The sequence below is a fragment of the Hellea balneolensis DSM 19091 genome (assembly GCF_000428525.1).
Taxonomy (GTDB): Bacteria; Pseudomonadota; Alphaproteobacteria; order Caulobacterales; family Maricaulaceae; genus Hellea; species Hellea balneolensis.
This window is the reverse complement of the sequence record NZ_AUAC01000002.1, coordinates 517,700-575,370: the sequence shown is the minus strand read 5'-3', so window position 1 is coordinate 575,370 and position 57,671 is coordinate 517,700. Positions and strand designations below refer to the sequence as shown.

General features: G+C 49.6%; 47 protein-coding genes (2 of these 47 running past the window's edge). 24 read left to right on the top strand and 23 right to left on the bottom strand.

The window, feature by feature from the left end; genetic code table 11:
- The 3 genes from xylA to F569_RS0102905 form a co-directional block, all read right to left on the bottom strand.
- Window positions 1-962, bottom strand: the 5' portion of a protein-coding gene (xylA, locus tag F569_RS0102920; protein WP_026940971.1) for a xylose isomerase. It extends 355 nt beyond the left edge of the window; only the first 962 of its 1,317 coding nucleotides appear in the window; its start codon is at window positions 960-962; its stop codon lies beyond the left edge, outside the window.
- On the bottom strand, window positions 959-2,407 hold the full coding sequence (gene xylB / locus F569_RS0102915; RefSeq protein WP_026940970.1) for a xylulokinase: 1,449 nt from the start codon (window positions 2,405-2,407) through the stop codon (window positions 959-961). The genes xylA and xylB overlap by 4 nt, the downstream gene beginning before the upstream one ends.
- A gap of 130 nt (window positions 2,408-2,537) precedes the next feature.
- Entirely contained in the window at window positions 2,538-4,937 is a 2,400-nt protein-coding gene (locus F569_RS0102905; RefSeq protein WP_026940969.1) for a glycoside hydrolase family 3 N-terminal domain-containing protein, read from the bottom strand.
- 128 nt (window positions 4,938-5,065) lie between these two features.
- On the opposite strand from F569_RS0102905, the gene F569_RS0102900 reads away from it, so the two are divergent.
- The 4 genes from F569_RS0102900 (at window position 5,066) to F569_RS18680 (ending at window position 9,292) form a co-directional block, all read left to right on the top strand.
- The gene (locus tag F569_RS0102900; protein ID WP_026940968.1) at window positions 5,066-6,055 is read left to right on the top strand and encodes a LacI family DNA-binding transcriptional regulator; all 990 of its coding nucleotides are present in this window, start codon (window positions 5,066-5,068) and stop codon (window positions 6,053-6,055) included.
- An 86-nt stretch (window positions 6,056-6,141) separates the two neighbouring features.
- A complete protein-coding gene (locus tag F569_RS0102895; protein ID WP_026940967.1) occupies window positions 6,142-7,548 on the top strand; it encodes a sugar porter family MFS transporter in 1,407 nt (468 codons plus the stop codon).
- Window positions 7,549-7,989, top strand: coding sequence for a hypothetical protein (locus tag F569_RS0102890; RefSeq protein ID WP_026940966.1), 441 nt, complete (start codon window positions 7,549-7,551; stop codon window positions 7,987-7,989).
- A complete protein-coding gene (locus F569_RS18680; protein WP_051279171.1) occupies window positions 7,982-9,292 on the top strand; it encodes a GDSL-type esterase/lipase family protein in 1,311 nt (436 codons plus the stop codon). The genes F569_RS0102890 and F569_RS18680 overlap by 8 nt, the downstream gene beginning before the upstream one ends.
- A gap of 274 nt (window positions 9,293-9,566) precedes the next feature.
- On the opposite strand, the gene F569_RS0102880 is transcribed toward F569_RS18680, so the two are convergent.
- Window positions 9,567-10,910, bottom strand: coding sequence for a tryptophan 7-halogenase (locus F569_RS0102880; RefSeq protein WP_026940965.1), 1,344 nt, complete (start codon window positions 10,908-10,910; stop codon window positions 9,567-9,569).
- Window positions 10,907-12,412 (bottom strand): tryptophan halogenase family protein, encoded by a 1,506-nt coding sequence (locus F569_RS0102875; protein WP_026940964.1) that lies wholly within the window; start codon window positions 12,410-12,412, stop codon window positions 10,907-10,909. Before F569_RS0102875 ends, F569_RS0102880 begins: the two co-directional genes overlap by 4 nt.
- Window positions 12,413-12,699: 287 nt before the next feature.
- Here F569_RS0102875 and F569_RS0102865 point away from each other — a divergent pair, with 287 nt between their 5' ends.
- Window positions 12,700-15,264, top strand: a complete 2,565-nt coding sequence (locus tag F569_RS0102865; RefSeq protein ID WP_026940963.1) for a glycoside hydrolase family 3 protein — start codon at window positions 12,700-12,702, stop codon at window positions 15,262-15,264.
- Between the two features lie 57 nt (window positions 15,265-15,321).
- Here F569_RS0102865 and F569_RS0102860 read toward each other — a convergent pair whose 3' ends face one another.
- Window positions 15,322-16,290, bottom strand: coding sequence for a glucokinase (locus F569_RS0102860; RefSeq protein ID WP_051279169.1), 969 nt, complete (start codon window positions 16,288-16,290; stop codon window positions 15,322-15,324).
- Between the two features lie 209 nt (window positions 16,291-16,499).
- Here F569_RS0102860 and F569_RS0102855 point away from each other — a divergent pair, with 209 nt between their 5' ends.
- Genes F569_RS0102855 through F569_RS0102825 form a run of 7 tightly spaced genes read left to right on the top strand, consistent with a single transcriptional unit; the run spans window position 16,500 to window position 24,346 of the window.
- Window positions 16,500-17,507: a LacI family DNA-binding transcriptional regulator gene (locus F569_RS0102855; protein WP_026940961.1), complete on the top strand. Its 1,008-nt coding sequence runs from the start codon at window positions 16,500-16,502 to the stop codon at window positions 17,505-17,507.
- Window positions 17,508-17,566: 59 nt separating this feature from the next.
- Entirely contained in the window at window positions 17,567-19,075 is a 1,509-nt protein-coding gene (gene zwf, locus F569_RS0102850; RefSeq protein ID WP_233353577.1) for a glucose-6-phosphate dehydrogenase, read from the top strand.
- A gap of 1 nt (window position 19,076) precedes the next feature.
- The gene (gene pgl / locus F569_RS0102845; RefSeq protein WP_026940959.1) at window positions 19,077-19,793 is read left to right on the top strand and encodes a 6-phosphogluconolactonase; all 717 of its coding nucleotides are present in this window, start codon (window positions 19,077-19,079) and stop codon (window positions 19,791-19,793) included.
- 4 nt (window positions 19,794-19,797) lie between these two features.
- Entirely contained in the window at window positions 19,798-21,642 is a 1,845-nt protein-coding gene (edd, locus tag F569_RS0102840) for a phosphogluconate dehydratase (RefSeq protein ID WP_034387124.1), read from the top strand.
- Window positions 21,642-22,598 carry a glucokinase gene (gene glk, locus F569_RS0102835; protein ID WP_026940957.1) on the top strand — a complete coding sequence of 319 codons (957 nt, stop codon included), beginning with the start codon at window positions 21,642-21,644 and terminating at the stop codon, window positions 22,596-22,598. Before edd ends, glk begins: the two co-directional genes overlap by 1 nt.
- Complete coding sequence (locus F569_RS0102830; RefSeq protein ID WP_084168732.1) at window positions 22,599-23,651, top strand: SMP-30/gluconolactonase/LRE family protein; 1,053 nt, start codon at window positions 22,599-22,601, stop codon at window positions 23,649-23,651.
- 47 nt (window positions 23,652-23,698) lie between these two features.
- Window positions 23,699-24,346, top strand: a complete 648-nt coding sequence (locus F569_RS0102825; protein WP_026940955.1) for an SOUL family heme-binding protein — start codon at window positions 23,699-23,701, stop codon at window positions 24,344-24,346.
- Here the strand turns inward: F569_RS0102825 and F569_RS0102820 are convergent.
- Window positions 24,319-26,262 (bottom strand): ABC transporter transmembrane domain-containing protein, encoded by a 1,944-nt coding sequence (locus F569_RS0102820; RefSeq protein ID WP_233353576.1) that lies wholly within the window; start codon window positions 26,260-26,262, stop codon window positions 24,319-24,321. The genes F569_RS0102825 and F569_RS0102820 overlap by 28 nt on opposite strands.
- Window positions 26,263-26,267: 5 nt before the next feature.
- Between F569_RS0102820 and recQ the strand changes: the two genes are divergently transcribed.
- Window positions 26,268-28,067, top strand: a complete 1,800-nt coding sequence (gene recQ, locus F569_RS0102815; protein ID WP_026940953.1) for a DNA helicase RecQ — start codon at window positions 26,268-26,270, stop codon at window positions 28,065-28,067.
- Here the strand turns inward: recQ and F569_RS0102810 are convergent.
- On the bottom strand, window positions 28,054-28,569 hold the full coding sequence (locus F569_RS0102810; protein ID WP_034387122.1) for a hypothetical protein: 516 nt from the start codon (window positions 28,567-28,569) through the stop codon (window positions 28,054-28,056). The genes recQ and F569_RS0102810 overlap by 14 nt on opposite strands.
- Before the next feature lie 113 nt (window positions 28,570-28,682).
- Between F569_RS0102810 and queC the strand changes: the two genes are divergently transcribed.
- Window positions 28,683-29,381 carry a 7-cyano-7-deazaguanine synthase QueC gene (queC, locus tag F569_RS0102805; protein WP_026940951.1) on the top strand — a complete coding sequence of 233 codons (699 nt, stop codon included), beginning with the start codon at window positions 28,683-28,685 and terminating at the stop codon, window positions 29,379-29,381.
- Window positions 29,378-30,034 (top strand): 7-carboxy-7-deazaguanine synthase, encoded by a 657-nt coding sequence (queE, locus tag F569_RS0102800; RefSeq protein WP_026940950.1) that lies wholly within the window; start codon window positions 29,378-29,380, stop codon window positions 30,032-30,034. Before queC ends, queE begins: the two co-directional genes overlap by 4 nt.
- Window positions 30,035-30,049: 15 nt before the next feature.
- Here the strand turns inward: queE and F569_RS18675 are convergent, their stop codons facing one another.
- The 7 genes from F569_RS18675 to F569_RS0102765 form a co-directional block, all read right to left on the bottom strand.
- Window positions 30,050-30,658: a DUF3313 family protein gene (locus F569_RS18675; protein WP_051279166.1), complete on the bottom strand. Its 609-nt coding sequence runs from the start codon at window positions 30,656-30,658 to the stop codon at window positions 30,050-30,052.
- An 85-nt stretch (window positions 30,659-30,743) separates the two neighbouring features.
- The gene (locus tag F569_RS0102790; protein ID WP_026940949.1) at window positions 30,744-31,217 is read right to left on the bottom strand and encodes a hypothetical protein; all 474 of its coding nucleotides are present in this window, start codon (window positions 31,215-31,217) and stop codon (window positions 30,744-30,746) included.
- 97 nt (window positions 31,218-31,314) lie between these two features.
- The gene (locus F569_RS0102785; protein WP_026940948.1) at window positions 31,315-31,902 is read right to left on the bottom strand and encodes an EF-hand domain-containing protein; all 588 of its coding nucleotides are present in this window, start codon (window positions 31,900-31,902) and stop codon (window positions 31,315-31,317) included.
- A gap of 78 nt (window positions 31,903-31,980) precedes the next feature.
- Window positions 31,981-34,071 (bottom strand): hypothetical protein, encoded by a 2,091-nt coding sequence (locus F569_RS0102780; protein ID WP_026940947.1) that lies wholly within the window; start codon window positions 34,069-34,071, stop codon window positions 31,981-31,983.
- Window positions 34,071-36,815, bottom strand: a complete 2,745-nt coding sequence (locus F569_RS16170; RefSeq protein WP_051279164.1) for a DUF4159 domain-containing protein — start codon at window positions 36,813-36,815, stop codon at window positions 34,071-34,073. The genes F569_RS0102780 and F569_RS16170 overlap by 1 nt, the downstream gene beginning before the upstream one ends.
- Window positions 36,812-37,699: a DUF58 domain-containing protein gene (locus F569_RS0102770; RefSeq protein ID WP_026940946.1), complete on the bottom strand. Its 888-nt coding sequence runs from the start codon at window positions 37,697-37,699 to the stop codon at window positions 36,812-36,814. The genes F569_RS16170 and F569_RS0102770 overlap by 4 nt, the downstream gene beginning before the upstream one ends.
- 6 nt (window positions 37,700-37,705) lie before the next feature.
- Entirely contained in the window at window positions 37,706-38,719 is a 1,014-nt protein-coding gene (locus F569_RS0102765; RefSeq protein WP_407637003.1) for an AAA family ATPase, read from the bottom strand.
- A gap of 54 nt (window positions 38,720-38,773) precedes the next feature.
- Here F569_RS0102765 and F569_RS0102760 point away from each other — a divergent pair, with 54 nt between their 5' ends.
- The 7 genes from F569_RS0102760 to F569_RS0102730 are packed head-to-tail and all read left to right on the top strand — an operon-like array spanning window position 38,774 to window position 43,799.
- A complete protein-coding gene (locus tag F569_RS0102760; protein WP_034387531.1) occupies window positions 38,774-39,373 on the top strand; it encodes a DUF1285 domain-containing protein in 600 nt (199 codons plus the stop codon).
- A gap of 6 nt (window positions 39,374-39,379) precedes the next feature.
- Window positions 39,380-39,997 carry a CoA pyrophosphatase gene (locus tag F569_RS16165; protein ID WP_051279162.1) on the top strand — a complete coding sequence of 206 codons (618 nt, stop codon included), beginning with the start codon at window positions 39,380-39,382 and terminating at the stop codon, window positions 39,995-39,997.
- Between the two features lie 7 nt (window positions 39,998-40,004).
- On the top strand, window positions 40,005-40,919 hold the full coding sequence (locus tag F569_RS16160; protein ID WP_051279160.1) for a polysaccharide deacetylase family protein: 915 nt from the start codon (window positions 40,005-40,007) through the stop codon (window positions 40,917-40,919).
- A gap of 16 nt (window positions 40,920-40,935) precedes the next feature.
- Window positions 40,936-42,168, top strand: coding sequence for a CCA tRNA nucleotidyltransferase (locus tag F569_RS0102745; RefSeq protein ID WP_026940943.1), 1,233 nt, complete (start codon window positions 40,936-40,938; stop codon window positions 42,166-42,168).
- 8 nt (window positions 42,169-42,176) lie between these two features.
- Window positions 42,177-42,821, top strand: coding sequence for a glutathione S-transferase (locus tag F569_RS0102740; protein WP_051279158.1), 645 nt, complete (start codon window positions 42,177-42,179; stop codon window positions 42,819-42,821).
- A complete protein-coding gene (locus F569_RS0102735) occupies window positions 42,818-43,345 on the top strand; it encodes an adenine phosphoribosyltransferase (protein WP_026940941.1) in 528 nt (175 codons plus the stop codon). The genes F569_RS0102740 and F569_RS0102735 overlap by 4 nt, the downstream gene beginning before the upstream one ends.
- Window position 43,346: 1 nt before the next feature.
- On the top strand, window positions 43,347-43,799 hold the full coding sequence (locus F569_RS0102730) for an ABZJ_00895 family protein (protein WP_026940940.1): 453 nt from the start codon (window positions 43,347-43,349) through the stop codon (window positions 43,797-43,799).
- Between the two features lie 16 nt (window positions 43,800-43,815).
- Here the strand turns inward: F569_RS0102730 and F569_RS16155 are convergent, their stop codons facing one another.
- From F569_RS16155 to F569_RS16145, 8 genes are all read right to left on the bottom strand, one after another.
- Window positions 43,816-45,726, bottom strand: coding sequence for a DUF11 domain-containing protein (locus tag F569_RS16155; RefSeq protein WP_051279156.1), 1,911 nt, complete (start codon window positions 45,724-45,726; stop codon window positions 43,816-43,818).
- A gap of 103 nt (window positions 45,727-45,829) precedes the next feature.
- Complete coding sequence (locus F569_RS0102720; protein ID WP_026940939.1) at window positions 45,830-46,429, bottom strand: hypothetical protein; 600 nt, start codon at window positions 46,427-46,429, stop codon at window positions 45,830-45,832.
- Between the two features lie 89 nt (window positions 46,430-46,518).
- Window positions 46,519-47,616 (bottom strand): redox-regulated ATPase YchF, encoded by a 1,098-nt coding sequence (gene ychF, locus F569_RS0102715; protein ID WP_026940938.1) that lies wholly within the window; start codon window positions 47,614-47,616, stop codon window positions 46,519-46,521.
- Window positions 47,617-47,620: 4 nt separating this feature from the next.
- Window positions 47,621-48,244, bottom strand: coding sequence for an aminoacyl-tRNA hydrolase (gene pth / locus F569_RS16150; RefSeq protein ID WP_233353575.1), 624 nt, complete (start codon window positions 48,242-48,244; stop codon window positions 47,621-47,623).
- 5 nt (window positions 48,245-48,249) lie between these two features.
- On the bottom strand, window positions 48,250-48,903 hold the full coding sequence (locus F569_RS0102705) for a 50S ribosomal protein L25/general stress protein Ctc (protein ID WP_026940937.1): 654 nt from the start codon (window positions 48,901-48,903) through the stop codon (window positions 48,250-48,252).
- 204 nt (window positions 48,904-49,107) lie between these two features.
- Window positions 49,108-49,926: a hypothetical protein gene (locus F569_RS0102700; RefSeq protein WP_026940936.1), complete on the bottom strand. Its 819-nt coding sequence runs from the start codon at window positions 49,924-49,926 to the stop codon at window positions 49,108-49,110.
- A complete protein-coding gene (locus F569_RS0102695; protein WP_026940935.1) occupies window positions 49,926-51,641 on the bottom strand; it encodes a molecular chaperone HscC in 1,716 nt (571 codons plus the stop codon). The genes F569_RS0102700 and F569_RS0102695 overlap by 1 nt, the downstream gene beginning before the upstream one ends.
- A 14-nt stretch (window positions 51,642-51,655) precedes the next feature.
- Window positions 51,656-54,598, bottom strand: coding sequence for an Rne/Rng family ribonuclease (locus tag F569_RS16145; protein ID WP_154813615.1), 2,943 nt, complete (start codon window positions 54,596-54,598; stop codon window positions 51,656-51,658).
- Window positions 54,599-54,958: 360 nt separating this feature from the next.
- Here F569_RS16145 and F569_RS18670 point away from each other — a divergent pair, with 360 nt between their 5' ends.
- Together F569_RS18670 and F569_RS16135 are read left to right on the top strand one after the other, a co-directional pair.
- Window positions 54,959-56,131 (top strand): N-acetylmuramoyl-L-alanine amidase, encoded by a 1,173-nt coding sequence (locus F569_RS18670; protein ID WP_051279152.1) that lies wholly within the window; start codon window positions 54,959-54,961, stop codon window positions 56,129-56,131.
- Window positions 56,132-56,211: 80 nt separating this feature from the next.
- Window positions 56,212-57,671, top strand: the 5' portion of a protein-coding gene (locus F569_RS16135) for a penicillin-binding protein 1A (protein WP_051279151.1). Its footprint extends 1,441 nt past the window's final position; the window shows 1,460 of its 2,901 coding nt (coding positions 1-1,460); its start codon is at window positions 56,212-56,214; its stop codon lies off the right edge, out of view.

The window sequence follows — 57,671 nt, the reverse complement described above, 5'->3', positions numbered from 1 at the left end:
GCCATTGTATTTTCGCGTAAATCATTGGGGAATTGGTCTGTGTCCCAGCCATTTTGAGGGTCGCCGCGGTTAAAGTCGATAGAGCCAAAGATACCAAAGGCATTAGCCATTTCGATTTCATGCTCAAAAGCATTGCCGGCGAGGGTGGCGTGGTTTGGTTCGATATTGACGCCGATTTCGTTTTCGAGGCCGTGTTCTTTAAGGAAGCCATAAACCGTGCCGACATCACGGTCATATTGATGCTTAGTCGGTTCATGCGGCTTGGGCTCAATCCAGAGGTCACCCTTAAACCCAATTTTATGCTTATGCTCGACCGCCATATTTAGGAAACGCCCGAGTTGGTTCATCTCGTGGCCGACGTTAGTATTGAGGATAGTGTCATAACCTTCGCGCCCGCCCCAAAACACATAGCCTGCGCCGCCGAGACGGTGTGTGGCTTCCATGGCGTGTTTAACTTGTAGGGCTGCGAAAGCTGCCACGTCAGGATTGGGGTTCGTGGACGCGCCCGCCATAAAGCGCGGATGCGAGAACATATTGGCCGTGCCCCAAAGCAGCTTTGTTGTGCTAGCGTCCATCTTGGCTTCGATCTTGTCAACGATAGCCGCGAGGTTTTCGACATGCTCTTTCGGGGTGCTCGCGTCTGCCATTATGTCCACATCGTGGAAGCAGAAGAAGGGCTGTCCGAGCTTCTCGAAAAAACTAAAGGCGGCATCTAACTTAGCTTCGGCAGCCGCTTGGTCATTATTGCCTTGGAGCCAAGGCCGTTCAAACGTGCCTGCGCCAAAGATGTCATGCCCATCCCAACAGAAATTATGCCAGTAACAAACAGCAACGCGTAGATGCTCTTCGATGGTTTTGCCGAGCACTTTTTTCTTGGCGTCATAATATTTAAAGGCGAGGGGATTATCGCTGTCGACGCCCTCAAATTTGATCGTATCAATATGGTCGAAATAGCCGCTCATGAGGTAAGCTCCTTGGTGTTTTCGTATAATTTTTGGAAAGTCTGACGCCGCGCCGCATAGTGGTCATGTAGCTCCGCATCGGGGGTGATGGTGTGTTCAATGGCAGGAGGCTGGCAGACATCAGATATTGCTTCGCCTGTTACTGAAAGCCGCGCCAACCGTGCCGCGCCAAAGGCTGGGCCTACCGCCGCGCCGCCGCGATAATGGAGCGGTAGGTCAAAGGCAGCTGAGAGTATCTTGCCCCAATAATGCGACCGTGCCCCGCCGCCAATGACGGACAGCGCTGAAAGCTCAGCCCCCGTATCACGCAGGGCATCAATGCCGTCAGCCAGCGCAAAAGCCACGCCTTCAAGCGCCGCTTGGGCGAGAGTGGTTTGGTTATCCTCATGAGTGAGGCCGAAAAACGCGCCTTTGGCATTGGGGTTATTATGCGGCGTGCGTTCCCCTGACAAGTAAGGCAGAAAGAAAGCACCTTTACCGGGTTGGTTGGCGTCTTCGGCGGCCGCGTAAAGGTCGGCGGGTTGCGCGAAACTTGTCATCTTCGCGACAAAATCCACAGCGCTTGCCGCTGAGAGCATCACGCTCATTTGGTGCCAGAGACCGGGCAGGGCATGGCAGAATGTATGGACTGCGCCTTCGGGGTTGGGGCGGTATTTATCATCGGCGAGGAAAATCACGCCCGACGTGCCGAGGGAGATAAAACCGTCGCCTGGCGATGTCGTGCCGGAGCCGACTGCGCCCGCCGCGTTATCCCCGCCACCTGCGGCCACAGGCACTTGCGGCACGCCCCAATTGATTGCGATATCTTTGCGCAAAATCCCAGTCGCTTCTGAGCCTTCAAAGAGTTTTGGCATATGTTCACGGGTGAGGGCGGTTAGGGCTAAAACTTCATCGGACCAATCGCGTTTCGCGACATCCATCCAGAGCGTCCCCGCACTATCGGACATATCAGAGGCATAATCGCCAGTCATGAGCAGGCGGACATAATCCTTAGGCAACAGCACTTTGGCGGTCTTTACAAAGTTCTCCGCTTCATAAGTGCGCATCCATTCAAGTTTTGGCGCGGTGAAACCCGGCATAGCGAGATTGCCCGTAATGCGGGTGAGTTCCGGCATTTCGGCCATCATGCCGAGGCATTCCACGCCGCTTCGTCCGTCATTCCAGAGGACGGCGGGGCGGATAACCCTGTCGTTCTTATCAAGGCAGGTCGCGCCGTGCATTTGCCCTGACAGGCCAATGGCTTTCACGCCCGAGCGTTTAAATTCATCGAGCTGTTTGACGGCGGCGGTCGTCGCCTCCCACCAATCTTGTGGGTTTTGCTCTGACCACAAGGCTTGCGGTCGATTTACGGTAAGGGGCGCAGTGGCCTGATCGACAATATTTTGCGACTCATCGACCAGAACGGCTTTGACGCCGGAGGTGCCTATATCAAGACCTAGATACATTACGATTGCCCCAATGCATCAAGAAGAAGAAAGCCAACGAATGCAAAGGTAACCAAACCAATATTAAACACGATGATTGTCAAGGCACGGCCATGCCAAGTTTCCCAATTTAAGTATTTGCCCTTCATGTTTATTTCACCGTCAGCGTAACAGACTTCACATTGGCCGAGCTATTGCCAACCATGACATCAAATTCGCCCGGCTCGACCACGCGTTTCATATCCAGGCCATAGAATTGTAGCGCCTCTGTCGTGATCGGTAGGGTGACAGTTTCCGATGCGCCGGGTTCCAAGCTGACACGCTTAAAGCCTTTAAGTTCTTTGACTGGGCGGGTCACGGAGCTAACCTTATCGCGCAGATACATTTGCACGACTTCATCACCAGCCATATCGCCTGTATTGGTGATGGTCACAGAAACATTAGAGCTTCCGTCAATACCAATTGCGGGAGCCGATAGGGTCGGTTCTGATATTTCAAATGTCGTATAACTCATACCTTCGCCAAAGACGTAAAGCGGGGTTTGGTCAACAAAAGCATAGCCGCGGCGCGCCGTCGGTTTGTGATTGTAAAAGGCCGGAATTTGCCCGACGGTACGCGGAATAGAGACCGGCATTTTACCTGACGGGTTCGCATCACCAAAGAGCAGGTCAGCGACAGCTGTACCTGTTTCTTGGCCCAAAATCCAACCATAAAGAATGGCGTCTAACTTGTCTTCGACATTAGTAAGCGCCAGAGGGCGTCCAGAAATAACCACTGAAACCATAGGCTTACCTGTTTCTGCTAATGCGTCGATGAGCTCTTTCTGCTCACCAATAAGAGTGATGTCATCGCGGTCACCCGGATGCGTTTCGGACCAGGCTTCACGGGATGTGGACTCGTCTCCGCCAATGGCAAGGATAATTAAATCCGCGTCTTTCGCGGCCGATACAGCTTTGTAAATATCTGATAGATTTTGATCACGGTCGATCAGGTTTACCTCATCATCCCACCACGAGCGGTTATCTGTGAGTGTCACGCCTTGGGCATGGACAACTTTATCTTCGCCAAGTTTTGTTTTGAGGCCGTCAAGAATTGAGATGGTTTGCCGGGGTTCATCGGAATATCCGCCCAAAACCGTGATGGCTGCGTTAGGTCCGATGACGGCGATTTTATTATACTTCGAAGCGTCTAGCGGAAGAATATCGTTTTTATTCTTCAATAGCACAGCCGCTTTCTTTGCCGCTACAAGCGCCAAATCACGCGCTTCTTGATTACCAGTCAGCGCGTCAGCTTCCTGTGCATCTGAATAAGGCGTTTCAAAAATATTCCCGCGCAGTTTCATTTCTAAAACGCGGCGGACAGCTTGGTTGACATATTTAATATCATATTCGCCCGCTTCGATTTTTTCTTTTAGCGCGTAAAAGGCAATGCCATCAGGCAGTTCCATATCCACGCCAGATTTCAGCGACAGCGCACCCGCTTCGCCAATATCATTCACAATCTTATGACGACCATTGAGTTCGTTAATCGCGAAATAGTCGGCGACAACGACGCCGTCAAAACCCCATTCACCGCGCAGAACATCATTGAGCAGCCACGGATTGGCGTGTGACGGGATGCCGTCAATTTCGTTATAAGACGCCATCACAGAGGCCGCGCCCGCTTCTTTGATCGCCGCTTCAAAAGGCGGGAAGAATTTCTCGCGCAAGACGCGTTCCGAGACTTGGCTTGGCCCGACATTCATGCCGCCTTCGGGCTGACCATGTCCTGTCATATGTTTTAGCGTTGTGAGGACTTTGTCATCAGCGATGGGAAAGTCATCCCCTTGGAAGCCTTTAATCGCTGCAACTCCCATGCGCGAGACGAGATAGGGGTCTTCGCCATAAGTTTCTTCAATCCGGCCCCAGCGCGGGTCAACGGCAATATCGACAACGGGGGAGAGAACGTGATGGGCGCCGCGCACGCGAATTTCGCGGGCTGTGACGGAATAGACGTCTTCGACCAGATCCGTATCAAAGGTCGCGGCGAGAGCGATAGATTGCGGGAAGGCGGTGGCATAGCGGCCTTGGAAACCGTGCAGACCTTCTTCGTGGAACATGGTTGGAATGCCGAGCCGGGTTTCTTCAATATGCCATTTTTGTACGGCGTTGTTTAGCTTAACAGTTTGAGAGGGTGTTCGTGCAGACATGCGGCGCGTGACCGAGGCATCATTGGCATCTCTGTCTTCGCCCTGATCTTCCATTCCGAACGTGTCTTGCGGACGCGCCCAACAGCCCACGCCATGGGGGAAGTTCTCTTTCATCTTTTCGGGATTAAACGATCCATCTTTCTCAAGCACTTTGGCTTTGTCGAACCAAATACAGCTGATTTGAGCAAGTTTCTCATCCAGAGTCATATCGGCCAAAATAGCTTCGACTTTAGGGTTGGAGGAGGCTTGGAACATGCCAGCCTTACTACCCATTGTGGGTTCAGGTGTAGATTGAGTAGCGCTGCCGCAGCCTGCAAGGAGCGAAAGAGCTGCAACAGTTGTGAAAAGATGGCGAATGGACATTGTGACCTCTGATAAAAGAAACGAACCTGGCGCTCTGCGGCGCGGGTGATTTAGTATTTGGGTAGGATTATATGACAACGTTGTCAAATAAAATCTAATATGCTAATCACGCGGCAAGGAGAAGGCTTATGCCGACCATTATTGATGTTGCGCGCGAGGCTGGCGTGTCGTTTAAGACCGTGGCTCGCGTGCTAAACGGCGAAGCCAATGTGCGGGCCGCGACAAAGCAGAAGGTGCTGACTGCGGCCAAAGCGCTAGATTACCGCGTCAATCCTGCGGCGCGGACATTGCGTTCTAAAACAGCGAAACGGTTGGCGCTCTTGATTGATAATCCCTCGGGTAGTTACGAAGAGGCGACGCAAATAGGGGCAATGCTCTCTGTTCAATCTATGGGATTTCAGCTCTTCATTGGCAAAAGCTTGGCTGAGATAGAGAGTTTTGAAGATTTGGTCGGCGTGGTTTTATCGCCACCTATTTCTAATAACATAGCTGTTATCCAAGATTTAGAGCGCCGTGAAGTTCCTTTCGTCCGCATTGGGGCTGAAAAGACGAGTGAGGCCGGGGATAGAATTGGAATTGACGACCGCGCCGCGGCCAAGGAGATGACCGAATATTTGCTTGGCCTAGGCCACCGTAAAATCGGCTTCATTAAAGGTGATCCCGATTATGATGTTTCGCGCCGCCGCTTTGAAGGGTGTCTGGACGCTATGAAAGAAACGGATCTTATCGTAGATGAGGCCTATTGTGTGACGGGCGATTTCTCCTACGAATCAGGATTGCGCGGGGCTGAGCAACTACTGAGCCTTGCTGACCGCCCGACAGCGATCTTTGCCAGCAATGATGAAATGGCATCCGCGGCTTTGGCAACGGCTTATAAGCTTAATATTCGCGTGCCCGATGCGCTCTCCGTTGTAGGTTTTGACGATGCGCCCGTGTCTCGTGCCATCTATCCAAGGCTCACCACCGTGCAGCAATCCACGCAAGATATGGTCGGGGAGGCCGTGCGCATCCTCGCCGACAGGATTTCCCAAAAAGAGGCGCCATTGACGCAGGTTGTGTTGCCACACAAAATCCTAGAAAGAGAATCATCCGCTCCGCCATCCACAAAGTCGGATTAGGTAATTGTTGACAGCGCTGTCAGGATGCGAGATTGGTAGCGATAATAAAAGCGGATATAAATCCGCGTGATTTAAGGGGACAGTTTATGTCAGATAATACAGTAGCCACAGAAGAGAAGGGGAGTATGGGTTTTATCGTCCTGATTTGCCTGGTCGCAACATTGGGCGGATTTCTTTTCGGTTTTGATAGCGGCGTGATTAACGGCACCGTTAAAGGATTGGACGCCGCCTTCGGCGCAACAAATTTCGCAAGCGGTCTAAACGTCGCCTCGATGCTCTTGGGTTGCGCGGCGGGGGCTTTCTTTGCGGGGCGCTTGTCCGATATGTTCGGACGCCGCAATATGATGATGCTCGCGGCTGTCTTTTTTCTGATCTCAGCTTGGGGGTCAGGGATTGCCGATAGCTCAGGAAGTTTCATTTTCTTCCGGATCCTTGGCGGCCTCGCTGTGGGTGCGGCGTCTGTGATGGCCCCGGCTTATATTTCAGAGATTGCGCCAGCGCGATTAAGAGGTGGCTTGGCCTCGCTCCAACAAATTGCAATTGTTGTCGGCTTAACGGTGGCCTTCTTTTCGAATTATTATCTCGCCAATGTTTCAGGCGGCGCCACGGCAGAGTTTCGAGGAACTGAAACATGGCGTTGGATGTTCTGGGTGGAAATTGCCCCGGCCGCTTTATTCTTTGTTCTTTTGTTTTTTATTCCGAAAAGCCCTCGCTTTTCTATGGTCCAAGATGATGAGGCGGGAGCACGTAAGACATTGACAAAACTCTTCGGGGGCATTGTGGCCGAGCGTAAAGTTAATGAAATTAAAGCGTCTTTGGCAAGTGATCATAAACCTCGTTTGTCAGATATATTCTTGGGCGGAAAACTTCGGCCTATTGTATGGGTCGGTATTGGCCTGGCGGTATTCCAGCAGCTTGTAGGTATTAATGTCATATTCTATTATGGCGCGGTGATGTGGGAAGCCGCTGGCTTTACCGAAGCTGACGCGCTTAAGCAGAATGTCTTTATGGGACTAATGTCTATTTTTGCGACATTGCTCACGGTTTTTCTTATCGACAAATTTGGCCGTAAGCCCTTTCTTTTGATCGGCTCTGTCGGAATGGCGATTATGCTAGCCGTGGTGGCGTGGGCCTTTGGGACGGGTAACCTTGTTGACGGTAACCTCGTATTGGATCCTGCTATGGGGAAAACATCTCTTTATGCTGCGATGGCTTATGTGTTCTTCTTTAACATGACATGGGGCCCTGTGATGTGGGTCTTGCTCGGCGAGATGTTCCCGAACCAAATTCGCGGGTCTGCTCTTGCGGTGGCCGGATTTGCGCAGTGGATTGCGAACTTCGTCGTAACGCTGACATTCCCGCTAATGCTCGCAAATATCGGTTTGTCGGCTTCCTTCTTCATTTACGCTGCATTTGCCTTCATTTCGATCTTTTTCGTGAAGATGGCCGTGAAAGAAACCAAAGGTATGGAGCTCGAGGATATGGTCGGTTAAATGCCAATGAGAGTTTTAAAATTCTGGATCGCAGCGTGTGTCGCTGCGGTCTTTTTTTTGGGCTGCTCGCAGGCGAGCGATAACGAAGCAAAGTCATCTCACCTTTTAGGTCGGTATGAGGCCGTTACAAAAAAGATGGCCGTTACTGAGAACTCTGATGTCACACTGACAACGGGTCACAAAATGGGTTGGCCAGGAAGCGGTGTAGCTTTTCGATTTGAAGGTAAGTTCGCGGGAATTTCTATAGAAGATTCAGGCAATGGTATAATGGACGTTCTCGTAAATGGCGAGAAAAGCCAACTGGAATTACAATCAGGGAAGCATTTTTACCCAATTGTAAAGTCTCAAAAACGGTCTGTGTTTGACGTTCGCGTAACGCGGCGGACAGAAATTTTACGATACGGGTTATTTTACAATTGGTTCACCGTTATTCTTGTCTAATGAGGGCGATGAAAGAGTAGTTCCAATTGAGTTTAGCCTATTAGATCGCAAAATCCTCTTCCTCGGCGACTCCATCACGGCGGGGTTTGGTGTTGGCGGCGATACGAAGGACTGCGCCAATACGCCTGCGCTGCATTCCCCCACTGAGAGCTATGCTATGCTCAGCGCGGATATGCTCAGCGCCGAGCCGCAACTGATTGCGATTTCGGGGCGAGGGGTGGTGCATAATTGGGACGCTAATCCTTCGCCCGTAATACCTGCGCAAATCGATTTAGCTTTGCCCGATGCGCCCGGCACTAAATGGGACCACAGCCTTTTCATGCCTGATGTTGTTGTGACGACAGTTGGGACAAATGACTGGTCGGTGATTAATCCGGGAGAAGATAAATTTCGTGCAGGATATCGCGATATGCTAAGTGATTTACGAAGTCGCTTTCCAGATGCGCATATCGTAACCGTGACGGGGCCATTGTTGACTGGTGAAAAAGCAGAGGCGGCGCGAGACGGCATAGACGGCGCAATGGAGGCGTTGAGCGACTCGAATATGTCTACTTTGAATTTATCACTCTTTGACGGCGAACTTAGGTGGAGTTGCAATTATCATCCGGGGCGAAACTCCATGCGCAAAATGGCGAATAAATTATCGGCCCATATTGCCCAAATCAAAGGATGGTCTTTTACGCCCCTTGAGTTGCCTCCGCCTAACGCTATATCGCCGCCCGATTATATGCTGCCAGGCGGTAAGGCTCATTTTCGAGCCCGACTGCCCGAAATAGATGCACAGCCTTTATTAGAAGGGGGCATCATGCTTGCCGGGGACAGCATCACGGAAGGCTGGCTCGGATATGATATAGATTTGGGAGCGGCTGTTTCCAATCATGGAATTGGGTGGGATACAGTGACCGGATTAAAGCTTCGCTTGCCGCAAATGCTAGCACATTCTCCGGATAAGGTTTTTATTCTGATTGGAACGAATGATATAGGTTATGATCGTGACCCTGAGCTTATGGCAGATGAACTGCTAGACATTGTTTCGGCTATCAAAGAGAAGCGGCCAAAGACTGAGATTTACATCCAAAGCCTCTTGCCACGCGAATTATCGGCAATGGCAGCTGTTAAAGAGATAAATCAGCATTATGCCCGTATCGCTTTGCAAAGCGGAGTCAATTATATCGACCTAACGCCCGCTTTTGCGGCCCCTAATGGAACGCTAAAAGCAGATCTTACATATGACGGACTGCACTTGAATCAGACGGGGTACAAAGTTTGGGCAGAAACGCTTAAACCCTATATTAGACCCTAGAATTTGGACTGTAATAAAAACTTCATGGCGCTTTCTTGCAAAAAATATTTACTTTTTTGATGTTTGAAGCTATGCGTGTTCCATAACAGAGAGATATCATGACAACACTAATGAAAATCAAGGAAGCCCTCATCGTTATTGTGGCTTTCTTAGTGGCCCTTTTTTTAGGGCTCTAAGCAGGCTTTAAGCCCCACCCGTCTTATCACTTTACGGCGTCTTTGCCCTATGAGCTCAATAGCCATGGGCAAATTAAAGTGGTCAAACTTTGTAAATCTTACTTATACGCAAAATCGCGGGCCGCACATTGCCTTGCTATGAAGTCTTCATGTCGTGGCATTGATCTTAAGGCCTGAGTTATAATTTTTTCAATAGCGATGAGCTGAGTGTTTACGTCTTTTGACGGCAAGCCTTCGGCGAAAGGGTCATAGCGTTGGGGCGTTATGCCTTGGCCGAGAAATAATGTTGTCCAATTATCTCTAAAGAGCATATCCTCATCATAAGTCACAATTCTGCCTCGCGCTGCAAAAACATTGCGCTTATGGGCTGCTTTTTCTGTTAGCGGAAATTCACGCGTCCAAATTGTTGATGTTGCATATTGTAGGGAATGGTAATCCCATACACGGTCATACGTGCTTGTGGTCTGCCTATTATATTCCTCGCGTTCAATGGGGTCAGACATATTTGGCGGAAAGAGTTTTACAAGGCGTTCAATGTCATGCTGCATGAGGCGGAGCGGAGAGCCCATAAGCGGTTCAACACAGACAGCCGCAAAGCCGATATTCAATACATTTCCGGACCAAGGCTTTGTCAGGCGTCCGCATCTATGTTGCTGCTCTCCGATATCTTTGTCAAAAAAGAAACTTATTTGCGTATCTTGTGTCTGGTGGAAGGCCCTGAATGTCCAGCCTTTAGCATAAGCTGAAATATCGGTTGTAAGTTTCAATCTCTCAGATTGAGGGGCTGACATATTAACGGTATAGCTATTGCAGCCTGTCCACGGAATAAAACTATCCGTGTTATTCTCTAGCGCTTCGCCTGTCGCATTTATGATGAGGTCTGCAGTGTTGCTGACGCTTTTTGATGTCGTGATTTGAACCCCAAAACTTTTCGCTTTCTCCAAGAGCAGATCAGCATAAGCCTTAGGATCAAAATGATAGCCATAGTCAAAATCTGATACGATAGGGCGGCCTTTGGGGTCGGGCGGTAAAAACTTGCCTTCTTTTGCCGCGCGAACAGGAAGAGAATAGGGAATTAAATCTTCAAGTGATTTATAGGTCCCTTGCTGAAGCATCAGGTCGATGAAGTTCACACCCATAATATTCGCGCCGTAATCAACAAAACTATTGATATAGGGCGCAGGGCCCCAGCCCCTATAGTCCTCGCCTAGCTTGAGCCCCGCGGCGCAAGTTTTCGCAAATTCAGCTTCGCCAAGACTGATTTTTTGGTTAAATTGACGAAGGTCGCTATAGCTGCTCATGCACCACTCGGCTTTTACCAAGGGTCCATTGTCAACATAGATGATTTCACTGCGCCCGCGCGGGAGGTGTAAACCCAAATAAGCTGCCGCCATGGCACCTGAGAGGTCTCCGCCTAGAATGACGATGCGTTGACGTGTCATGCGGCGTTGCAATAGCGGCGAATATAATCGTCATGCCGGCTCATGCTAGCGACAGCTTGGGCGACCTCATGTTCCATCTTGCCAAGCTGTTGCGGAAGAGACTCAAGCGGTATGTGATCTGCAACTGGGTCATAAGCCCTAGGGATTATGCCTTGGCCATAATAAACCGCGAGCCATGACGGGTCTTTAAAGGCGCCGAGTTCATAAGAGACAATCCGCCCGCTCGATTTGAAAAGCTCCATTTTATAGGTGAGGCTTTCAGGAAGGTCCATATCCCGGATATGACGCCAGAATGGACTATCGTCCCGCGTGGTTGCCACGTAGTGCAAAAGCAGGAAGTCACGTACGCGCTCAAAATTTAAATCCATTATGCGGTTATATTCGTCTTGATCAATTTGAGGGCAATCCTTCGTAGGGAACATCTCAATGAAATTCGTTATGGCTTCCTGAATGAGGAAAATGCCTGTCGATTCAAGCGGCTCTAAAAAACCGCCTGATAGCCCAATTGCGATACAGTTTTTATGCCAGCTCTTGTTTCTTTGACCAGTTTTAAATCTTAATGTTTTGGGCTCTGTGCGTTGCTCCCCTTCCAAATCGGCCAACATCGATGCAGCCGCTTCGTCGTCACTAATGTGATCGGAACAATAGACATAACCATTGCCGGTTCTGTGTTGCAGCGGAATACGCCATTGCCAGCCCGCAGATTTGGCCGTGGCTGTTGTATAAGGTAGGCTAGGGCCTTCATGCTCACAAGCGGCTGTCACGGCGCGGTCACAGGGGAGAAAATTTGTCCAATCTTTGTACCCTGTTTCTAAAGCTTGTTCTATCAAGAGGCCTCTGAAGCCTGAACAATCAATGAAAATATCTGCCTCTATGCTAGAGCCGTTCTCAAGGTCAACTGACGAAATAAACCCGTCTTCACTACGAAGGTTTACATCGGTTATACGTCCTTCAATTCGCTTTATACCGCGCTTTTCACAAAAGCTTCTGAGAAACTTTGCATAAAGGCTAGCATCAAACTGATAAGCAAAACCGAAGCTTGAGAGAATATTGTTCGGATCAGGGTGCGGAAGCTGAAACTTCCCATGGCGGGCCGCCATGACGGGCAGGGACCATTTATCCATATGAATATCGAGACCTTGCTGTGCGGCACGGCTAACGAAATGGTGGAAACCCACGCGGGCAATGTCCTCACCAAAATTTCCAAAAGGGTGGATATAACTGTCCCCGATTTTACCCCAATCCTTAAATTCAATGCCAAGCTTAAAGGTCGCTTTGGTGGCCTTCATCAATTCAGCTTCATCAATACCCAGTCTTTGGTTGAAAAATCTGATATGCGGAAGTGTCGCCTCGCCCACACCCACCGTGCCAATTGCAGCGGACTCAATCAAGGTTATGGAAAGCCCTTGGCTTTGCAGGGTCGCGCATAATCCGGCAGCTGTCATCCAGCCTGCCGTTCCGCCGCCGACGATAACGACTGATTTGACTCTATCACTGTCCAAAACGTTTAACCCTTATGTTTCTTTTATGAGATTGATGTCACGGCGTGTCCAAAGACGCAATAATTTCCGTTCTGCAAGCGACATTATGGCGTGTGAAATCCGCTAAAATTTGGCTCTCACACTTATTTTAGAAGGCCTGAAAGCCAAAAGATGGCTTAAAGGGCTATAAAGAGAATAAACAATTGACAGCGCTGTCAATATTCTCATTTTGGAAACTTGTATAATTATCGTGTAGTGGTGCGGCCTTGTTTTCGCTATAAGCCATCAAAAATAATGGGGAGTCTTTCATGACGCATTCACATCTTCTAAAAAGTGCAGCCATTTGTAGCTTGGCAATAGCCCTAATTGGGTGCGGGGGACAAAGCGATGTTTCGGCAGCCTCAACGGATACGAAACCTTCGCCGCGTGCTCCGGGGTCTGTTGACCCGTCAATTTGGCCTATGGCGAAGAGCCCGGTCGGGCTCGATGCCGCGATGGAAGCCCGCATTACTGAATTAATGTCTCAAATGACTTTGCGCCATAAAGTCGGGCAAGTCATTCAAGCCGATATTGGTTCTATCACGCCTGAAGACATAAAAACCTATCCGTTAGGGTCAATTCTAAATGGCGGTAACTCGGCACCTAATGGCGATAACCGCTCTCCGGCTTCGGCATGGGTGAAACTGGCGGATGAATATTATGAGGCTTCAAAAGAGGCTTATACAGGTGGCGTTCCTTTCATTCCGATGATTTGGGGAACAGATGCCGTGCATGGTCATAATAATATTCCTGGCGCGACAGTCTTTCCGCACAATATTGGGCTTGGCGCGACGCGCAATCCAAAGCTTTTGGGAAAAATCGGGGCGATTACGGCGCAGGAAATCCGCGTCGGTGCTCAGGAGTGGACTTTTGCGCCCACTATCGCTGTCGTGCGCGATGACCGATGGGGGCGAACCTATGAGGGCTACTCTGAAAATCCCGACGTGACGGCGTCATATGCCGGTGAACTTATCCGCGGTATTCAAGGTCGGCCAGGATCAGAAACATGGCTCAAGGGTAAAAAAGTTATTGCGACAGCCAAACACTTCCTGGGTGATGGCGGCACAAATCAAGGCCGTGACCAAGGTGACAATCTGGACACAGAAGAGCAGCTTCGCGATATTCACGGCGCAGCCTATCCGGTGGCTCTGGATTCAGGCGCTCAATCGGTCATGATTTCATTCTCAAGTTGGCAGGGAACAAAACTCCACGGCCATAAGGGATTGATTACGGATGTGCTGAAAGGGCGTATGGGCTTTGATGGTTTTGTTGTCGGGGACTGGAATGCCCACGGACAGCTCGATAGCTGCACCAATGAAAATTGTCCCGACGCGCTTCATGCCGGGCTGGATATGTATATGGCTCCCGATAGCTGGCGGGGTCTTTTTGACAACACTTTGGCACAGGCCGAAAGTGGAGAGCTTGATTTAGAGCGACTTGATGATGCTGTGCGCCGTATTTTACGGGTAAAGTTGCGTTCAGGCTTGTTCGAAGCTGGAAAGCCATCTTCACGCCCCGGCGCCGCAGAGTATGCCGTTTTGCGTGACCCCGCTTCAAAAGAGGTCGCGCGGCAAGCCGTACGAGAGAGTCAGGTTCTTCTCAAAAACGATGGTGTTTTGCCGATTAACCCTGCGGCCACAGTGTTGGTGGCCGGCGACGGTGCGGATAATATCGGAAAGCAATCCGGCGGTTGGACCTTATCTTGGCAGGGCACGGGCAATAAAAATTCAGATTTCCCGGGAGGTTCCTCTTTCCTAGATGGTATTAAGCGTCATGTCGAAAAAGCGGGCGGTTCCGTTATCCAAGCAGATGCGCAAGGTATCTATATGGGTAACCCAACTGTTGCGATTGTTGTCTTTGGCGAAGAACCTTATGCTGAATTTAAAGGCGATATCGATAATTTGGCTTATAAGCCGGGCGATGACAGCGATTTAGCGCTTTTGAAAAAATATCAAGCGGCGGGTATTCCCACGGTTGCTGTATTCCTCTCAGGGCGCCCGCTCTGGATGAACCGTGAACTAAATGCTTCCAATGCATTTGTGGCCGCATGGCTTCCAGGATCTGAAGGCGGATATGCGGCAGACTTACTGTTCACAGATAAAGACGGTAAAGTCAGTTATGACTTCAAAGGGACGCTCCCTTATTCTTGGCCGCGAACAGCGATCCAAACACCGCTCAACTATGATGATGAGGATTATGACCCGCTCTTCGCCTATGGATATGGCTTGTCATATTCAAAGCCGGGTAAAGTCGGCGCGCTTCCTGAAGAGGCCGGAATTGAGCTTTCTGCAAAGAATGACAGTGAGTTCTTTAAGGCTGGTAAGGCTGTATTCCCTTGGGCGCTCGTGATTGGCGATCCATCCGGGAAGACAACAGTTAAAACAACTAAGGCGGCTTCCCCAGCGGGTGTGGTGTCTATTGTTTCTGCTGATGATGGAGTTCAGGAAAATATCCGGACGCTGAGCTTTGACGGTACTGGTAAGGCGCGTTTTGAAGTTCGCGGTACACCCGTTGATTTATCCCGCCAAAATACAGGTGATATGGCGATATATATGCGATTGCGTCCAGAAGCAGGTGCCGAAAATGCGGACGTCTCATTGACTTTGGATTGCGGCAAAGGCTGCGATCCAGTGCAGCCTCTAGGCAAGATTCTAGGCGCCGTCAAAGCGGGTGAATGGACAGAGGTTTCTGTCAAACTCTCTTGCTTCGCTGAAGGCTCTTCAATGGAATATGTCTCCGCGCCATTTGCTGTTGAAACAGCGGATAAGGTGAGCTTTAGCATATCGGATATAAAACTAGTCGCGAATGAGGGACAAGCCGTTTGTCTTGACTAAGACGTCTTTATCAAATTCATAAAAACCAAGTCTTATTTGGGCTTGGCTTTTTGTTGGTTATGAAGAAGACGCCGCACCTATGAGAGGGGCGGTGGAGTCAATTAAAAGCCTTAGAGGCACACGCGCCATCCGTGATTCCATTTTGCCTTTACCTGTGAACCGCTCAATTGCGGAGGGTTTTGAAAGATATGGCAAGAGATGCTGTGAAACGCCGCCAGCTAAAACCGCGCCTTGCCAAGAACCGCTGGCTAAAACGGTATTGCCGATAAAGTTCATCAAAGCATTTGCTGCAAACTCACATGTATCTTGGGCTGTCATGTCGCCTGACTTTGCGCGCTGCGTAACGTCATTGGCTCTTAGATCAGCAGGGGTAATACCGTTTACAGCTGATATAGCATCATAAACAACTTCCAAGCCTCGGCCTGAGCAAATAAGTTCGAACGAAACATAGCCATATTTGGCATTCAAATATGCTTGAATTTGACGTTCATAATCATCCAGCGGCGCAAAGGGTTGATGTCCGCCTTCTGTTGGCAGAACACTCCATCCTTTGACGGCATCACCGACGAGAAGAGCTTGACCTAGCCCGGTTCCGGCACCGGCAACAGATATAGTCTTTAGAGGGGATAAAGACTCGCCCGGATGTCCTAGTTGAATATTGTGAAAAGCATCATCCGAAAGCTCTGGAATTGACCGCGCCATGGCTGCAAAGTCATTCATGAAAACAAGGCGGTCAAACCCAAAACGTGAGATTAAGTCAGACCGTCTTACGGTCCAGTCTTTATTGGTCAGGCTGACTGAGTCTTTATCCATCGGCCCAGCCAAAGCAAACACGGCTTGGGTTGGGTGATCATGGCCTGTCGTATTCTCTAGGAAACAGGCTAAAGCATCGCTGAATTTCTCGAAATCATTCGCAGGGGCGCGCCATATATGGGAAAGCGAGGGCAGACCAGACGCATGTCGATGTGCGACGGCAAAGCGGATATTCGTCCCGCCAATATCACCTACTAAGATGCGGTTTTGCACTATTTTCCCTTTTACCGATTTATCGGATAGTATTCTTTTTTCTAAGGCTTAAGGCCGCGTGACAGCGCTGTCAATATTGCTTAACGCATTACAGCAGGTGACAATTAAGAGGTGAAGATAAAAGCAGGGTCTTTATTGACCTTTGATTGGCTCTAAGCCATTGTTATTACAGATTTAGGGGGAGCTCGCATTCGCGATATAAAGGGACGATGAAGTCAACAATCACAGATGTGGCCAAACAGGCCGGTGTCTCAATGAAGACAGTTTCGCGCGTGCTCAATAATGAGCCCAATGTCGCCAAAAAAACGCGCGACCGAGTCTTAGCTGTTGCGAAAGAATTGCGTTACACGCCCAATTTGGCAGCCCGTGGTTTGGCGAGTTCTAAGTCCTATTTGCTTGCACTTCTCTATGATAATCCGAGCCCGAATTATATCGCGAATATACAAAAAGGGGCCATAGATGCTTGCCGCGACAGCGGCTATCATCTTGTCATTGAGCCGCTCAATATGAATGCCGCCAATAGAGGAGATGCACTTGAATTGCGTCTTGAGAGGCTTCCTGTTGATGGTATCATACTGACCCCGCCTTTATGCGATGATGTAGATCTCTTAGATATCTTAACCCGTTTGAAAATACCTTATGTGCCCGTAGCCCCTTCGAGAGAGCCAGAAGATGTGACATCTGTAAAAATGGACGATGTGCAAGCCTCTTTCGAAATGACCGAATATATGATACGTAATGGTCATAAGAGGCTTGGCTTCATTAAAGGGCATCCCGAGCACAGCGCCAGCACACTAAGATATTTAGGATTTGTAAAAGCCGTAGAAGCCGCGGGACTTGAAGTCGATTTAGATGCCGTTGTTGATGGTGACTTTTCTTTTAAATCAGGCGTCGTAGCGGCAGAGCGATTATTATCCGCAGAGCAGCGTCCAACAGCTATTTTTGCCAGTAATGATGATATGGCGGCAGCTGTTGTCTCTGTCGCAAGCCGGCTTGGTATTTCCGTTCCAGGCGAGCTCTCCGTAGGGGGCTTTGATGATACACCTCTCGCACAAATTTTGTATCCGCAACTTACAACAATTAAGCAGCCTATCTATGAAATGGGTCATATGGCGGCGAGTTTGTTGATAAAGCCGCCAAAAGCTGAAGAGCGCTTACCTAGCTATTGTCTTGATCATAAACTTATTATACGCGACTCCACTCAGAAAAGCGAGTAGGGTGTAATTGACAGCGCTGTCATTTTCATCTCTAATCACGACTGACAAGGACTTAAGCCGTGACAATATCCAATAAGAAATCTGAGAGTAATGAGTCTTCATCGGGCTCTACATTTGTACCTGTTGAGCCGTTTGAGATTGTTGTCTTTGGCGGCACAGGCGATCTGGCGCGGCGTAAACTTTTGCCGTCGCTTTATCACCGTTACCGCGACGGACAGATTTCAGATGACAGCCGTATAGTAGGGGTCTCTAGGTCCCAACACTCCCGCGCTGAGTATCAAGAACTGATTGAAAAATACTATCATGAATTTGCAAAAGGTGAGGAATTTGATCCAAAGCTTTGGGCGAAATTTATCAAACTGGTTGATTACGTATCAATAGATGTGATGGCCGATAAAGACTGGTCAGCACTCGGGAAAGCGCTTTCTGGCAAGTCTGACCTTATTCGAGTTTTCTACCTCGCTATGCCGCCGCGTATGTTTGCGGATATTTGTGATGGGTTAAAGACGGCAGATTTAGTGCATGAAAAATCTCGTGTCGTTCTCGAAAAGCCTTTAGGAACCGATTATGACTCCGCTCGTGAAATCAATGAAGGTGTCGGCAGAGTTTTCAAAGAAAACAATATCTACCGTATTGATCATTACCTTGGCAAAGAGACAGTTCAAAATCTGTTAGTTCTCCGCTTTGGCAATATTCTGCTTGAACCTCTCTGGTCCAATCAGGCGATTGATCATATTGAAATTACGGCGGCGGAATCCATCGGCGTTGGCGGACGCGGGTCTTATTATGACGGGGCCGGGGCCTTGCGCGATATGGTGCAAAATCATTTGCTACAGCTTTTATGTCTGACGGCTATGGAAGCTCCAAGCTCACTTGATGCAAATGACGTTCGGACAGAGAAGATCAAAGTTCTCAGGGCCTTGCGTCCTATCACCCCTGGGAGTGTGAAACGTAAAACGGTGCGAGGTCAATATGCGCGCGGTAAAGTCGATGGTGAAGCCGTCACTGATTATATGAGCGATGTCGACGTAACAGAAAGCTCAACCGAAACCTATGTAGCAATAAAGGCGGAGGTTGATAATTGGCGCTGGGCGGGTGTTCCGATCTATCTGCGCACAGGAAAAAGAATGTCATCGCGCCGCTCTGAAATTGTGATCCAGTTTAAGTCCGTTCCGCATTCAATATTCGGAGATACGCCGGTTAATCCAAATAAGCTTGTCATTCGTCTACAACCTGACGAAGCGGTTAAGCTTTGGTTTGAGGTTAAAGAGCCAGGCGCGGGCGGCATGAGATTGAAAACGCTTCCGCTTAATTTGAGTTATGCGGATAATTTCACCGTAAGATATCCTGATGCTTATGAGCGCCTCTTGATGGATGTAGTGCGCGGCAATCTGAGCCTATTTATGCGCCGCGACGAAGTCGAGTCGGCTTGGAAATGGGTCGATGGTATTTTGGAAGCTTGGGAGCAATCAGAACAGCGGACTGAGCTCTATGCGGCTGGTAGCGAAGGTCCTGCCGAAGCGGATGATATGCTGTCTGGCTATGGTCATAAATGGTCCGAGGGTTAAGATGTCGAGCAGATTTGCTTATAAGAATTTTACCTCTCGTGAAAAGATGGTGACGAATGCCGCGGATCAAATCGCTAGGGCTGTAAACTCTGCTGTGACGGTAAAGGGACATGCGAGCCTAATGTTGTCAGGCGGATCAAGCCCGAAGCCGGTCTATTTGGCACTGACGCAAATGGATTTGCCTTGGAATAAGGTTACGATTGGGCTCGTGGATGACCGCTGGATTGAGCGTGGAAAGCCGGGGTCAAACGAGACTTTTTTGGATGAGAGCCTTTTTAAGGGAAAAGCGAAAGCCGCGACCTTTATCGGCCTCAAAACGGGTGCGGCGAAGCCGGCAGAAGGCGTGAGTGAGGCTGAAGAAAAACTGGCCTCTATCGCGAAGCCTTTTGATGTGTGCGTGATGGGTATGGGACTCGACGGACATACGGCGTCATGGTTTCCTAATTCCAAAGGACTGGAAGAGGCTTTGGATATTCAGAATCCAAATACTGTCATTGCAATCGACGCGGCGGGATGCCCTGTCGCGGGGGATCATCCTGAGCGTATCACTTTAACACTGTCAGCTGTAATGGCGTCAAAGCAAATCATTCTGATGATACCAGGCGCAGAAAAATCAAATGTGTTTAAAGACAGCGCACATAAGTCGGTCTATGAAGCGCCTGTCAAAGCACTTCGCGCTGCGGGTGAGCGCCTGACTGTAATGACGGATGAGAGCTAAACCGATGTCTATGAATTCCACAATCGAAAAAGTCACAGCCCGCATTCAAAAGCGCTCTGCTGCGTCGCGCAAAGCCTATCTTGCGGCGGTACAATCAAATATTCGGCCCGGACCGCGCCGTAAACGCCTGTCAGAAGGTAACGTTGCCCACGCGACCGCAGCTTGTCCGGTGCTAGAAAAGACGGAACTTTTGGGCGCGAAATGGGCTAATGTTGGAATTGTAACAGCTTATAATGACATGCTGTCTGCGCATCAGCCTTTTGCCACATATCCCGACCTTATCAAACATGCCGCCCGTAGAAACGGGGCAACCGCACAAGTCGCAGGCGGCGTTCCCGCCATGTGTGACGGTGTCACTCAAGGTCAAGATGGCATGGAGCTCTCGCTGTTTTCACGGGATATCATAGCTTATTCCACAGCAATTGCGCTTTCCCATGATATGTTTGACTCCGTCATTCATTTAGGCGTTTGCGATAAAATTGTTCCCGGACTTATGATTGGCGCTCTGCGTTATGGTTATATTCCGCAAATTTTTGCCCCCGCAGGGCCGATGCCGTCGGGCATTCCAAATCCTGAAAAAGCTAAAGTGCGTCAACTCTATGCCGAGGGGAAAGTCGGACGTGATGAACTTTTGAAAGTCGAAGCCGCATCTTATCATGCTCCGGGTACATGTACATTTTATGGGACAGCCAATTCAAATCAAATGCTGATGGAAATCATGGGTATGCAATTGCCTGGAGCCTCTTTCGTTCATCCAAACACACCACTGCGTGATGCGATCACGGCTCAAACAACACGCCGTGCGGTCCAGATGACAAATCTGGGTGATGAATTTACACCCGCGGGTCACATCATTGATGAAAAAGCCATTGTTAATGGCCTTGTCGGATTAATGGCCACGGGCGGATCGACAAATCTAACAATACATATGGCGGCTATTGCGGCGGCAGCTGGGATTATCATCAACTGGGATGATTTCTCGGACATCTCACACGCTGTGCCGCTTATCTGCCGTATTTATCCAAATGGTATTGCGGATGTGAATCACTTCCACGCAGCGGGGGGGATGGCTTATCTTGTGGGCCAGTTAATAGATGCGGGTCTTGTTCATACTGATGTCACGACTGTTGCAGGCGGCGAGGGCTTGATAGAATATACGCGGGAGCCTCTTAAAAACGCACATGCCGAAGCGGACACTGTTTTATTCAAAGAAGGCCCAAAAGAGAGCCTTGATACAGACATTCTGACTTCGGTGGATAAACCTTTCCGTCCTGATGGAGGTTTAAGGCTGTTAGAAGGAAATATCGGACGCTCAGTCATGAAAGTCTCTGCGGTCAAGCGTGAGAACTGGCTCGTCGAAGCCCCTGCGATTGTTATCGATGACCAGAATGCTTTGATTGATATGCATAAAGCCGGGGAGCTTGAGAAAGACTTTGTGGTTGTTTTGCGATTCCAAGGCCCGCGCGCTAATGGCATGCCGGAACTTCATAAACTCACGCCCATTATGGGGTCTTTGCAGGATAAAGGCTTTAAGATTGCAATGGTGACGGATGGCCGCATGTCAGGCGCATCAGGGAAAGTTCCTGCGGCCATACATATGCATCCCGAAGCCCTTGCAGGCGGGAATATCGCCAAGATCCAAAATGGAGATATCGTGCGCGTTGACCCAGCGGCTGAGACTGTAAATGTCGTTTCAGATCCAAATTGGCTTTCAAGGCCATTAGCCGATGCGCCAAAAGTTCAAAACCTTGATGCGCTGGGCATGAATATGTTTGCGCCATTGCGCGGACAAGCCGATAATTCGGAAGCTGGAGCCTCTGTACTGGGCCGTCCTGAGTGGATGGTATAATGAGCACTTCTACGCTAGTCGGAGATGTGGGTGGCACGAATTGCCGCCTTGCTTTGGCTGAGCGTAATTCTCTGGGAACCATAGAGCTTCATCATTCTGAACGCTTTGCGGTTAAAGACTATAAGCATTTTAATGATGTTGTGACGGAATATTTGGAGCATCAAAGCGCAAAGCCACAACGCGCGGCATTTGCCTTTGCCGGACCAAAATTTGATGATGAAATCCGCATGACCAATGTTGATTGGATTGTCTCTGAAGAAAACCTCATCAAAACATTTGGGTTTAAAGAAGCCATCGTTCTGAACGACTTTGTGGCTATGGCCAATGGCGCAACTGTTATTCCTGATGACGGGTTTGACACGCTTATTCCTGGTAAGGTCAATTACAATAAACCAGTCGCCGTTATGGGGCCGGGAACGGGTCTGGGTGTGTCTTGTATCTTGCCGGGACGTCCGCCGCTCATCATCCCGACTGAGGGTGGGCATACGGCTTTCGCACCGCAAAATGATATTGAAATTGAGGTTCTGTCTTACTGGCTTAAGAAACAGGGTTATGTGTCAGCGGAAACGCTAATCTCAGGCCCAGGCTTATTTCGTCTTTACATGGCGCTTTGTGATATTGCCGGAGAGCCCTTAATATGCGTGCGTGAAGACGAAGTTGTGGCCGCTGCAGAGGCCAATCCCAAGTCAATTGCCCGAAAATCAGTTGTGATGTTTTGCGATATTCTAGCGACTTTCGCCGGAAACACGGCTTTTACAATGGGCGCGGTCGGAGGCGTAGTTTTGGCGGGAGGTGTCACGCGTCATATTTCCCCGTTTTTTGAAGAGTCTAATTTTATTCAACGTTTTAGGCAGCGGGGCCATGGCAGCTGGTTTATTCAAGACATTCCTGTTCGCTTGATGAAAGCCCATTTCGTCGCACTTTACGGCGCCGCAGCAATGGTCTTGGAGCATTAGATGAAAACTCCCGCACTCATTTTGTTGACTACTTTATTTTTATCTGGCTGCGAAAAGATCATTGATAAAGGTCTCGAGCAAGTGGTCAAAAAAACACTTTCATTGGGATACGAAACCTATGAAACAGTTGGCTCCGTTGAACTCAATGATGAAAGCTTGATTTCAAAAGACGCCAAAATTGAAAAATTGGGTGGTTCATTTATGTGGTCCGAAGGACCTGTTTGGATCAAAGGCGGTGATTATCTTCTTTTCACCGATGTGCCCGGTAACACGATTCATAAATTTAAAGAGGGGGAGGGCATTACGACATGGATGAGCCCCTCTGGACATCCAGATCCAAAACCTGATTATACGAGTTCACAGGGCGCCAACGGGCTATACCCTTTTGATGATACACATATTATTGTGCCCGATCATGGAAACCGTACGCTCTATAAATTGAATGTGGAAACGCAAGCTAAAACCGTTTTAGCAGAGCGTTTTGAAGGTAAGCGCTTTAACTCACCGAATGATGCGGTCCTTTCCAAGACAGGGATTATCTATTTCACGGATCCGCCTTATGGCCTTTCCGATCAAGATAAGTCTGAGGCGAAAGAGATCAGTTTTAATGGTGTTTATGCCCTCTATCCAGATGGGGCGCTGGCTTTGGTCGATAACAGGCTGACGCGTCCAAATGGTATCGCTCTTTCGCCTGATGAGCGCACGCTTTATGTGGCCAATTCCGACCCCGATGACGCCAAATGGATGGCCTATAATCTCGATGAAAATGGCATGCCTGATGAGCGCAAAGAAATCTTAAATGTCACGGCGGACGTCAAAGCAGGAGAGCCAGGTCTGCCAGATGGAATGACGGTTGATCAAAAAGGAAATCTCTATGCGACAGGGCCGGGCGGCGTCCTTATTCTCTCCCCCGCAGGGGAGCGCTTAGGTCTAATTCGCACGGGTACAGCCATAGCCAACTGCGCATTCGGTGATGACGGGTATACGCTTTATATGACCTCCAATGATTTCCTTGCGCGCGTAAGAACTACTGCAAAGGGACTGCATTTTTAAAAAGCTAAAGGTCTGTCTCTGTCGTATTGAAAATATGGAGACGCACTATGCGATATATTTTTGCCGCTCTTATTTTTGTGCTCAGCTTGACGCTTGGAGGCCAATCCGTGGCTATTGAAAAGCCAGATTACACCGTTGTGATGTCTGAAGGAAAATTTGAAATTCGTGATTATCCTGAAATGTTACTCGCTGAAGTCAAAGTCACGGGTGACCGAGACCAAGCGGCAAACCGAGGGTTTCGTAAATTAGCTGCTTTCATTTTTGGGGATAATCAGCCTAATGCCAAAATCGCTATGACCTCGCCGGTGACCCAAACCCCTCAAGAAACTGTTGAGCCGAAAAGCGAGAGTATTGCTATGACCGCCCCCGTCATGCAAACATCCGACCAGAACGGCCAATGGGTCGTGAATTTTATGATGCCATCTGAATACTCGATGGAAACACTTCCGCGTCCTACGGATGATGAAATTCGCATTTTTAAAACCGAGCCTTACTGCACGGTTAGCATTCGCTTTTCAGGGCGCGGTACGATGAAAAACTTAAAAAAGCAGCGGTCCAGGTTAGACAGATTCGTTAAAGAACAAGGTTTAGTAGTCTCTGGGCTGCCCGAATATGCTTTTTATAATCCGCCTATTGTGCCGCCGATGTTCAGGCGAAACGAAGTCCATTACCGCGTGGCGGTTCCGTCAAATTGAAGGTTTGCCAACCGCGCGTAAAGGCCTTTATTTTTTAAAAGCTCATTGTGCGTTCCTGTTTCAACAACACGGCCTTCATCCATAACGATGATGCGGTCAGCTTTCAGAACAGTCGCCAAGCGGTGAGCGATGACGAGCGTTGTTTTGGACTTGGACATTTCTTCGAAAGCTTGCTGAACTGCGCGTTCGCTCTCCGCGTCCAAAGCGCTTGTCGCTTCATCTAGTAAAAGAACGGGGGCATCACGTAGGATGGCCCGTGCAATTGCAAGACGTTGGCGTTGGCCGCCCGATAAGGTCACAGCCGACTCGCCTAAATCCGTGTCATAACCTTCGGGTAATCTTTCAATAAAATCGTGAGCAAAAGCTGCTTTGGCGGCAGCAACTACATCTGCATCAGATGCACCTTCTCGGCCATAGCGAATATTTTCCATTGCGGACCCTGAGAATAGCGGAGTGTTTTGCTGAACAATCGCAAATTGCCGACGAAGGTCTTGAGGAGAGAGCGCCGTAATCGTGACGTCGTCAATTGTGACAAGACCTGATTGCGTATCATAGAAACGTAAAAGCACTTGAAAAATAGTTGATTTGCCTGCGCCCGACGGCCCGACAAGCGCAACAGTTTCGCCTGGATTTATTTTAAAACTGATATCCCGAAGCGTTTGTTCTGTAGGGCGGGAGGGATAGATGAAATTCACATTTTCAAATTCAATTGCGCCTTCAGCATTCGCAAGCTTAGCAGGGTTTTCAGGTGCCGTAATATCAGGCTCTTCAGCCAAGAGCTCCATAACCCGTTCCGTAGCTCCAGAAGCTCGCAAAAGCTCTGTCCATGTGCCTGTAAGGAACCCAACGCCTGACACAACACTAAAAGCATAAATACCAAAGGCGAAAATATCACCGCTTGTCATGCCGGTATTTCCGCCAGAGGCTCGGAAGTTTTGGACTTCTTGCGCACCATACCAGAAAACACCGACCATGCCTGTCATACCAAGGCCAAATATAATAAGCGTCATGAGGCTTCGTACGCCAATGCGTTTACGATGCGCGATATAAGTATTTTCAACGGCATTGGAGAAATCACGACGTTCTTTCTCCTCACGCGTAAAGGCTTGAACCGTTTGAATGGCGCCTAGACTTTCGCCCGCACGAGAGGACGCTGTTGCCAAATTATCTTGGCTAGAACGGGATAAGGTTCGGATACGTTTTCCGATAATTACCGTCGGCAAGATAATCGCAGGGCCGATACACATCACCAACAAAGTAAGTTTCCAGCTTATGAAAAACATAATGATCAATGAACCGATGCCTGTCGCGATGGACCGAATAGCGAAAGAGACAGAAGAGCCAATCACGCTTTCGATAAGTGTTGTATCTGTTGTGAGCCGCGAGAGAACTTCTCCGGTATGAACCCGCTCAAAGAACTCAGGAGATAGACGTGTTAGCTTATCATAAACTGCTTTGCGAATATCGGCGATAACGCGTTGCCCTAAAATGCTAATAAAATAAAAGCGCAAGGCTCCAAAAACAGCGGCCCCTATGCCAATGAGTATCGCAAATTTAAAATAGGAGCCCATATCGCTTTGATCGCCAACAGCAAATTTGGTGCAGTAATCAGCAACTGTTTTCGTCTCGTCAACAAAACCGCAATCTGTAATGACCTTCACCGCAAGTCCAATAGAGAGCTGCATAGCCGCGGCCAAAACTAAAAAGATAAAAAAGGCAAATACGATAAGCTTATATCGCGCAATAAATGGCCAGAGCTGGCGTAGTGGCTTTACCGTGCGGGCTTTGCCGCGCTTGTCCTTATCTTCCTCTATCGTTGCGGCCAAGGCGGCACCGGAAGAACGGCTCTCATCATAATTATCAACCATAGTCGCGGCTCTTACCGTTGCAATTTGCTTCGCGCAAGGCCACGACATGTGACATGTCCACGCCTGAGTCGATAATTCAGAATACCTTTGGCTTCCCCGGATTTCGGCCTGGTCAAAAAGGTGTCATTGACGCTTTGATGGATGGACAGTCCGTCCTCGCGGTTATGCCGACCGGCGCGGGAAAATCGCTTTGCTATCAAATTCCGGCGCTACTATTTGACCGTCCGACAATTGTTATATCACCCCTCGTTGCCTTGATGGATAACCAAGTCGCAGGGTTACGTATGAACGGTGTTAAGGTCGGGTGCCTTCATTCTGGGCAATCGCGTGAGGAGAATATAGCAGAATGGCAATCGGTGACCCATGGAGGGGCGAAGCTTCTCTATATGTCGCCGGAACGACTTATGACGGGCCGAATGCTCTCAGCGATGAAAGCGCTTAATCCATCTATGTTTGTTGTCGATGAAGCGCATTGTGTGTCGAAATGGGGCCCCGCCTTTAGGCCTGAATATGCAGACTTACAGCGGCTAAAAGACTTATTTCCTGATGCCCGTGTCGCGGCTTTTACCGCAACGGCGGATGAACTAACTCGTGAGGATATCGCGGGCAAACTCTTTGGCGGACAGGGCAAAACGATCGTGCAAGGGTTTGACCGACCCAATTTATCTCTTGCCGTCTCGCCTCTTCGTAACCGCTCGCAGCAATTGCTTGAATTTATGAAAACGACAGAAGGGCAATCGGGGATTGTTTATTGCCTCTCTCGTAAGAACACAGAGAAGTTTGCAGGCGTTTTAGAGGCGGCGGGTTACAAAGCTTTGCCTTATCATGCGGGTATGCCGAGCGAGACGCGTTTTGAAAATCAGGAACGCTTCATGGCCGAAGAGGGCGTTGTCATGGTCGCGACAATTGCCTTTGGCATGGGCATTGATAAACCTGATATTCGATTTGTCTATCACATGAATATCCCTGGAAGCCTTGAAGCCTTTTATCAGGAAATTGGCCGCGCGGGGCGTGACGGACAACCCGCTGTTACGGCGCTACTTTATGGGCTAGATGACATTCGGATGCGACGCCAGTTTATAAGCGATGATGGCTCGGATAGTGACCATCAAATGCGCGAGCACAAACGTCTTGATGCGCTGCTGGGCTATGCGGAAAGCTCAGGGTGCCGGCGTCGGGTGCTCTTGAATTATTTTGGTGAGAGCCAAGGACCTTGCGGGAATTGTGATAACTGTATCAGTCCCCCTGAAATGATTGACGCGACGGAACCTGCTAAAGCGCTCTTCTCAGCTATCTCACAAACGGGCCAGCGTTTTGGTACGACCCATGTTATCGCAGTGGCGCGAGGAGAGACGACTGACCGTATCGTGCAATTCTCACATGACAGTCTGGATGCCTTCGGCAAGGGCCGTGACTATGCAAAACCTTACATGCAAGCGCTTATCCGTCAGGCCGTCGCGTCGGGCATTATCTCAATGGATATTTCTCGCTATGGCGCTCTGACATTGGAGGCTGGGGCGCTCGATATTTTGGCAGGGCAAGCCAAATTTAAGTGCAAAGACCTCGCGACAAGACGTGCAGCTAAATCCTCACGCAAAGCCCGCAAGGCTCTTGAAGAGACCGCTTTGAGTCCCGATGAGCAAAGCTTACTTGCTAAACTCAAGTCACTACGTATGGAGTTTTCGAGAGAAATCGGAAAGCCGGCCTTTGTGGTTTTCTCAGATGCAACATTGATGGATATGGTGTCCAAGACACCGACAACTCGCGAAGAAATGCTGGATGTCTCTGGTGTGGGAGATACAAAGTTTCAGCGCTATGGCGAAGCTTTTCTTGACGCGATTAGGACAGCTTAGCGGCGCATGATGCGGCCGCGTCATATTTTTTAGCCTTGTTTTCAGACAAAATTTCAAACTCAGACTTCAGTTCTTTTGCATAGCGGATTTCCACAATGACGGCGCGGGAGAGAACATCGCCGTCTCCGGCATCGATCTTACGTGTGGCCTCATATATTTTTGCCTTGGAAGTGGTGAGCTTTACCGCACAGTGTTCGGCGGCGCCTGGCATTTGAGCCTTAGTTCCAAATTTGCGGCCATTCAGCTCTCCGCTCCGCTTTATAGCGACATCAAACTGACCCACATCCCCTTTGGAGATAATAGCGAATGGTGCATTGGAGGAGACAAGAAACTTAGTCACGCCGAGTTGTTCTGACGGAAAGGCTACAGCAACCGTTCTCTGGGAAGGTTCATATTTAAAGTCTTTAAGAGCTTTTGCTGCAACGGGAATGGCGGCAATTTCGGCGGCTAGAAGCCCAAAGACAATATATCGTTTTTTGAATGTTATCGCTTTGCGTTTCATTTTGAAGCTCACCTGTTTGGTATAAAGACAGTCTAGAAATCTCCTCTCAAGCGATACAAGAATGATGCCAAGCGGACTGGTCAGAGGCGGCTTTTGACGATATAGGCGCGGCCATGACGATATCAAACAAAGCCCTTATCTTATTTTCAGGCGGACAAGACTCAGCCACATGTCTGGCGTGGGCACTTGAAAATTATGATTATGTTGAAACCGTTGGCTTTAATTATGAGCAGCGCCACGCCATAGAAATGCAATGCCGTAAGGTCGTGCTTGAGAATATTGCTTCTGCTTTTCCAAATTGGGGAACTAAGCTCGGGAAAGATCACATCGTAGATTTATCTGCACTAGGCGCGATTAGTGACACTTCACTCACGCGCGATGTTGAGATCACAATGGATGATGAGGGCCTTCCGAGTACATTTGTACCGGGACGGAATTTGATATTCCTAAATTTTGCCGCTGCTGTGGCCTATCGCCGAGGTATTACCACTTTGATTGGCGGTATGTGCGAAGCGGATTTTTCAGGTTATCCTGATTGCCGCAAAGAGACCTTGGATGCGCAAATGCAAGCTATCTCTCTGGGAATGGATAAAGCTTATACGTTGGAAACACCTTTAATGCATTTATCCAAATCAGGGGCCTGGGCGTTGGCGGAAAAACTTGGTGGTCAATTACTCATCGATATTATTCTTGAGGACAGCCACAGCTGTTACAAGGGCACACGCGGCGTGCGTTTTGACTGGGGCTATGGATGCGGAGAGTGTCCGGCGTGTGAGCTTCGCGCTAAAGGGTGGGCGGATTACAGCGCATGACTTATAGCGTCAAAGAAATCTATTTGACCGTTCAAGGCGAGGGCGCACAGACTGGAATAGCTGCAGTGTTTTTGCGCTTCGCCGGATGTAACTTGTGGAGCGGGCTGACGAAGGACCGCGCTTCGGCTGTCTGTAAGTTTTGCGATACGGATTTCATTGGCACAAACGGGCCTAATGGCGGGAAGTTTAAAACAGCTGCTGATTTAGTCACAGCGGCTGCCAAGCATTGGCCCTCAATTGGCGAGGCTCAACGCGGTCAACCTTGGGTCATTTGCACAGGCGGGGAACCGCTTTTGCAATTGGACACCGCTTTGATCGACGCTTTTCACGCAGTTGGTTTTAAAGTCGCTGTCGAGACGAATGGCACGATCAAAGCGCCCACGGGATTGGACTGGATATGTGTCTCGCCCAAGGCCAATGCCGAACTTGTTCAAACATCAGGGCACGAATTAAAGCTGGTCTATCCGCAAGATGAAAATAAGCCCGAAGATTTTGCGCATCTGGATTTCGAGCATTTCTGCCTACAGCCCCGTGATGACAGTTATATGGGCATAAAAAAAGCGGCCCACGAAAAGGCCGCCTTTGATTATTGTTTAGGCAATCCGCAATGGCGTCTCAGCGTCCAAACCCACAAATATCTGGGTGTGCCCTAGCGGTTTGCAACATAACTAATTGGCGAGTGTTTTGGCGGCCTTGCTGGCAAAACGGCTAAAGGCGCGGTGAGCATCCCCCCATGTACCGCCAAATTTCGCGTCGCGGATATCCGTCTCATAAAATTTATACGACATTGTTCCGAGCGATTGGCCGCCTGAGGCTATTAATTCAGCTTGTAATTCCGCTCCGCCATTTCCAAAGCTTTGGAAGGACAGGCTAGGCTCTACGCTAAGCTGATTAAATGTAGGGCGATTTGGTTTTGCGTCTTCAATAGTTATTCGCAGCACCGTCGGCGCCGTCTGAGAAATCTCAATCCCTTTCTTTTCGAACTTTCTTTCAAGTTTGGATTGTAAGCGCTCTGTAAGGCGCTCAATGTCTTTATCTCCGTAAAATCCATTTCCGGCAAAACCGCTTCTCAAACCCCTCGCGCCGCTTCGATCGCTGAGTTTTTCGGGTAAATTATTCGCGCGATGCGCCATATCTTCACTAACAACGACTTCAATTTTAACAGATGAATTCAAAGGTGAGGTAACTGTTGTGTCAAAGCCGCGGCTTTTCGCAAGCGCGGGTGCGGCGATAGAAAATGAAAGAGCTAAAAGGGATGAAGCCAAGAGTGAACGCATAGTAAGTCTCCTATTATAGAGAATACATAGCATAAAAAAGGCTGCACCTCAATGCAGCCGGGTTGTCACGTCTCTGTGAGGTGATTTATGCGATCGCGTCGACCACCACATTTAAGAGATTACTCGCGCCTTTCAGGGCAGCTAATTCAGCCTCTAATTCTGTAGCTTGTATTGTCCGTGCGGTCGTTATGACTTTGCCGCTGACATCCAAAGCTTGGGTTGTAACGGTAAGAACGCGAGCTGTCGTGTCCAAGGCTTTATCGGTAATTTTTACGGGAACTGTTCCCATATAATAAACACCTTTACCGACGCCGACAGCTGTCTTTCCGGCAAACTTTCCAGTCTCGTAAATGCCTTTACCTGTATATTTTCCTGTGTAGTAAACCGATTTTCCTGCGAGTTCGCCCGTCTTATAGACCGTTTTACCAGCAAATTCCGTTGTTTTATAAACGCCTTTAAAGGGAAGTGCGGCGACTTTTCCGGTCGTTTTAGCGACCTGACATCCAGATAAAGTGACAGCACAAAGGCTTGTGATAACGGTAAGTTTTAAAAAACGCATGAAAGCCTCTATAAGTAGTTCCCGGCACAGTCTTAGACAAATAAGGGAAAAAAAGACTTAAACCTTAGGGTTAAAAGCATCCTAACGTTTCGCCTTGTTAGTAACCTCTTCGGCGTTGTTGATCGCGGCGACCCTGACGATTGATGCGGTCTATCGGGTCTTCTTCGTCCTCGATGATTGGGCGGCGGGGCATTTCAAAGACTTTGACGAGTTCAGAAAAATCCAGAGCGCCGTCATCATTTTTATCACCGGCTTTGAAGACAAAACCCAATGCATGGTCAAATTCACTACGGGTGACACGCTGATCATAATCTTTATCAAAGGCCAAATTACCGGGCGCCGCGTCAAGTGATCCCAAAGCTGCCTCGCGCCAATCCTCAAGCTCAAACAGGCTTAGCGTTTTGGAGACATCTTTATCTGCAGCCTTAAAAGCCGTTGACAGGCCGGATGTAAATTCGGCTTGCGTGACACGGTAATCAGCATTTTTATCAAAACTAGCAAAAAGCATCCCGCCTGCACCAATAGAAGTGATGGGCCCCTTAATGCGTTCACCTCTGCGCTCAAGCTTTTTATTTGGGAGCGTCTCGACGTCAGTCTCTTCATCGAGCACAGGATCGGCGGCTAAAGCTGTCAAGGGAAGGGTAAAAAGAAGAGATGCCGTCAAAATGAGTTTTGTAAATGTCATAATAAATCCCGCTATTTCGCGCCTTCTTAAGGATGTTTTGGCGGGAATACCCGTTAAATACCAGACAGAATATCAGTTCTATTGTCCCTCGCGCAGCCAAGCGCCGCCCATTGCAAATAAGGCCAGAATAAAGAACAGCCAGCCCGGAGCGAGAGGGCTGCGTTTAGATGCGGTTACGGCATAGTCTTCATGCGCGATAAGACCCATCCAATTCTCTGCTGCGGTGCTTCTTCCGGGTTTGACGCGGCGAATATCAGGCGCCGTTCCGCTTAAGGCTTGTGTGTATAGTCCGCCGCCTGTGCCCTCTGCCAGAGGCCGTAGAATCTCTGTTGTCGGGAGCAGCTTTGTATATTCTTTCGGGTTCAAAGCGCCGATAGCAGATATAGTCGAGACTTCACCACTGCTTAATCGATACGCGCCTTGTCCTGCTGATTTTACGCTCCCGCGATAGACACCGTTCGCGGTTTTTGAAAGACGCACTGTTTCTTTGGTATCATCAGGTTTTTCGACCAATACGGTTTGGTTGCGGTCCTCAAGCGTGCGACGTTCAATGGCCAATACACCGCTTTCTGCGCTGGCAGAGAGCTTTTCAGCGTCAAGATCGGGCTCGCCCATCAACCAATGAGCCGTGCGGCGGAACATTTCTGAATAAGGGCCGCCGCCATCAAACCCTTTAGACCAAAGCCAGGCTTGGTCGGACATTAACATCGCCACGCGGCCGTCCCCAATTTTATCAATCACCAATAGAGGGGCCGCGCCGGGGCCCTCCATCAACACGTTGCCACTGATAGGCTTATTATCAATGAGGCGGAACCATTTGCCCCAATTTTGTTCAATCTGTCCTTTAAAGCTTGATGTGATGGGGTGACGGCGGCCTTTTTCATTCAGCTCAGGCCTAAAGGCTTCATTCGTTGTCTCGCCCGTGGGACGTGTAGGCAGCACGGCGGCGAGGGGGGAGCGGTAAATACTTTCCTGCTCCGCGAAGGCCGGACCTGTCGCAACCAACAAAGCGCCGCCGCTCTCAACATATCGCGCAACATTTTGTAGATATACAGGCGAGAGAATAGGGCGCGAGCGCCCACTGCGGCTCGGCGCAAAGCGGCGGCGGAAATGATCAAAAATGATAAGATCAAATTCATCAAGTTTTTCTTCAAAAAGCTGCCGCGTCGGGAAAGCAATCAGTGATAACTCGCTCTGCCGCGCATTGGTATTTTTAACGCGCGGATTTGTCAGAATTGTAAATTGCACCAATTCAACGGCGGGGTCACTTTTCAAAAGGTTACGCCAAGAGCGCCCGCCATTATGCGGCTCACCTGTTACGAGCAAGACACGCATGCGGTCCCGAATGCCTGAAATCTCAGCTACGAAAACATTGTTATTTAAGGTCAGTTCGCCCTCTGCGGCGCGCACTGTAAGCTCAACTGTATTCGGGCCGCGGCGTTCAATCTCTATGGGTATAGAAATGCGGTTACCAATGGTAGCCGGAAAGCGGGCTTTGGTCTCTCCGTTGAGTTTAATTTCAATATTGGCACGCTCGCCCTCAAAACCGGGATCATCGACGCGCAGCTCAAATTCGGCTTGCTCACCTACCAGACCAAATTTCGGCGCAACAATCGCGCTGATGCGGCGATCACGAGCCGTTTCTTCGCCAATGATAAGGCTGTGAAAAGGCACATCTTCGGGCAACAGGTTTTCGGGATTTTCAGGCAAGTCATGCACTTGTCCATCTGTTATCGCGATTACGCCCGCAAGGCGAGATGCAGGCAGGTTGCCTAGGCCATCAATCAAAGAATTGGTAAGCCGTGTGCCATCACTATCAGGGCGGATAAAACTTGTTGTCACATCTATCGAAGGATCAGCTTTCAGCCGTTCCATTAAGGCTTGGTAAGATGCGGTTGAAGCGTCTTTGCGTCCACCCACGCCCATGGATTCTGACTCGTCCTTAATTACCAATACGACGTCTTGGAGTGGAGAGCGCTCTTCAATAACGGTTTGAGGATTTAAGAGCGCGAGTATTAGGAACAGCCCGGCTAAAAGGCGCAGAAAATAACTACGCAGTTTTCCAAGGCCAGCGGCAAGCGCAGCTATGAACATGAGAATACCGAGCGCAATAACCCATCCCATGGGCAAGAGCGGGTCGAACGCAATATTTGGAAGGTTATCAAACATTACGGGGTAGTTTCCCCGTCTTTACCAAGGTCTTGGGGCTCACGTTTCTGGCGGCCAAGGCGTTCAACAAGCGCGGCGGCATGAACCTGGTCTGCTTTGTAATTTCCTGACAGGGCATACATGGCCACATTCACGCCAAAGCGAATAGACATTTCTCGCTGGCGTGGGATGTCTTTTTCAAGCTCGGCAAGATCGTTGCCGTCCTCGTCAATGGCCCACCCTGCGGCCCAGTCATTACTCCCTAAAATTACGGAACTTACGCCGTCTCTCGCGGCGCCGTTATTATCGCGGTCAACCCAGACGGGCCCATTAGCCCAGCGCCCCGGGAAGGTTTGCAACAAATAAAATGACTTCGTCAAGACATGTTCTTCGGGCGCTTGGGTCAGGGCAGGGATGTCCAGATTAGCTGTGATGGCCGCCATGCCGGGATGGGTTTCCCCGCCGCGCAAGACCCGCTCGCCTTCATCTTGTGTGTCAAACACAATGGTTCCTCCGCCCGCCATATAGGCATTTAAATTCGCTGAAGCTTCGTCAGAGAGAGACTGTGCATCTCGCGTCACCGGCCAATATAAAAAGGGATAGAAAATTAAATCATCTTTTTCAGGGTTTACGCCTTTTGCCCCTGCCGGTTCAATTGTTGTCCTCGCCGTTAGTTGCCGTGCGAGACTTTCCATGGCTGTTTCGCTCATCCGGTCGACGCGCCCAATGCCGGTTTTCACATAAGCCAAATGCAGTGCAGTCGCGGCATCAAGGTTTTTATCGGGGGTCTGATCTTGTGCATAAGTTTCGGAGGGAATCATAAGGATAGCGGCTAGAATTAGAGCTGCGGCAGACTTACCAATTTTAGGCTTAAGATATGCCATTCGACCCGAAGCCGAGAGCGCAAATAAAGCGTCCAATGCCAGCATCAAAAGCGCAGCGCCCAATAACCATCCGCCGATGGTGCGGTCTTTGGTTTGTCCATATGTTTCTATACTCATATTGGCGGTGTTTCCGATTGATTTCAAAGCTTCAACATCTTTTACGGTATTTAGCGCTTGTCGTCTCGCCCCTTGGCGATAAAGGCCGGGCAGGGTCTTTGGAGTGATGGTCGTTGTCGCAAAAGCTTCATCTGAAATACTGGAGGCTTCAACGGGCGGGGCCTCCAAGCGGCCAAACCCGTTTAAGACCCGCTCGGGGACCCAATCTCCCGTGCTGTCCTGCGTACGGCCTGGAGTTGCGCGGGCGAGAGGGAGAATACGGCGCAGCATCTCCACATATAACCCGCCCACTGGTAGGTTTGACCAATCGGGCCCTGCGGTCACATGAAAGAGCACAAGCCGCCCCAAGCCTTCGGTAGAGGACGTAACGATAGGGGAGCCATCCTCAAGCCGCGCCCATGTGCGGATATCTGTTTCAGTCCCCGGTTCTGCCATAACTTGTCGGCGCACAGTGATATCATCCGGAATCGAGAGGCCAAAAAAGGGACTTTCGCTGTTAAAGCTCGCAAGGCGCTGCGGGTCTTGCCACGTCAAGGCACCGCCCAAAGCGCGGCCACCTCCGCGCAGGGCTACGGGTAACAGGCTATCAGGTCTTTCGGCGAGTTTTTCACCTGCAAACCGAATAAGAAGACCACCTGTTTTGACGTAATTTTCAACCTCTTCATTTATCGTGCGCGATACGTCGGGCATAATGATGATGCTCGGGGAGAGTGGGAGCAGGTCCTCAATCGTACCTTCAAAAATATCGGCATAGGGCGCGAGAGCCGTCTTGGCATAAAAGGGTTCGGATAATAATGGCGTTGCGCTGTCTTTGGCTGGAGTCACTACGCCTATCAATGGTCGCCCCCAACTGTCATCCAATAGTTTGACGGCTCCTGCTGAGGCCACGCCATTAGCGCGAATTTGACTAACCCGTGAACGCAGTTCACTTGGCAGTATAAATGAGGCCTCCGCGCGGGAGACGCCGGGCGCGAAGTTGATATCTGCCCGTCCGATAACGCGGCCATCCTTACCACTGGCGATAATTTCAGCACTGCGCAGACCGGATGTATTTGTGCGGTGCCAAACAGATTTAAATCCATCCGGTGTTTCGCGTGTCTCGCCAGGAACCAAAACAGACATGTCTGAGAGTGGATCAAGACGGGTGGCTTTGGCGGCAGATCCTAATAGTTTGGCAAGACTATCTGATTGACCAAAGCCTATGCCTGAAGACAGCCAAACGGCATCGCTGCCTGATAAATCTTTTGTTTCTAAGGCTTTAGCGGCTTTCCCGCGCTGCGGCGCAATGGCTTGAGGCCGCAAAGCCTTGACCGCGCGCATCGCATCTTGAGCCGGAACGAATTTGGGCTCAGCGGTGGGCTGCGCAGTTGTTAAGAGTAAGACATCAACATTCTTGCGGCGAGCATCTGAAATCTTGGCTTCGGCCTCGCGAATAACATTGCTCCAATTAGGCGCCGCGTCCCAACCATCATCTATGATAAGTGTGAGCGGGTGCGTCGTTATGCCTTCGGCTTGTTGTAAAATAGGCCGAGCTAAAGCAATGGCAATGATCGCCCCCATGGCGATACGGAATAACAACAGCCACCATGGTGTGCTGTCGGGTGTTTCTTCCTCGGTTACGACATCTTGCAATATACGTAGTGGCGGGAAGGTTTCCTTTTTCGGGCTTGGCGGTGTCACCCGCAATAGCCACCAGATAAGCGGGAGGACTAGCAGTCCTAAAAGCGTCAAAGGCGCTAAAAATGTCAAGCCGCCCAAGGTCATATTTGCGGCCCAGCCATTGCCGTATATAAAGCTGTCAGCGCGGAATTGGCAGGTTTATCTGTGTAGTGGCGAATAACAGGCCATCCTAAGCGAGAGGCTGTGCGGTCTAGCGCCTCGCAATGGGCCGCAAATTTGGCTTGATAATCCTCACGGGCTTTCTCGGCGCGGCCGACTAATATGGGTTCTAACTTTGAAAGGCCTGGAATACGTAATTGCACGCGGCCCTTATAAGGAAACTCGCATTCGGCGGGATCTATGACGTGTAGCAGGATACCTTTTGCAGGACGTCCCGATAGCCGCGCCAGTCTTGAGCGCCATATATCCGGTGGGTCAAGAAAATCCGATGCAATAACAAGCCTTGCAAAAGCCGGGATGTCGGCATCTAAATTGCGAACAGGCCCCTCTGAAAGCGCCAATGTGCGGGATATGCGTTCTTGGCCGACACGTCCTGTGCGGGCGCGTTCGCTTTCACCCATGACGGCGCAGCGTTCTCCGGCCCGCATCAATAGGGATGTCATAGCCATGCACAGAACGGACGCGCGATTTCTCTTTGTCGGCAACTTTTTCGAAGACGCCCACTCCATACCTTCGGATCCGTCCCGCCAGAAATAGACCGTATTTGCGGCCTCCCATTCATTCTCGCGGACATAAACTTGATCGCCCCGCGCAGAACGTCGCCAGTCAATCTGATTGGCAGAATCTGATGGTTGGTAATTTCTGTATTGCCAAAAGGTTTCGCCTTGGCCGGGGCGGCGGCGTCCGTGAACGCCTTGCGCCACAACAGCAGCCACGCGCTCGGCTTCGGCTTGGAGGGCCGGATAACCTGCGGCGAGCTGTTCAGCTCTACGGCGAAGCTCAATCGGTGTGGGCGCGAGGGCAGCCATTCGTTTTTAAGCGATGCTTTCTTTCAGTTTGGCGATGGTCTGAGATATGGATTGACCATCTGCCCTTGCCGCAAATGTGAGTGCCATACGGTGCTGAAGGACGGGCGCAGCGAGGTGCAGTACATCATCAATAGACGGTGATAGGCGGCCATCCATCAAAGCTCGCGCACGTGCGGCCAACATCAAGGCTTGACCAGCCCGCGGGCCTGGGCCCCATGCGACCGTCTCTTTAATATCGTTCAGTGCCGTTTGATCTGGGCGTGCATTTCGGACAAGCGCCAAAATAGCGTCCACGACTTTTTCGCCAACTGGAAGCTGACGGACAAGTTTTTGCATATCCATAAGCTGTTTGGGGGTCATGACTTTTTTGGCTACATTATCCTTCGCGCCTGTTGTCCCGATCAGAATATCCCGTTCTGTGCCTAGCTCAGGAAAACCGACATCAATCTGAAACAAAAAACGGTCAAGCTGCGCTTCGGGGAGGGGGTATGTACCTTCTTGCTCGATAGGGTTCTGAGTAGCCAAGACATGGAAAGGAGCCGGCAAATCATGGCGTTGACCAGCCACAGTGACAAAGCGCTCCTGCATGGCTTGAAGCAAGGCCGATTGTGTCCGTGGTGAAGCCCGGTTGATTTCATCCGCCATTAAGAGCTGACAGAATACAGGTCCCGGAATAAAACGGAAGGAACGCTTGCCTTTGGCTGTTTCCTCTAAAACTTCTGACCCAACAATATCGGCGGGCATAAGGTCCGGCGTGAATTGAATACGTTTTTCATTCAGTCCGAGAACTGTTCCCAGCGTTTCAACAAGAAGCGTTTTCGCCAGTCCCGGCACGCCAACAAGTAATGCGTGTCCACCTGACAACATGGCGGCAATGGAAAGCTCTACCACATTATCCTGCCCTAAGATAACACTTCCGATTTCCGCTTTGGCTTTGGTGAGTTGGTCGGATGCTTTGGCCGCAGCTTTTTCGATATTTGCGGGAACTGTAAGGTTGGTTTGCATGTTCATTAAAGGAATCCGTTATTATCAGTACGTATTGAAAAGTGATGGAATAAGCATAAGGTAATGTCCATGGAAAACACGTTAAATGGCGGTAAGTCGCAGTTCTCTTTGCAGGACTTAATGAAAGCTTTGGCGGATACTGAGGATGGGCAGCGCCCTGTCGAAAAATGGAATCCGGATTATTGCGGCGAGATGGATATGGTCATCAAGGTGGATGGCTCTTGGTGGCATGAGGGCTCGCCTCTCACGCGGCGGGGATTGATTGACCTTTTTGCCTCGATTTTGCGCAAAGATGAGGACGGCGAAACCTATCTTGTGACGCCTGTCGAGAAGATAAAGATTGTGGTTGAACGTGCGCCGTTTGTGGCCGTTCGTGCCGATATCGAAGGCGAGGGGGAGACGCAGCGTATATTCTTTACCACAAATCTTGATGAGGTTGTTGAGGCGGGGCCAGATCACCCTATTCGTGTTGAGACTGACCCTCAGACTTTAGAGCCTGCTCCCTTTATGACGATTAGAGGCCGTTTAGAGGCATCACTCAAGCGTTCTGTATTTTATGAATTGGTTGAGCATGCAGTGGAACGCGATACAGATGAGGGTAAACAACTCGGGATATGGGCTAGTGGCACATTTTTCCCGCTAGGCCCCGCAGGGGCGCATGAAGTATAAGCTGTCATGAGCTTTGATTCTGATCCTATAATTGCCCAACTGCGCAAAGGTCTTTTGCCTATTGAGATTTTTGATGGGGCGGATGCAGTCAAACGTAAGGGACAGCGCGGGGCCTCTGTTTTAATGCCGTTGGTCTTCCGTCATGAGTGGCAGGTGATCCTCACCCAGCGTCCCCAGACGATGCCGCAACATCCCGGCCAGATTGCTTTTCCGGGGGGCAAGCGCGAAGCCGGTGAAACGGCTCTGCAAGCCGCACTTCGCGAAACAGACGAAGAAATTGGCGTAAGCGATCACGACATTACTATTTTAGGCCGCTTGCCATCCTTTAACGCTGTGAGTGAATATCGCGTCACGCCTTTCGTTGGGATTGTTAGTCCCAAGGCGAAAATCATCCCCGATCCGCGCGAAGTGGAGGACGTGTTTGAAACGCCTTTATCTTTTCTGATGGAGCCTAAAAATCATGTGCCGCGCGACGTCTTTTTCGAAGGTAAAAACCACCGTCTGTACGATATGCCTTATAATAGCCCTGATGGGACGCATAGAAACATTTGGGGCATGACCGCGATGATAATGTACCGACTCTATCAACGCAGTTACCAAGCTGTCTTTGAAACGGAGTATTAGAGCCCAAATGTTAAGCAGACGTCATTTCATTACAGGCGCTTTGGCTTTGGGCGGCTGTGCGCCATCTGTTGTGACTAAACCTGCAAAGCGCCTTGCCGTGACAATGGATGATTTTAATATCGGCTTTAATGTTCGCCTGAACCCGCGAGAGCGAAATGAGCGTATCTTGGCCGCTCTTGACGCTCACAATCACAAGGCCGCAGGATTTGTAACCGGACGCTTTATTGACAGCATGTTCGGGGATGAGGTCGTCAAGAGTTGGTCAGATGCAGGGCATTTGATTGGAAACCATACCTATTCGCATTTGAATTCAAGTGATGAAGACGCAGACGTGGTTAAAGCCGATATTTTAAAAAATCATGATTTGCTGTCACAATATTCTGGATATGAGAAGATATTCCGTTTTCCATTTTTAGCGGAAGGCGGGTCTGCCGAGAAGATCGAATTATATCGCAAATTCCTGAGAGCAAATGGCTTCCAAAATGGCGCAGTGACAATTGATACAGTCGATTGGTATATCACAAGTCGCCTTGAGAGCCGTTTAAAGGCTGATAAAAATGCGGACCTTGACCCTTATCGTGATTATTACGTGCAAGCAGTGGTGACCTTGGCCGAGCATTTTCAAGGCTTAACTAAGCAGATTGGCAAAGCTGATATCCCCCATTCTATGCTGATACATCATAATATCTTAAATGGCCTGTTTTTAGATGATGCGCTGAGGGCTTTAAAAGACGCGGGGTGGTCTTTGATTGATGCGAAAGAGGCTTTTTCTCATCCTATTTACAAGCTTGAGCCCAAAATACCTACGCGAAGCCGAAGTCTTTTATCCGTTCTGGCCCAAGAGCAAGGCATAACAGATACGGGTTATCCCGAGGCTTATCGAAATTGGGGTAAAAAAACGATGGACGCTTTGAGGCTCTAGTCTACATAGATACACAATGACCTCGATAGACTCGAAAACAACGCCTTGGCTTACGCATAAAGCCGTCACCGCCATATTTGAGGCGCTGCCTGAGGGTAGCACCCGATTTGTGGGCGGTTGTGTGCGTAATACGCTTATGGGCGTTGAGGTGGGTGACATTGATTTGGCGACGAAGCTTAAGCCCAATGACGTAGCAGCGGCGCTTGATGCGGCTAAAATCAGATATATTCCTACGGGAATTGAGCACGGCACCTTGACCGCCATAATTGAGGGCCACCCTTATGAAATTACAAGTCTGCGTAAAGATGTGGAGACAGATGGCCGCCGCGCCGTCGTTGCCTTCACGCAGGACTGGGCGGAAGATGCGCAGCGCCGCGACCTAACGATCAACGCCCTTTATGCGGATATTAGCGGAGCGGTTTTTGATCCCACAGGCCAAGGCTTGGACGATTTAAAAGCAATGAAATTCCGTTTTGTCGGTAACGCTGAGGACCGCGTGAAAGAGGATTATTTGCGCATCCTACGCTTCTTTAGATTTTTAGCATGGTATGGCGGCAAAGGCAAAGTTGATGCGCAAGCTTTGAAAGCGTGCCGTGAAAACCGCAAAGGTCTTAAAAAACTATCAGCGGAACGGGTTTGGTCGGAGCTTAAGAAAATGCTTTTGGCGCGCGACCCGTCCCGCGCTGTTGGCATCATGCTGACCAATGAGATATTAGACACGCTACTGCCCGAAGCCAGTAACGCCGATGGCCTGACCCGTATGGTTGCGCTGGAACGCCGTGAAGCCATAGAGCCTGACCCGCTTTTACGCTTAATGGCGATGAGCGCAAGAGAGCCGTTGCAAATGGCGCTGCTTTGCAAGCGCCTGAAAATGAGCACAAAAGAGACAAAGCGCTTGCGGGGATGGGCGGATAGTTCAGCCGCGCTTGATCCGCATGCCGAGGAGCGAGAGAAACTAAAGGCGATTTATCTAGCAGGAAAACAGGTTGTCATTGATCGTGCGCGGTTAAGAGCCGCTGGCGAAGATGATGCTTTGTTGAGTTCGCGTTGGATGAGTTTGGCTGACTTGGCCATGGGCTGGACAGCTCCGGAGTTTCCGCTGACCGGAAAAGATCTTAAAAAAGCGGGTGTGGAGCCCGGTCCGCAAATGGGCAAAAAACTTGAAGCCTTAAAAGCGCTGTGGGTGCGGAGCGGTTTTACGGCAGACCGCGAAAAACTTCTCATGGCGCTTCAGCTTCTTAATCGTTAGATTTTATTATGTCTTTGAAACTTTATATCGGAAATTATAATTATTCCTCTTGGTCACTTCGGCCTTGGTTAGTTCTGCGCAAAGCTGAACTTCCCTTTGAAGAACAGGTGATTGATCTGGATATTCCCGGTTATAAAGACAAGCTCTTGGCTCTGACGGATGCGGGCACGGTGCCTGTTCTACAAATCAATGACGATATGCTGCCCGACAGTCTGGCTATATCGGAGTTTTGCGCCAAAGCAGTACCAAATCTTTGGCCAACAGATCCCAAAGAAAAGGCTGAGGCTCAGCGCGTTACAAAATTGATGCATGAGGGATTTCAGGCCTTGCGCAATGAGGCCCCCATGAATTTGCGCCGCCGAACCTCAAAGCCTGTGCCGCAGAACTGCCTAGATGATGCAGCTGAAATGGTGGCCCTTTGGGATGATCTGCTTTCGCGTCATGACGGACCATTTTTGTTTAATGACTGGTCGATCGCGGATGCCTTTTATACCCCTGCCGCGACACGTTTTGCTAGCTATGACTTGCCCAGAACAGCACGGTCAGATACTTATATTTCTGAACTTATGGCAGATCCTGACTTCCAGGATTGGGAAGCCGAAGCCTTCATAGAGACCCATATTTTACCTGAGACAGATAAGGTCAATCAATGAACCTGAAAGATGCCATTCGCACCATTCCTGATTTTCCAAAACCAGGGATCATGTATCGTGATATTACCACGCTACTGACCAATAGGCGCGCCTTGGCGGAAGCGGTGATACAGCTTTCCGAACCCTATAAGCATAAGGACGTTGATAATATTGCAGGTATAGAGGCGAGAGGTTTTACCTTTGGAACCGCTGTGGCCTATGAGCTCGGCGCGGGTTTTGTGCCCGTGCGTAAAAAAGGGAAATTACCATTTGATACCTTTGAGCAAGATTATCAGCTCGAATATGGCGAAGACACACTCGAAATACATGCGGACAGTATTCGCAAGGGCGAGAATGTCGTCATTATCGACGATTTGATAGCAACAGGGGGAACAGCGGAAGCGACAGTCAAACTCATAAAACGCACCGGAGCTAACATAATCGGTGCTGCCTTTGTCATAGATTTGCCGGAGCTTGGCGGAACTAAAAGACTGGAGCGAATGGGTATTCCTGTAACAAGCCTCGTCAAATTTGAGGGACATTAGAATGAGCCGTCCTTTGAGTAGTTACCTTCTCTATTTCGCGCTTTCCTATGTCGGTATGCTTATTCTGTTTGGCGTAATATCAACATTTATATCCTCGGCGGGAAGTTCAGGGGCCGTGATTGCGCCTTTCTTAGCCGCGATGATCATTGGCGAGCTTTTCATAAAAAGGGAACAGCGAGGCCCCGATGAGGCCGAACGTAAAGCTCTGACGTCGAGGAGTTTTCTTATTTTTGCCGTCATAAATATCGCTTTGATTGGGCTGGCTTATTTAGGCGGCGCCTTTGGAGAAATATCACTCGATGGAAACGGGGCCGCGCTTCTAGGCGCAATTCTAGGAGGATTTATCCTTGTTATATTTCTTATCGTCTTTTTTATGATCCGCTGGGCTTATGGCGGAATAACACGTAAGCGTGCTGAAAAGCTCTTGCAAAATCAGAGCAATACTTTCGATTGATTGCCTAAAGTGAACGCTACTTAATCAAGGCGCGAATCTGAATTTCACCCGTTGCGTTAATAGGCAATGTCGCATTGGAAAAACGCACCACACATGCCCCGCCATCACAATCTGTATTGGCGGCTGGCAGAGCCGGTGAGCCAAATGAGCCGCCAGTAAAGCCGGTCGTTGTCGCCGATACAAATCGCACATTTCCAGGCAGCGTATCAGATAAGTCTATGTCTTCTGCTTGAGCCGTGGCTGAGGCATCGTTATTGACTGTAATTCTGTAAAGAACTTCATTGCCAGGCGTCATATAAAGCCCTGCGCTTGCGGGGTCATAGACTTCAACCGTTTTGACAGCTGTCACATTCGCAAGTAGGCGAGGGCACATGGTAAAACTATGCAGAGCCACGATTTGAAAGGCGGGGTTAGGACCCGCAGAAATATCGTTTCCGTAAGCTATAGTCACTCTATTAATAGGCGAAGTGAATGTGACGGTCACATTACCTGTACCATCCGCATTTCCGGCGTTTCCGTTCTGACCAATCGCAGAATTACCTACAATATAGTTTCTTGCGCTAGGCGTTAAGGTTGGGAACACAGTTGTTCCGTTGAGTTCTCCAGTAACGGTTAGCCGATCTGTCCAGCCCCCTTGGTCAACATCAAAGGCAGCAAATTGCAGTTCCTGAACACCTGTCCCTCCATTGATATCTAATGTAACAACTAGCTCTTCTGACGTATTATTATGGTCTGCACCAAAGCCTATACTAAATTCTGCAGGGCTTAGCCCCCCTGAATATGTGTCTTGAGTGACAGGACTGTTCACACCGTTTATTTGCCCGAGGTTAGCGGTGTCTCCTGAAATAGTGAAGGTCAAAGGCACACCTGCGGCAGTGTAGCTATTTGTTATATCACCTGAGTTCCAACCATTTGTCCCTCCGGGTGCGTCCCATGCATGAACGAACTGATCAACAGCCGGGCAGCTCATCGCGGGCGGTGTTGGCGGGGGCTGCACAAAAATTGTTGTGCTGTCATAATCATCTTCTCCGGTGTCATTATTGCCTGGAGTAGAGTCTGAGTCAGTTTGGGACGAAGAGGCGACTTCCGCTGTGACTGTGCCGCTGCTTTGCGAGATAACATCAGCTGTTAGCGTGATTGAGGTTGTTCCCAGTCCCGCTGTCCCCGGAATTGTCCATATGCCAGTGACCTCATTATAGCTTCCCGTTCCAGATGAAGACGTAAAGTCCAGAAATGGCGGCAAGTCGATATCCACTGTAACGCCCGTTGTTGTCGAAGGGCCGCTATTGGTGAGGTTATAGGTCAAGGTAATCGTTTCCCCGGTTTCAGGGAAGCTGTCAGATACTGATGATGAAAGTGATAGATCTGCGCCGGTCGGGTTAGAGAAAATAAGAGAGGCCTCTAAGAAAGTTCCGTTTTCTGTATTAAAGTCATCACACATCGTCAGAACCCAAGTTCCATCTGCATTCTGGCCTGTAAATGCCGAGAGCGGATTGCTAGGTGTAACAGTGTGCTGATAAAGCGGCGCATTTACATTATGAGGACCATCCGCAGAACCGGTGTTAATCGCGACAGATGCGTCGTCATCCATTAAGATATTATAATCATCATCATTGCCGGTATTGGCTGTATCTGATTCAATAAGGGTTACGGTTGTCGCTGTGGGGGCCGGTGATTGCAAGGTGGCAACAATGTCGCCGCGCCATGTATGAGTCGCCAAAAAACCGACATTCAAATCACTTACGGTGCCGATGCCGGTGACGTTAAAGGTTCGCGTCACATTCGTATTGCCGCAACGTGTTGAATCGCCAATGGTCGCATCAGACGTGTTACTGAAGGTTTGAGCCTGCGCAGGGTTTGTGCCAAAAATCAGCGCAATAAGACACGCCGCTATGGCGCTGCAAAATTTGAAAAAACTGCGGTTCATTTTAGATCTCCACGTCAAGACATGCGCATAGTCCGGTTGCGATGCCGTGACGAAGCTCATAAATACTGAAATTTGGTAACAAACATATTAAGGAACACTCTAACTAATCCCTTACCGAAGGGTCGATTTTAAGGCGTCTAGGGGTCAGCACTTGCGGAGCTGTAACGGCGCGAGGCGCAGCGAGGACCGGTTTGGGCGGAGGGAGGGTTCGGCCTGAATTGCCGCGCCGATCAACAGTTACGAAAAAACCGCCTGAATCCTGCCCTGTCATTATGGTTGTCATCCTGGACTGCTCAAAGCTGGCATTAGCTGTCTCTATTTCCCAAATTTCTATACCGCCGCGCTGTGACTTCGGCGCGCCATAAGCGTCCGTAAGCTTATCTCGCATGGTTTTATATTCCGACGAGTCTTGGCCGATATTTAGTTGTAATAAGTCAATGCCTTCGGGTGTGCTCGTGTTCTGGCCTTCAAGCTTTAAATCTCTTTTCAATAAGGCTTTTGCGGCTATGTTTGAGGCATTAGAACTTTTCAATTGGGACGGCGTGTTCAGGCCCTTATTGGCCGGAGCGGATGTAGCGGATGTTTTATTGAGCTCTTCCAAGACAAGCTGAACAGGTGAGGGAGCCTTATTTTGTGCAGCTAACGGCGCACTCACACACATTAGGGCCGCGAAAGAGACCGAAATTATTTTTAAATGACGCATATTGAACCTCATAAAGAGATCGTAATATGCCGTTTAGCTCTTAAGAAATTGCAAATAAGACTGTTTTACGGGATTAGCCATTGACCGTGTCAAACGTTGAATTTGAACAACATTATATCTCCGTCTTTGACGATGTAGTCTTTGCCTTCTTGCCTGACCTTACCGGCCTCTTTCGCGCCGCTTTCACCATTATGTTCGACATAGTCTTCATAGGCCGTGGTTTCGGCCCGGATAAACCCTTTTTCGAAATCGCCGTGAATAACGCCCGCACATTTTGGCGCGGTCCATCCCTTTTGGAAGGTCCAGGCACGGGCCTCTTTCGGGCCGACCGTGAAATAGGTTTGCAGACCGAGCAGGGCATATCCTGCGCGAATGAGGCGATTTAGTCCTGGTTCTTCTAGGCCAATGGCGCCGAGATATTCCGCTTGTTCTTCGTCATCGAGCAGCGCCATTTCAGATTCGATTTGGGCGGATATAATCACCGATTGCGCCCCTTCGGACTCTGCGTGAGCGGTCACTTTGGCAGAAAAATCATTCCCATCCGCCGCGCTCTCTTCATCAACATTAGCAACATAGAGAACGGGTTTAGATGTCAGCAACTGCAGCATTTTCCACGCTTTCTTATCGTCCTCGTCAATCTCGGCGGTGCGTGCGGGCTTACCGTCTTCGAGCACTGCGATTGCGGTCTCTATTAGGCGCATGGTTTGCAGTGCATCCGCATCTTTTTGTTTGATCTTTTTCTCAAGTCCACCCTTGCGCTTTTCAAGGCTTTCCAAATCCGCGAGCATCAGCTCTGTTTCAATCGTCTCAAAATCAGACATAGGATCAATGCGGCCATCAACATGGGTGATGTCTTCGTCCTCAAAGCAGCGCAGCACAGAGATCACTGCGTCGGTTTCGCGGATATTGGCCAAAAACTGATTACCCATGCCTTCGCCTTTGGATGCGCCTTTGACGAGGCCGGCAATATCGACAAAGTTCATCCGAGTCGGGATGATTTGCGCTGACTTTCCAATTTCGGCAATAACATTCAGGCGAGGCTCGGGCATAGCCACATCGCCCACATTCGGCTCAATCGTGCAAAAGGGGTAATTAGCCGCTTGTGCGTTAGCTGTTTTAGTTAAAGCATTGAAAAGTGTTGATTTTCCTACATTGGGCAAGCCCACAATACCGCATTTAAAACCCATGGGATTATCCTTTTATATATTCTGTCACGCGCGTTTGAAAGAGCTCTCCATTACCGTTTGCCAAATGCTCTGCATAGCGGGCCGCGCCATTGCATATGTCATCCCGGATAGCGTGCTCGGCCTTGGCAAAGTCAGACAGCACATAGCTATGTACTTTATCTTTATGGCCGGGATGCCCGATGCCGAGGCGCACGCGGTGAAAGTTCTCTCCGCAATGTTGGCGGATGGAGCGCAAACCATTATGCCCCGCAATCCCGCCGCCTGTCTTCATGCGAAATTTTCCGGGTGCGAGGTCAAGTTCGTCATGGAAGACTGTCACATTATCTAGCGGAATTTTATAAAATGACATGGCCGCTTGAACAGCCTGTCCTGATTCATTCATAAAGGTTGTCGGCTTCAACGAAAGTACTTTTTTGCCGCCAATAATACCAGAACGGCATAACCCTTTAAATTGAGTTTTCTCGGATGGAAAGCTGTGATCATCACCAATCGCATCAATCACCATAAAGCCGATATTATGACGGTTCCCGGCATATTTTGCACCGGGGTTTCCTAATCCTACCCATAAAAGCATATCAGGCTCCGCTTGCTCTGACGTATCAAAGAGGCTGCGAAGCCAGCTAAGCAATTTGCTTAGCCTTCGCCCTCAGCGTCGTCAGACTGAGCTGCTGCAGGAACTTCGTCGGCTGCAACCTCTTCGCCCTCTTCATCCTCAGCTTCAACAGCCGCACGCGATTCTTGCATTGTTGCGATGGTAAAGTCGCGATCCGTAATGGATGGCTTCACATTCTTTGGCAGCTCAATGCTTGAGATATGGATAGAGTCGCCAATTTCCATTTTTGAGATGTCGACTTCGATACTGTCAGGGATTTCGCCCGCAGGACATTTAACTTCGATGGCATAACGAACAACATTAAGCGCGCCGCCTTGCTTCATGCCTGGTGACTCTTCTTCGCCGGTAAAGTTTACGCTGACTTCGACTTCAATGATGGATTTCGCTGTCACACGATAAAAATCAAGATGAACAGGAACGTCTGTGACTGGGTGGAATTGAATATCTTTGGTCAAAGCCTTTTGGCCTTTTCCGTCATGGACAAGCTCAATCATGTTACCAATGAACTGACCAGAGTTAATAGCCTTCAAAACTTCATTATGTTTGATTGAAATTGCAACAGGGCCTTCATCGCCGCCATAAAGAACGCCGGGAACCATGCCATTGCGACGCGCTTCGCGGGCGTTACCTGTGCCTGTATTTTCACGCACATTTACATCAAGAACAACACTCATTTTCTTATACCTTGTTCATAGGCTCTAAAATAATCAGCCGCCCAAAGAGGCGGCAAAAGGGGTGTAGAGCCAAGGGATTCCTATTTGAGGCGCTACTTATGGGAAAACGCCAAGGGATGCAAGGGGGTATAACGCGGTAAATTTACGGAGCAGCAGCACCTTATTGTTCTAAGGTGAGCTATTTAGATGGAGTAGCGGATTGGGTTAGAAACCATTACCGCTAAAACCATTCACTAATAAACGTAATACCTGTAATCCAGCGATGAAAATACCAATAATGACCCATGGGCTCATACCGTCATCTTCAGTCGTACTTACAGTTTTTGTCCCGTCAGGCCGGACACCTGGCGCTTTATTATTACGGATGACATCCAAATCAGACTGTAACCAGTTCAGTTCCGCTTGTGTTTCATAATCTCTTTCTGAGGCCTTATGCCACTCCATTGCTTTGAAGATATAAGTCGCAATAAAGCTTGAGATAAGTGAAGGTTTACGGTTTCTGTTATGCTTCTTCGCGTCGCCGTCATAATAGCCCAAAAGGTCGAGCAGATAGCGCCTGAGTAAGATGTCAAAGTCAATATAATCATCAATAGAAGTCTCACGGGCTTTCTCAATAAGCTGTTCCCAAGCGTTTTTATCATTCCGCAGTATCGGATCATTTAAGATCTCCTGAATTTCAGGATAAAAGCGGGGGTATTCCAGTTGCTTAGCTTCGGTAGGCGCCGCTTCTAACTTGATAACTTCATTACTATTCTCAGGGCGTTGATCTTCATGAAGAAACTCACTCACATCGTCTTGCACTGTTTGATTTTGTGCCGTCTGTGCTTCTTTCTCTAACTCAGCATTATGTAGCTTATGGTACATATCCTGCTTGGCTATTTCCAACGCATCGCGCAGTAACATAAAACCTTCTGGGTCGTCATCTGGGCGCGTGACTTTCAGTTGGGCGGCATAAGCTCGTTTCGCAGATTTTAAATCTGCGGGCGGTTCATCAAGACCCAATACTTCCCAGTAGTCTTGCATTAAAAGACGTCCGCGGCATCAAGCTCATCTAGCCATGTTCTCAGTTCAGAGCGCATCAGCTGGATATCAGTGTCATTTTGCTTTTCTAAGACAGTTTCAAATTGTGTGAGGAGGTGGTTGATGTGGGTCCTTAAATCGCCCAAATGGCTTTCATAAGCGGCTTTGAGCCGCGCCATTAATTCGGCATTCTCTGATTTATCTTTAGGATGAATTTTCAACTTTGCGAGCTCTTTAAAGCGTTTATCGATATCGCTTTGAGACAGACTACCTGGATTGCCTTCAATAACAACACGTTGCGTTTTTTGATCTGAAACAGAGGTGACGAGGACTTCTAAAACGCCTGAAACATCGTAGGTAAATCGAATATCCACCTCTTCATATCCTGTATGGTTGATGGGGACATATTTTGTTATCGTGCCTAGCCTAACATTTTCAATAACACGAGGTGACTCGCCTTGATAAATTGTCAGTTCGAGTTTTTGCTGACCCTTTTGCAACGTCGCGTTCCGCACAACGCGCGAGGCGGGTATAACTGTATTGCGTTCAATAACAGGCTGAAAGTGACCCGTTTCATATGTCGTGGCGCTTGTTTGAACGGCTACGTCGGTTCCCAGTGTAAAGGGGCAGACATCCGTCATAACGATTTCATCAAGGGCTTTGTGCCGGGTCAATAGGCCGGCTTGTACGGCAGAGCCAAGAGCAATGACTTCGTCAGGGTCTAGGCTATGTTCTGGGAAAACCTTTAATAACCGCGTGACAATTTTACGAATAACAGGCATGCGCGTCGCCCCGCCAACCATTACAACACGGTCAATATCCTCCGCGCGCATTCCCGCATCCATTATGGCGCGTTGTATTGGTTTTCGCAGTCTGTCTTGAAGCTTCTTAGTGATTTCCTCAAAGTGTTCACGTTTGAGAGTGAGTGATTTTTCAGATTTCTTATTTTGAAAGCGAACAGTAACATCATCTGATTGACTAAGTTTCATTTTAGCCCTGTTAGCAAGATCTCTTAAAAGGCCTTTCTTTATATCATCAAGTTTATCCGCCTCTTTGCCTAATTGTGCTTCAAATTCTTTTACGATGACATCTGTGAAGTCTTCACCGCCTAAAAAGGCGTCGCCGGCACTTGATCGAACTTCCATTACACCGCTGAATATTTCCAAAATGGAGACATCAAATGTGCCGCCGCCAAGATCAACTACAAGAAATGTGTCTTCTTCTTCTACACTGTTCAAGCCATATGCGAGAGCTGCAGCAGTAGGTTCATTGATAAGACGTTCGACTTTTAGTCCCGCTATTTTTCCGGCGGCATAAGTGGCCTTTCGTTGTACGTCATTAAAGTAGGCAGGAACTGAAATTATTGCCCGTTCTACAGGGCAACCTAAATGCGCTTCAGCATCTGACTTTAGTGATTTTAAAACTAGGGCTGAAAGATCTTCTGCCCGGAAGGACTTCTTACCTAACTTAAATTCACGTTGCGTACCCATATAGCGTTTAAAACGTGCAGCCGTAAGCTTTGGGTGTGATACAAGTCTGTGCCGCGCAGTCTCTCCAACGATAATATCTTTTTTGTCGGAAAGTCCTACAACCGAGGGTGTTAAATATTTACCCGAACCATTTGGGATGAGGACAGAGCCCTCATCCGTAAAAACCGAAATGAGTGAGTTGGTTGTTCCTAAATCAATACCAACAACCGTACCGACATTATCCCCCATTTGTTATGCTCTTCCTATTTCTTTTTAAGGCCAAACCAGTTGCGTTTGGTCTTTTTGGGTTTGGTTTCTTTCACATCCGCAGGGTCTGTGCTGATGGAGGGTTCGGGCGCCGCTGCGGCTTTTCGCGTTGGCGCTTTACGCCGTGCCGGGCTTGCAGCGGCTTCGTCCATCTTTGCAGGTGCAGCTTTGGCCGGAGCTTTTTTCGCAGTTTGTTTCGGGGTCTCAGCTTTTGGGGCGTCTTGTTTCGTAGGAGCCTTTTTGCGAGCTGGCGCCTTTCTCTTGGCCGGCGCTTTTTTAGCTGTGGCCTTGGCCTCTGTTTTTTCCGCTGCAGGAGCCACCTTCTTTTGAGCTGCCGTCTTCTTGGCAGGGGCTTTCTTAACGGGGGCTTTTCTGCGAGCTGGCGCTTTACGCTTAGCCGGGGTTTTGGCCTTCGCCGCAACTGCCTCTTCCGCCTTTTTCTTTGGCGCGGCCTTTTTCGCAGGAGCCTTAGTCTTCGCTTTTGACGTTTCTTCTGTGGGTTCAGTCGGAGCCGCTTTCCCTGGAGCCTTGCGGCGGGCCGGAGCTTTAGACTTCATCTTCGTGACGCTTTCCTTAACCTCGGGCGCTTTGGCCGCACGCTTACGCGTCGCCGCCTTTTTAGCGGGTTCGTCAGATGCCTTTTTCGCAGGAGCCTTACGCCGCGCAGAAGACCGCGCTTTGGGGGCATCGTCTTCAGTTTTCTCAGAAGATTGTGCAGGTTCTGTTTCTTCTTTTTTCGCCTCTTTCGTGGGGGCTTTGCGGCGACCACGTTTCGGTTTGGTCTCCTCAGCCATTTCTACGGCCGCTTGAGGCTTTGCTTTTTTGGCCGGAGCTTTACGGCGTCCACGCTTGGGCTTCTCATCTTGTGCCGTATCTTCTGCGGCTTCTAGGCTCGCCTCTTCTTTTTGTTTACCCGGAGCTTTGCGGCGACCACGACGAGATTTCGGCTTAGCGTCAGTTTCATCGCTTTGATCTGCGTCTGACTCATCAACAGATGTGTTCTCACCTGCCTCATCTTGCGCGGCATTTTCGTCACGGCGTTTACCGCGTCCTCCGCGCCGTCCTCTGCGGCGGCGGCGCTTCTTGCGGCCTTCACCGTCACCGTCATCATCATGCTCGCGAGACTCCGTATTATCTTCGGATTCGTCCTCATCTGCCTCGTCTTTGTCACGTTTCTTAGGACGTTTCTTCTGCTCATGACGCTGCTTGCGGAACTCTTTCTCGATCTCTTCAAGCGGATCGGGGCCATCACCTTTGGATTTCTCAATGACTTCAATCTCATATGAGGGACGGATAAGCTCTTCATCGCCGACAAGTTCAGTGAACAAGCCTGATGTGTCATCCACATGTTGCAGCAAATCGCGTTTTTCATTGAAAATATAAAGCGCGACATCAGAGCTAACTTTGAGGCGCACACGTTTGGCTTTGCCGCGAACGCCTACTTCTTCGACCGCGCGAATGGCCGCGAGAGCAGAGGATTCGATGGTGCGTTTACGGCCCACGCCTTCACAATGTTCACAATGCGCTGTTGAGCCTTCGAGCAGACTGCGGCGGCGGCGCTGACGAGATATTTCCATGAGACCGAATTGTGAAATGCGAGAGGTCTGAACACGGGCGCGGTCACGGGACAGCGCGTTTTTCATGACGCGTTCAACCGCGCGGTTATTTTTATGCTCATCCATGTCGATAAAGTCGATCACGATAAGTCCTGCAAGATCGCGCAATCGCATTTGACGCGCCACTTCTTCGGCGGCTTCGGTATTTGTCTTTAGCGCCGTGCGCTCAACATTGCGCTCTTTGGTCGAGCGGCCTGAGTTGACGTCCACAGAAACAAGCGCTTCGGTAGGGTGGATCACAAGATAGCCACCGGATTTAAGCTGAACGACGGATTTCAAGCTGTCCTCGATCTGGCGCTCGACATTATATCTGAGGAAAAGCGGAATATCGTCTTTGTAAGCTTTCACATTTTTCGCGTGGCTCGGCATCAGCATCTTCATAAAAGCTTTGGCCGTTTTATAAGCGGTGTCGCCTTCTATAAGAACTTCCTCGATCTCTTTATTATAGAGGTCACGGATAGAGCGTTTTACCAGATTGCCTTCCTCATGGATGAGGGCCGGCGCGATGGATTTCAGGGTCGTATCTCGGATTTCATCCCAGAGACGCGACAGATATTCATAATCGCGCTTGATTTCGGCTTTTGTGCGTTTGGCCCCCGCTGTTCGGACGATGACGCCCATGCCTTGCGGGACTTCAAGCTCGCTCATGACGGATTTTAGCCGTTTGCGGTCTGATCCATTGGCTATTTTGCGCGAAATTCCGCCGCCCCGCGCTGTGTTGGGCATAAGCACGCAATAACGTCCTGCAAGTGACAAGTATGTTGTCATCGCCGCGCCTTTATTGCCGCGCTCTTCTTTCACGGCTTGGATCAGCAGAATTTGGCCGCGCTTGATGACTTCTTGGATTTTATAACGGCGGCGCGATTGACGCTTGCGGCGCGAAGATGCGACTTTGACCTGCTCTTCGGCGACTTCCTCATCATTGGCATCGGCGACATCATCGGAGTCAGGATCGACATTTTCATCGGCTTCAAGCTCTTCAGCCTCGCCGTCCTCATGAATGTCGTCTTCGTCTTCGGCGTCTGCTTCCTTTTGCGCGGCTTCTTCAGCTTCGAGTAATGCGAGCTTATCCTCATGCGGGATTTGGTAATAATCCGGGTGGATTTCACTGAACGCCAAAAAGCCGTGGCGATTGCCGCCATATTCTACGAATGCGGCCTGAAGTGAGGGTTCGACGCGCGTGACGCGGGCCAGATAGACGTTGCCTCTTAATTGCCGTTTATTGCGGCTTTCAAAGTCCAGTTCTTCAACGCGGTTGCCATCTACGATAACGACGCGTGTTTCTTCCGGGTGGGAGGCGTCGATAAGCATTTTCTTTGTCATGGTATTCTCCAAAGAGCCTCGGCCTTCCGTCATCTCGCGCAAATGGCGGGGCGGAAAGGGGCTCTGATAAATAAGTGTGTGTATTGGGGTTTACGGCACGCGCAACGGTCCCGGCCTTGGCCGTGTGGGACATCATATATGCGTTAGCAGCGTGCATAGTAACTTTCATTATGTGCCGAAAGACTTAGTATCGATGGCACGTCGTAAAGGAAAACCGCGATTGCGGGCGCATCTTCGCGCTTAGATTCCTCTACGTCTATGTAGTGTGCCCTATTTCAGTGTGTGGCGCAAAGCATTTGTCATCTTATTTAGCACCTAAAAGTAACGCTCTGTTCACCATAATTGGGGCATTACTGCTCTATGCTACGTCATGTCGTGACATTTCTCTTTAGCCTGATGATATGGGCCGGGTTTGCGCCTTTTGCAGTGGCGCAGACTTTGACGAATATTGGCTTTGAATCGCGAAGCGTGATCCTGGAGTTATCCGCCCCCGTTGTGCCCAAAATTTTTACTATAGACGGCGAATCCCCCCGCATTGTTATTGATATCGCTGATGGCGGCATGAATATTGACGGCAAAACCCTCAAAACGGGCGGACACATCATTAAAGGCCGAGGAGCCGTGCGGCGCATACGCCTCGCCGCCAGAGGTCAGGGCTTTCGGGCTGTGGTTGATCTGGAACCCGGAACGCAGATGAAAACACGCTTGGTTGAGGGAAGGGTGATCACGCTGACGCTTAACCAAGCTGTCAAAACGTCCGCCTCTACCGCTCAAGCAAAAGCGCCCCGAAAAGTTAGGCCGCGTTACTTTGAGAACCAAGTGCCATATCCCCGCCTTGCACCGCGCGGGATTGTCAAAGTTTCCCGCAAGCCCGTTATTGTCATTGATCCTGGGCACGGGGGCCGTGACCCCGGCGCTATCGGCCAAAAAGGTACGCAGGAAAAAGATATCACGACAGCCTCGGCAAGAGAATTACAGCGTCAATTACTCGCGACTGGCCGTTATGATGTTATTCTTACGCGGACAAAAGACGTGTATGTCGAGCATGAAGAGCGCTTAAGAATTGCCAGAGCGGGAGGTGCGGATCTATTTATTTCCATACATGCAGACTCGGCAGGAAACAAATCCGCCCGCGGCGCGACAGTTTATACGCTGGCGGACCGGGCCAAGAACCGCTCAAAACGTATCGTCAATTCTCAAAACTGGATTATGGATGTTGATCTGACCGATCAAAGCGACTCTGTTGGTGACATCTTAGTAGACCTTGCGCAACGGAGTACATCCACCCAGTCTGAAAAATTTGCAGATTATCTTGTCGAAGGGTTAGGGAGTTCGACGAGAATGATCAGGAACTCCCACAGACGCGCAGGATATTATGTTTTACTAGCGCCTGATGTGCCTGCTGTGCTTTTAGAGATGGGCTTCCTCTCAAATGTCCGGGATGAAAACCTGCTAAATTCTGCAAATCACCGCAAGAAAGTCTTGAAGTCAGTGACGCGCTCCATCAATAAGTATTTTGATAGTATTGGCTGACGTTTCAGCCTGTTTAACCGTGGCAGAATCATGTCATTTAAACTCATAGTTACGCCGTAATTCTAAGCCAAAGACGATTCATGGATATTGAGACCGAAAAACCAAAAAAAACGCGGAAGCAAAAGCTCATTTCTGCCTTTAAGTGGCTATTTGCCCTTGGAAGTGTCGCGGGTGTCATTGTGGCCGTTGTCCTGTTTGTTTTTGTTGTGCAAGCGACCAAAGATCTGCCGAGTGTCGAGACTTTAGCGGAATATAAACCTCCAGTGATGTCGCGCGTGCATGCGGGTGACGGGAAACTTATTTCTGAGTTTAGAACACAGGCCCGAATCTTTGTGCCCATCGAATCTGTGCCCAAACAATTACAACATGCTTTTGTCGCCGCTGAGGATCAGCGCTTTTATAGCCATAATGGCTTTGACGAAAAAGGTTTCCTACGCGCAATGGTGGCCAATGTCGGTCATGTGATCAAAGGGCGCAGACTTGAGGGCGGCTCCACGCTGACCCAACAAGTCGCCAAAAACTTCCTTGTCGGTGATGAACGAAATGTGACACGTAAAATCCGTGAAGTGGTCATTGCGGGCCGTATCGAAAAAGCGATGGATAAAGATACGATCTTGGAGCTTTACCTGAACGACATTTATTTTGGACGCGGGGCTTATGGCGTGGCTGCAGCGTCGCTGAACTATTTTGGTAAACCGATGAAGGATTTAACTTTGGATCAAATGGCTTATCTAGCCGTCCTTCCCAAAGCGCCTAATAATTACCGTGTTGATGATCCTGTAAAAAAAGAGCGCGCCTTAAATCGCCGCAGTTATGTTCTTACGCGTATGGGTGAGGACGGCTATGCCGATGAAGCAGCTGTCACGGAAGCCAAGACAAAAGATATTGTTGTCGTAGACCGCTTTGAGGGTGATGAATATCTCGCCGCTGAATATTTTGTCGAGGAAGCGCGTAAGCAAATCAAATCCATGTATGGAGATGATGAGCTCTATGAAGGTGGCCTGTCTATTCGAACAACGCTGGATACGCGGTTGCAGCTTGCGGGCCGCAAAGCCCTTCGTGATGGCCTCGAAGCTTTTGACCGCCGCCACGGTTATCGAGGGCCTCTAGCAAGATGGGATAATTTTAGCGACTGGAAGAGCCGCCTTGCAGAATTTGAAGCGCCGAAAGATATCGGAGATTGGCGCGTGGCTCTAGTGCTTGAAGCTGACGCGAAGAGTGCCAAGCTTGGCTTTGCGGATGAGCTTGCGATCCCAGAAGAGGTTGAAGGGGAGGATAAAGTTGAACCCGATACAAACGGGACTCTGAATATTGAAGATATAAAATGGGCCAAGGAAGCTCTAGCAAAAGGGGCTGTTGGTAAAGAGCCCAAGACATTGACGCAGGTCGTTAAAGCCGGAGATATTATCCTGGTTCAGCGCAAGACCCGCGCCAAGTCTGATAAAACAGATGATCGTATTACGGCTTATAATTTGCGCCAAGTGCCCAAAGTGAATGGCGGCTTGATTGCAATGGACCCGCATACGGGCCGCGTTTTATC

Excerpts from the sequence above, each read along its gene's own strand:
- xylB (WP_026940970.1), bottom strand. The coding sequence starts at position 2,407 with ATGTATCTAGGTCTTGATATAGGCACCTCCGGCGTCAAAGCCGTTCTG.
- F569_RS0102905 (WP_026940969.1), bottom strand. The coding sequence starts at position 4,937 with ATGTCCATTCGCCATCTTTTCACAACTGTTGCAGCTCTTTCGCTCCTT.
- F569_RS0102900 (WP_026940968.1), top strand. The coding sequence starts at position 5,066 with ATGCCGACCATTATTGATGTTGCGCGCGAGGCTGGCGTGTCGTTTAAG.
- F569_RS0102895 (WP_026940967.1), top strand. The coding sequence starts at position 6,142 with ATGTCAGATAATACAGTAGCCACAGAAGAGAAGGGGAGTATGGGTTTT.
- F569_RS0102890 (WP_026940966.1), top strand. The coding sequence starts at position 7,549 with ATGCCAATGAGAGTTTTAAAATTCTGGATCGCAGCGTGTGTCGCTGCG.
- F569_RS0102880 (WP_026940965.1), bottom strand. The coding sequence starts at position 10,910 with ATGACACGTCAACGCATCGTCATTCTAGGCGGAGACCTCTCAGGTGCC.
- F569_RS0102865 (WP_026940963.1), top strand. The coding sequence starts at position 12,700 with ATGACGCATTCACATCTTCTAAAAAGTGCAGCCATTTGTAGCTTGGCA.
- F569_RS0102855 (WP_026940961.1), top strand. The coding sequence starts at position 16,500 with ATGAAGTCAACAATCACAGATGTGGCCAAACAGGCCGGTGTCTCAATG.
- pgl (WP_026940959.1), top strand. The coding sequence starts at position 19,077 with ATGTCGAGCAGATTTGCTTATAAGAATTTTACCTCTCGTGAAAAGATG.
- edd (WP_034387124.1), top strand. The coding sequence starts at position 19,798 with ATGTCTATGAATTCCACAATCGAAAAAGTCACAGCCCGCATTCAAAAG.
- glk (WP_026940957.1), top strand. The coding sequence starts at position 21,642 with ATGAGCACTTCTACGCTAGTCGGAGATGTGGGTGGCACGAATTGCCGC.
- F569_RS0102830 (WP_084168732.1), top strand. The coding sequence starts at position 22,599 with ATGAAAACTCCCGCACTCATTTTGTTGACTACTTTATTTTTATCTGGC.
- F569_RS0102825 (WP_026940955.1), top strand. The coding sequence starts at position 23,699 with ATGCGATATATTTTTGCCGCTCTTATTTTTGTGCTCAGCTTGACGCTT.
- F569_RS0102820 (WP_233353576.1), bottom strand. The coding sequence starts at position 26,262 with ATGTCGTGGCCTTGCGCGAAGCAAATTGCAACGGTAAGAGCCGCGACT.
- recQ (WP_026940953.1), top strand. The coding sequence starts at position 26,268 with ATGTCCACGCCTGAGTCGATAATTCAGAATACCTTTGGCTTCCCCGGA.
- F569_RS0102810 (WP_034387122.1), bottom strand. The coding sequence starts at position 28,569 with ATGAAACGCAAAGCGATAACATTCAAAAAACGATATATTGTCTTTGGG.
- queC (WP_026940951.1), top strand. The coding sequence starts at position 28,683 with ATGACGATATCAAACAAAGCCCTTATCTTATTTTCAGGCGGACAAGAC.
- queE (WP_026940950.1), top strand. The coding sequence starts at position 29,378 with ATGACTTATAGCGTCAAAGAAATCTATTTGACCGTTCAAGGCGAGGGC.
- F569_RS18675 (WP_051279166.1), bottom strand. The coding sequence starts at position 30,658 with ATGCGTTCACTCTTGGCTTCATCCCTTTTAGCTCTTTCATTTTCTATC.
- F569_RS0102790 (WP_026940949.1), bottom strand. The coding sequence starts at position 31,217 with ATGCGTTTTTTAAAACTTACCGTTATCACAAGCCTTTGTGCTGTCACT.
- F569_RS0102785 (WP_026940948.1), bottom strand. The coding sequence starts at position 31,902 with ATGACATTTACAAAACTCATTTTGACGGCATCTCTTCTTTTTACCCTT.
- F569_RS0102780 (WP_026940947.1), bottom strand. The coding sequence starts at position 34,071 with ATGTTTGATAACCTTCCAAATATTGCGTTCGACCCGCTCTTGCCCATG.
- F569_RS16170 (WP_051279164.1), bottom strand. The coding sequence starts at position 36,815 with ATGACCTTGGGCGGCTTGACATTTTTAGCGCCTTTGACGCTTTTAGGA.
- F569_RS0102770 (WP_026940946.1), bottom strand. The coding sequence starts at position 37,699 with ATGGCTGCCCTCGCGCCCACACCGATTGAGCTTCGCCGTAGAGCTGAA.
- F569_RS0102760 (WP_034387531.1), top strand. The coding sequence starts at position 38,774 with ATGGAAAACACGTTAAATGGCGGTAAGTCGCAGTTCTCTTTGCAGGAC.
- F569_RS16165 (WP_051279162.1), top strand. The coding sequence starts at position 39,380 with ATGAGCTTTGATTCTGATCCTATAATTGCCCAACTGCGCAAAGGTCTT.
- F569_RS16160 (WP_051279160.1), top strand. The coding sequence starts at position 40,005 with ATGTTAAGCAGACGTCATTTCATTACAGGCGCTTTGGCTTTGGGCGGC.
- F569_RS0102745 (WP_026940943.1), top strand. The coding sequence starts at position 40,936 with ATGACCTCGATAGACTCGAAAACAACGCCTTGGCTTACGCATAAAGCC.
- F569_RS0102740 (WP_051279158.1), top strand. The coding sequence starts at position 42,177 with ATGTCTTTGAAACTTTATATCGGAAATTATAATTATTCCTCTTGGTCA.
- F569_RS0102735 (WP_026940941.1), top strand. The coding sequence starts at position 42,818 with ATGAACCTGAAAGATGCCATTCGCACCATTCCTGATTTTCCAAAACCA.
- F569_RS0102730 (WP_026940940.1), top strand. The coding sequence starts at position 43,347 with ATGAGCCGTCCTTTGAGTAGTTACCTTCTCTATTTCGCGCTTTCCTAT.
- F569_RS16155 (WP_051279156.1), bottom strand. The coding sequence starts at position 45,726 with ATGAACCGCAGTTTTTTCAAATTTTGCAGCGCCATAGCGGCGTGTCTT.
- F569_RS0102720 (WP_026940939.1), bottom strand. The coding sequence starts at position 46,429 with ATGCGTCATTTAAAAATAATTTCGGTCTCTTTCGCGGCCCTAATGTGT.
- ychF (WP_026940938.1), bottom strand. The coding sequence starts at position 47,616 with ATGGGTTTTAAATGCGGTATTGTGGGCTTGCCCAATGTAGGAAAATCA.
- F569_RS0102705 (WP_026940937.1), bottom strand. The coding sequence starts at position 48,903 with ATGAGTGTTGTTCTTGATGTAAATGTGCGTGAAAATACAGGCACAGGT.
- F569_RS0102700 (WP_026940936.1), bottom strand. The coding sequence starts at position 49,926 with ATGCAAGACTACTGGGAAGTATTGGGTCTTGATGAACCGCCCGCAGAT.
- F569_RS0102695 (WP_026940935.1), bottom strand. The coding sequence starts at position 51,641 with ATGGGGGATAATGTCGGTACGGTTGTTGGTATTGATTTAGGAACAACC.
- F569_RS16145 (WP_154813615.1), bottom strand. The coding sequence starts at position 54,598 with ATGACAAAGAAAATGCTTATCGACGCCTCCCACCCGGAAGAAACACGC.
- F569_RS18670 (WP_051279152.1), top strand. The coding sequence starts at position 54,959 with ATGCTACGTCATGTCGTGACATTTCTCTTTAGCCTGATGATATGGGCC.